Here is a 57671-nt window from a genome sequence, read left to right on the forward strand (position 1 = left end):
CGGGATGGACGTCGCGATTCGCGAGGCGGACGTCGCTCCGATGCAGGTACAGGGGCCGAAGGCGAAGGGCGTCATCGGTTCCCTGTTCGGCGACGAGGTTCGCGACCTCCGCTACTACCGGTGCGCCGAGGCGGAGGTCGATGGGATCCCCGTGGTCGTCTCGCGGACGGGCTGGACGGGCGAGGTCGGCTACGAGATCTACCTGCGCGACTGCTCCCGGGGCGACGACCTGTTCGAGCACGTGCTGCGAGCGGGGGAGCCGTACGGCGCCAGGGTGATCGCACCGAGCGAGGCCCGCAGGATCGAGGCCGGCATCTTCAACTACGGCTCGGACATGCGGATCGAGGACACGCCGTTGCACGTGACCGGTCTCGAGAAGTTCGTTGAGTGGAACAAGGACCGGCCCTTCCTCGGTCGCGAACGACTCGAGCAGATCCGGGACGACAAGCTCCTCGACCGGAAGCTCGTGGGGATCGAGATCGGCGGCGACCCGATGACCGATGAGGGCGCATTGAACGACTTCTGGCCGCTCGTCGAGGGCGACGCCACCGTCGGGCGCGTCACAGCGGGTGCGTGGTCGCCACGCTTGAAGAAGAACATCGGCTACGGCTGGGTTCCGATCCGACGACAGGAACCGGGGTCCGAGCTCGAGGCGGACACGCCTCGCGGCCGCGTCCCGGTGACGGTGGCGCCGTTGCCGTTCCTCGACCCAAACAAGGACGTCCCCAAATCGTAGCCTCGCCGGAATGACCGGTTCCGTCCGCTTCGACCGAGCTGCCGAGTTCTACGACCGGACGCGCGCGATCTCCGATGAGGCGATGGCCCGAACGATGGAGCTCCTGTCCTCCGAGCTCCGTGGACGGGGCCGAGTCCTCGAGGTCGGCGTCGGCACGGGACTGCTCGCCCTCCCCCTGCACGAGCGCCACGTCGACCTCGTCGGCGTGGACATCTCGGCGCCGATGTTGGCCAAGCTCGTGGACAAAGCCGGGGAACGCGCTCCGTTTCCCCTCGTCCTCGCGGACGCGACGCGATTGCCGTTCCGTGACCATGGGTTTGGCGCCGCGTACCTGCGATGGGTACTCCATCTCATCCCGGATTGGCCGGGGGTCGTGGCCGAAGTCCTTCGCGCCGTCCGGCCGGGAGGAGTATTCCTGGTGAACCTGGGCGCGTACGGCGGAGAGCGCGACGAGATCAAGGAACGCTTTGCCGAGCTCGTCGGGTTGAAGCTCGATCCGATCGGCATTCACTGGGACGACTACGGTGCGCTCGACGCGGTGCTCGTCGAGCTCGGGACTCGGCCGCGAGAGCTACCGCCGGTGCACGAGGGTGGCGACGACCCCCTTGGACTGTTCTTGGACGGCATCCGCGACAACCTCTACTCATGGACCTGGGTCGTCCCCGAAGACGATCGCCTCCGCGCGCACGAAGAAGTTCGACGGTGGGCGGCCGAGCGTTTCGGCGACCTGGATGCACCTCGACCGTACGAGCGAGCAACGCGCTGGAGGGCATTCGATATCCCCTGAGTGTCGGACGTTGAGGCCTCATCGCCGCGGCGAGCGGCAGGTATCCTTCCGTCGTTCCGCGTCCTGACCGGAGGCCGCATGCCGATCACCGAGGTCGACAAGATCTGGATGGACGGCGAGCTCGTGAACTGGCGAGACGCCAATGTTCACGTTCTCAGCCACGCGCTTCATTACGGGAGCGGCGTATTCGAGGGGATCCGCGCATACGAAACCTCGCGCGGCGCAGCGGTGTGGCACCTCGACGAGCACATGAAGCGCTTCTTCCGGTCCGCGAAGCTGTATCACATGGAAATCCCGTACTCGCTCGAGGCGATCACCGAAGCTGTCAAGGACGTGATCCGCTCGAACGCCCTGAACGCGTGCTACATCCGCCCCGTCGCGCTTCGCGGGTACGGCGAGATGGGCGTGAACCCGCTCAACGCGCCGGTGAACGTCTTCGTCGCCGTATGGCCGTGGGGTGCGTATCTCGGCGAGGACGCGCTGGAACAAGGCGTGCGGATCAAGATCTCGTCGTGGCGGCGGAACTCACAGAACTCGCTCCCGGCCGCCGCGAAAGCGACCGGTCAGTACATCAACAGCGTCCTGGCGAAGGTGGAGAGCCTGAAGGCGGGCTACGACGAGGCGATCATGTTGAACGAGTCCGGGTTCATCACCGACGGGTCGGGTGAGAACGTCTTCATCGTCCGCGATAGCGGCCTCACGACGCCGCCCATTCAGGCAGGATGTTTGGATGGGATCACGCGGCACAGCGTGATGACGATCGCACGCGACCTCGGATACGAGGTGCGCGAGGAGAACCTGGTGAGGACGGATCTGTACAACGCGGACGAGGTGTTCTTCACCGGCACCGCCGCGGAGATCACGCCGATCCGCGAAGTGGACGACCGCGTGGTGGGGGAGGGGCATCGCGGCCCCATCACCAAGGAGCTCCAGGGTGCGTTCTTCTCGGCGACCAAGGGTGAGACCGAGCGGTACGCGAGCTGGCTCACCTACGTGAACGGGTGAGCGAGGAGGCTCGATACCGCCTCCCGCGGACGGTCGTCCCGCGCCGCTACGACCTCGTTTTCGACCCCGACCTCGACGCGGAGACGTTCTCGGGTAGCGAGACCGTCGAGATCGAGGTGCGCGAGAACGTCGACGAGGTCGTCCTGAACGCCGCGGAGCTCGACGTCACATCGGCCGCGCTCGAACGTGACGGAACCAGCATCGCCGTCACCGACGTTCGACTCGACGACGAGACCGAACGCGCCCACTTGCGGCTCGCCGAGGGCGCCGAACCCGGCGAGTGGAGCCTGCACATCGCGTTCCGCGGCCGACTGTCGAACCGACTCCGGGGCTTCTACCGCTCGACGTACGTGGACGAGAGCGGCACCACGCGTGCAATCGCCACGACCCACTTCGAGGCGACGGATGCCCGCCGGGCGTTCCCATGCTGGGACGAGCCCGACCTGAAGGCGGTGTTCGGGGTCACCCTGGACGTCGATGACGGCATCCTCGCCATCTCGAACGCGCCGGAGGTCGAGCGCGAGCCGCTCGGCGAGGGTCGGGTGCGCGTGTCGTTCGCGGACACGATGCCGATGTCGACGTACCTCGTCGCGTTCATCGTCGGGCCGCTCGAGGCGACCGCGGCGGTCGACGTAGACGGCGTTCCGCTACGCGTCGTGTTCGAGCCCGGGAGGGGCCACCTGACCTCGTACGCGCTCGAGGTAGGGGCGTTCTGCCTACGGTTCTTCTCGGAGTACTACGGAATCCCGTATCCCGACTCGAAGGTCGACCTGATCGCCGTCCCGGACTTCGCGCAGGGCGCGATGGAGAACACCGGTGCCATCACGTTCCGCGACAACCTGTTGCTGGTCGACCCGAACAAGGCGACGCAGCCCGAGCTCGCTGCCGTTGCCGATGTCATCGCCCACGAGCTGGCACACATGTGGTTCGGCAACCTGGTCACCATGCGGTGGTGGAACGGCATCTGGTTGAACGAGGCGTTCGCGACGTTCATGGAGATCCTGGCGGTTGACGCGTTCCGCCCGGACTGGGAGCGGTGGACCCACTTCCTCAGGGTGCGCTCGTCAGCGTTCGACGTCGACGCGCTCGAGAGCACCCGCTCGATCGAGTACCCGGTCGCCTCGCCGGACGACGCCGACGGGATGTTCGACACGCTCACGTACACCAAGGGGGCCGCGGTTCTGCGCATGCTGGAGCGGTATCTGGGCGCCGAGCGGTTCCGAGACGGCATTCGCAAGTACCTCGCCGACCACCGGTTCGGGAACACCGAGACGCACGATCTATGGGACGCGATCGAGATGGCGACCGGCGAGCCCGTGCGGCGAATCATGGACGGCTGGATCTGGCAGGGCGGCTACCCGCTCGTGTCGGCGGAGCTCGAGGGCGATCTCGTTCGGCTGGCGCAGCGACGCTTCCTGCTCTCGAGCGAAGACGGCGACGCGGCGTGGGACGTGCCGTTGCTCGTTCGGGCCGCCGGGAAGACCGAACCCGTCCTCGTGGAGCCGAGTGGGGCGTCCGTTCCGGCGCCGGGCGACGGTCCCATCGTCGTGAACGCGGGGGCTCACGCGTTCGCGCGGGTGCGATACGACCAGGAGCTGCTGGGCCGGATCGCGGCGTCGCTCGACAGCTTGTCCACGGACGAGCGTACGCAGCTCGTCGACGACACCTGGGCGGCCGTGGTTGCCGGTCGGACGTCGGCCGCGGAGTTCTGTCGGTTCGCCGGCGCGTTCCGCAACGAGGACGAGCTTCCGGTGTGGTCGTCGCTCCTGGAAGGAATCAGGTGGTGTGACCGGCTGCTCGACGCGGGACCGCGTGAGCACTACCGGGCCTGGGTTCGATCGCTGATGGGTCCGGTGCTCGAGCGGATCGGGTGGGAACCGCGCCAGGGTGAACGCGACCTGACGCGATCGCTCCGAGGCACGCTGATGAGCGCCATCGCCATCCTGGGAGCCGATCCGAACGCCCAGGCGCTGGCCCGCGAGGTCGAGCTCCGTGCGCGAGCCGATGGAGACGAAGAGCCATCGCTCGCGGCCGCCTCGATCGTCATCGTGGCCTCGGGCGGTGGGCCCGCCGAGTACGACGCGTACCTGAAGGCGCGGACGACGGCACGAACGCCACAGGAGCGATTGCGGTACCTGTACGCGCTCGCCGATTTCCGCGACGCGGTGCTGTTCGAGCGCACGCTGGACCTCTCGCTGACGGAAGAGATTCGTCCGCAGGAGACGCCGTGGGTGCTGACACGTGCGATGTCCAATCGAGAGCAGGGACCGAGCGCCTGGCGGTTCGTGAAGGAACGGTGGGGGGACATCGTCTCCAGAGTCGCGCCGTCGAACGTCGTGTTCGTCGTGGACGCGCTGCCCTACCTGGCGACTCCCCAGCTCGTGGACGAAGCCGCGGCGTTCTTCGTCGAGCACCCCATCCCGCAGTCGGCGCTCCAGCTGCAGCAACTGCTCGAACGCCAGCGCGTGAACGCCGACCTCCGGCGCCGAGCGGTCCCCGAGCTGCAGTCGTTCTTCAGCGCGCCGCCGCAGTAAGGCGGCTTCGAGGGCTCGCGCAGCGTCGCTTGACACGCTGAAGCGCGCGGCCATACGTTCGGTAGCGAACGACCCACCTGTCTTGAGGAGGAGGTTTCGCACGGCCGTCGTCGAGGACGTCGAGGTCTCAACGGAGCATTGGATCGGCGGCGAACGGGTCGCCTCGGCATCGACGTTCCAGGACGTGTCGCCGATCGACGAGAGTGTGCTGGCCGAGGTCTCGCGGGGCGGTACCTCTGAGGTCGATCGGGCCGTCTGGGCTGCGCGCGCCGCAACCGATACGTGGGGCCGAACGTCCGCGATGGAGCGAGCGGCCGTCCTTCACCGGATCGCGGATCTCGTCGAGGAGCTGGTCGAGCCGCTCGCTGCCGTGGAGACACGAGACAACGGCTCGTTGCTGCGCTCACATCGCAACTCGGTGATGCCGCGCGTCGCGAGAAACTTCCGCTTCTTCGCAGACCAGCTCACGGAGCTCGACGAGTCGTTCGACATGAATGGTTTCGAGAGCCGCACCGAGTGGGACCCGTCGGGTGTCACCGCCGTGATCACGCCGTGGAACGCGCCCCTCATGCTGGCCACGTGGCGGGTCGCGCCGGCCCTCGCCGCGGGAAACGCCGTGATCGCCAAGCCGCCCGAGTGGGCGCCGCTCACCGCGTCGCTGCTCGCCAACATCTCGCGCGAGGCGGGCCTGCCGGATGGCGCGTACAACGTCGTGCAGGGGATCGGCGAGGAGGCCGGCGCGGCACTCACGCGCCATCCTGGCGTGAACCGAATCGCGTTCACCGGCTCGATCGAGACCGGGAAGATCGTGGCTCAGGCCGCGGCGGAGAATCTCACGCCCGTCTCGTTGGAGCTCGGCGGTAAGTCGCCGTTCGTCGCGTTCGGGGACGCCGACATGGCGGCGACGGTGAAGCAGGCCGTGAACCAGTTCGACAACGCGGGACAGGTCTGCCTGGCCGGCACGAGGCTGCTCGTGGAGCGGTCGATGCACGACGAGTTCATCGACCGGTTCATCGAGGCCGCCGGCGCGATCGTGCAGGGCGACCCGCGCGACGAGGCGACCGACATCGGACCACAGATCACGCGAGAGCACTTCGAGCGTGTGGACGGGTTCGTACAGCGAGCGAAGGCGGAGGGTGCAAAGGCCATTCTGGGCGGTGGACCGAACGAGGATCTGGGCGGGCTCTACTACCGCCCCACGCTCTTCGTCGACGTGCCGCCCGGCGCCGAGGTGCTCCGCAAGGAGGTGTTCGGCCCGGTCCTCACGCTGCAGACGTTCGAGGACGAGGAGGAGGCGATCGCGCTCGCGAACGAGACGGAGTACGGGTTGGCGGCGATCCTGTACACGGGCGATCGGGAGCGCGCCGATCGCGTCGCCTCCCGTCTCGTGGCAGGAACGGTGTGGGTGAACTGCTTCTTCGTTCGAGACCTTCATGCGCCGTTCGGCGGCGCGCGATCGTCGGGTGTCGGCCGCGAAGGCGGCGTGTACAGCTTCGACTTCTACGCGGACGTGAAGAACGTCTGTGCGGCGCCATGGGCGGGGGTAGCACGGTGAGCGAAGCGAACGTTGTGCGGACCCCCCACCGAGAGTGAGGATGGCGATGGAGGGTGCAGATGGGTGAGGTCGTCGGCGCGGCGCTCGTCGCGCACGTTCCCACGATCATGCTGCCGGAGGAAGTGCGACTGGAGATCAACGAGGGCAAGGAGATCACACTCGTTCCCGGGCTCCAGCGGATCAAGTCGGAATGTCTGGATCGTCTTCGGCCCGACACGGTGATCGTGTTCGATACGCACTGGGAGTCGACGTTCGAGCACATCGTCACGTCGCACGACCGGCGTCAGGGAAAGTTCACGTCGCACGAGCTGCCTCGCGGCATGCGCCAGATCCCGTACGACATGCCTGGTGACCCCGCGCTGGCCAAGGCGATCGCGTCGCAGGCGGACGGCCGAGACGACATATGGATCCTGGCGAACGACGACCCGTACCTTCCGATCTTCTACGGCACGGTGAACATCTGGACGTTCCTCGGCGATCCGGAGACGGCATGGATCAGCGTGGCCGTGAACCAGTGCTGCGAGACCGAGGACTTCTTGCTGTTCGGCGAGCTGATCGGGAAGGCCGTCGAGCAGAGCGACCGACGCGTGGTGTTGCTCGCGTCCGGCGGGATGACGCACCGGTTCTTCGCGTTCAAGGAGCTCCGCAAGAGAGAGAGCCAGCGTGCGCCCGACAACATCTACGACCGGAGGTACTACGACGCCGACATGAAGGTTCTCGACATGATGAAGCGAGGCGATCACGGCCGCGTCGTCGACGGCATGCCGGAGTACAGGAAGGCATACCCGGAGGGGCACTTCGGTCACTACTTGATGATGGCCGGCGCGATCGGCGGCCGATCGTGCACGGCGCCCGGGGAGCAGTTCAGCGAGTACGAGGCCTCGGTCGGAACGGGACAGGTCCACGTGTGGTTCGACCGCCCGGAGGCCGGCTGGACCGCCCGGGACGTTGCGTGAGAACGCGATAGCCGCGCGCGACCGGATGCGGTAGAAGCAGCGCACGACGACGAGGAGGGGGGAGTCGTGGCAGACACGATGATGCCGCCGCCACCACCGGCGACGGCTAGCGGAACGGCGCGCGAGGAATACGAGCGTCTCGGACAGAAGAAGCTGACGCTGGTCGATGTGCTCGCCCAGTCGGTCGGCTTCATGGGGCCCGTGTTCGTGGCGGCGTTCATCATCCCGCTGGTCATCGGGTTCAACTTCTCGGGTCGGGGCGCGGGAATCTCGACACCTCTCGCCGTCCTGCTCGCGGGAGCGGGGACGTTCGCTCTCGGCTGGATCGTCGCTCAGTACGCAAAGCGGATCCACGCGGCCGGATCGCTGTACGACTACGTGTCCGCAGGCCTGGGACGCACGGTCGGGGCGGGCGCGGGGTGGCTGTACTACGGGGGAACGATCATCCTCACGACCGGCCTCGGGCTGCTCATCGGCGGGTACGTGCACGACAACCTGTGGCCCGTGCTGTTCGACGCCGAATCACCGTTGGACGTCTGGGTGTGGGACGTCATCTTTGCGCTGGGTCTGTTCGTGGTGCTGTTTCTCGGGGTCCAGATCTCGACTCGAGTCCAGCTCACGCTGGCGTTGATCTCGATCGCGGTGCTGCTGACCTTCTTCGTCACGGTGATCGCCGACCTCGGTGCGGACAACGACTTCGGCGTGGTCTTCGATCCCTCGCCGGAAGGCGGCTTCAGCGGCATCCTGTTCGGCGTCCTCTACGGCGTCCTCGCCTTCGTCGGCTTCGAGACGGCGGCGAACCTGGCGGAGGAGACGGCCGAGCCCAAGCGCTCGATCCCTCGCGCCGTGCTCGGTGCGGTCTTGATTGTGGCGGTGTTCTATCTGATCGCGGCCTACGTCGAGGTCGCGGGGTTTGGGTTCGATCTCTCGGTGATCCTGGATCCGGCCGTCGCGAGCGCGCCGCTGTTCGCCCTCGCCGATCCATCGAGCCAGTTCGGCTCCGACTTCTGGCTCAAGATCGTGTTGGTAGTGGTCTTCCTCGACATGCTGGCCGTCTACATCGGCGCTGCGGTCGCCTCGACGCACGGGGTGTTCGCACTCGCACGCGACCGCCGGCTCCCCGCCATGGCAGCGGGTGTATCCCGCAGGTACGGAACGCCGGTTGGCGCGATCGCGTTGTTGATGGTCGTTCAGGCCGTGCTCATCGTGGTGTCGGAAGCGAACGACACCCTCCTCGCGCTCCCCGACTTCCCCCACTACTACTCGGTGTTCGTGTGGTGCGCCACGTTCGGCGGATTCGCGCTGCTGGTCGTCTATCTGCTCATGTCGATCGGTGCGTTCAGGGAGGTCGCGAACAACCCGAACAAGGCCGGGCTCGTCATCGCGGCCATCTTGGGCATCGCCATCACGGCTGCGGGAATTTGGGGATCGTTCTACAAGGTTCCGAGTCCGACCCTGATCGCTCCGTGGTCCGCTCTCATCTGGTTCGCAGTCGGCATCGTGTACATGCTCGCGGTGAAGGGGCGCGCGCCGGCAAGCGAAGCGCTATCCGAGTTGCGCGGCTGAGATAACCGGTGTCCGGGGCGCGAGCGGGGCTCCCGCCCCGGCTCGTTCTCATCCTGTCCGAGAACTGGACGCTGTGGTCCCCACGAGACCTCGGCGCGCTTGTGAACGCGGCCGTCGAGGCTGAGCAGGCCGGGTTCGACGGCGTGATGGTGAGCGAGCACGTCGTGCTCGGACCCGGATCGGACGCCGATGGCGTACCGGAGAACCCGCGCGACTACGCGCTGCCCGGGAACCAGGATCCGTCGATGGCTTGGCCGGATCCCCTCTTGGTGCTGGCTGCGGTCTCGTCCGTGACGAGAACCCTCCGACTGATCGCGAGCTCGGTCATCGCGCCGCTCCGGCACCCACTCGCGCTGGCCAAGCAGCTCGCCACGCTCGATCTGTTGTCGCGCGGGCGGCTGGTCGTCCAGCCCACGGTCAGCTGGCACCGCGCCGAGTACGACGCGCTCGGCGTTCCGTTCTCCAAGCGCGGGGAGCTGCTCGACGAGCTTCTCGAGGTGTGGCGCGCGGCGTGGGTCGATCCCCGGGTGTCGTTCCGCGGGCGCCACTATCGATTCGACGGGGTATGGGTCGAGCCGAAGCCGCACCGGCCGGACGGTCCGCATCTGTGGTTCGGCAGCACGTCGATGCACAACGCCCTCCTCCGCCGACTCGTGCGCTACGGGAGCGGGTTCAACCCGCTGGGCGCGCCGACCGACGAGGATCTCGAGCGGTTGCGCACGGCGATGTCGGCCGCCGGCCGTGGCCTCTCCGAGCTGGAGATGGTCGGCGGTGCGCGCGGCCGGTTCCCCGATGCGACCACCGTCGCCGATCTCGACACCGCTCTTTCGACGATCCCTGCTCAGATCCAACGGGGCTTCACGACGATCTGCATCAAGCCGTCCCAGTTCATCGACGATCCGCGCGAGATCGGCGCGTTCTGCCGCGACGTCGTCGGGCGCGTTGGCGCCCTGACGTCATGACGGCGGGGGTGGCTGATCGAACGGGATCGTCGCGATGTCCGCGGCCAGGCCACCCGCATCGGCGACGAGCACCGAGCCGGTAACGATCGATGATTCGTTGGACGCGAGGAACAGGATGCACGACGCGATCTCGTCGGCGGTCGCCGGCCGGCGCAGCGGCACGGTCGCCGTCGCGAGCGCATACGCCTCCTCGCGCGTCATGCCCCGTCGCCCGGCGACCGTGTCCATCTCGTCGTCTCCCATCGGTGTCACCACCCATCCCGGGGCGACGGCGTTCGCTCGGATGCCGTGCGGCCCGAAGTCGACCGCGATCGATCGGGCCAGGCCGAGGAGCGCGTGCTTGGAAGTCACGTAGGCCGCCGAGTCGGTCGCGCTGACCAAACCCGACGTACTCGACACGAGCACGACCGAGCCACCGCCGCGCTCGATCAGGGCGGGGATCGCCGCGCGGACGAGTCGTAGGACGCCTGTCACGTTCACATCGAGCGTCCGTTGCCACCGCTCGTCGTCGACGTCGCCCGCGGTGCCGCCGAATCCGGTTCCCGCGTTGCCGACGACGACGTCGAGTCCGCCGAACGTCTCGACCGCGGCCCGGACGGCGGCGGGCGCGTGCTCAGGATCCGTCACGTCGCCCGGAACGGCGATCGACCCAGTGTCCGCGGCGACCACGTCGAGCGGTTCCTTCCGCCGGCCGGTCACGACGACCTTCGCTCCCTCCGCCGCGAACCGCCGGGCCGTGGCCGCGCCGATGCCCGTTCCACCGCCGCTGACGATGGCCACCTTGCCCTCGAGCCGCATCGCACCGCCTTCGCTACGCTCGGCGGACGATACCCGACGGCACAAGCGAGAACGCGTTCGAGGATGGCGTCGATGGCAAACATGGAACCGCTCCGGCGGGAGGATCATCCGGAGCTCGAGGAACTGTGGCTGTTGTACGACGACACCATGTCGTTCGTTCCGAACAGCCTGTTCACCATGGCCCGACGCCCGGAGATCCTGAGTGCGTTCAGCGAGCTGATCACGCAGATCTGGCGGACGGGCACCGTTCCGGTGGGACTCAAGCCGCTCGTAGCGATCGTCGCCAGCACAGCAGCCGGCTGCCGCTATTGCCAGGCGCACGAGACGGTGGACGCGAAGATGCGCGGGGTCGACGAGCGCAAGATCGCCGAGATCTGGGACTTCGAGCGGTCGCCGCTGTACTCGGAAGCGGAACGTGTTGCCCTCCGATTCGCTCGGGACGCCAGCGTGGTGCCGAACGCCGTTACGCCAGAGCACTTCGCCGAGCTCAGACGCCACTGGGACGACGGCGAGATCGTCGAGATCCTCGCGGTGATCGGGTTGTTCGGATTCCTGAACCGGTGGAACGACTCGATGGCCACCGATCTCGAGGACGTTCCGGCCGCCTTCGCGAACCGAACCATCGGGGAGCATGGTTGGGACGCGGGCAAGCACGGATGACGATCGGCGACAAGATCACGCTGGAGGAGCTCGAACGAGACCCCTACCCCATCTACGCCCTCCTCCGGGATCAGGAGCCGGTGAGCTGGGTCCCCGCCGTTCAGCTGTGGCTCGTGACGCGCTATGAGGACGTGCGCACAGTCGACCTCTCGCCGGAGATCTTCACCGCCGCCACCGATCCCTCGACCCTGAACCGAACGATGGGCGTGAACATGCTCGGATCCGAAGGGCCCGCCCAGGAGCGCATGAGGCGGATCGTCGAGCCGCCGTTCCGCCCCCGGGACGTGGAGGAACGGACGCAAGGCATGATCCCGAAGCTCGCCCACGAGCTCATCGACGGGTTCGGCGACCGAGGCGGATGCGACCTGTTCCGTGAGTTCGCCGACCCGATGAGCGTCAGGTCGCTCCGGTTCATGCTCGGGCTCGACGAGATCGCGTGGGAGGACCTGCTCCGGTGGAACGAGGGGCTGATGCCGGGGTTGGCGAACTTCGAAGCCGATCCTGCCAAGCAGGCGCCGGCCGACGAGGCAAGCGCGGCGATGGGGGAGGCGATCGGGCGCGTGCTGGACCGTCTCGAACGCGAACCGGACGGCTCGGTGCTCTCGTGGATGCTCCACCGCTCTGGCCAGGACGCGATGTCACGCGACGAGATCGTGGCGAACACGAAGCTGATGCTCTCCGGCGGCCTGCAAGAACCGCGCGACGTGATCGCGCTCGTCGTCTGGGCGCTCGGATCGTACCCGGAGCAGCTTGCCGAGGTTCGCAGCGATCGAGCGCTGATCAAGCCGGCAGTCGAGGAGACGTTGCGGTGGGCCGGACCGGTCGGCACGTCGACCCGACAGACGACAGAGACGGTCGAGGTTGCCGGCACCAAGCTCGAGGAGGGCGCGCTGATCGCCGCCGTTCTATCGAGCGCGAACCGCGATCCAAATCGGTTCTTCGAGCCGGACCGGTTCGACGTCCATCGGGGAGAGGGAGCGCACGTGGCGTTCGGCGTCGGCAACCATTTCTGCCTCGGCGCTTGGTTCGGCCGACACCTCGCCCGCGTGTCACTCGACATCCTGCTCGATCGTCTGCCGAACCTGAGGCTCGATCCCGATCGTCCACCGACGATCAGCGGTTGGGAATTCCGCGCACCGAACTCGACGTGGGTACGGTGGGACCCTCCATGATCCGGCCATGACACGGCAGCCGCGGGAGCCCGCTCGAGCAGAGGTCGTCGGCTCGCTGCTGCGTCCCCGAGCGCTCCGACTCGCGATCGATTCGTTCTACGAGCCCGGTCACTCAGCGATCTTGCCCGACGAGCGCGCGAAGGACCGAACCGCTCTTGAAGCGCTCGAGGATGAGGCAATCCGCGACGCGGTGCGCCGGCAGATCGATCTTGGCCTGGATGTCGTCACGGACGGTGAGTTCCGTCGCTGGATGTTCCTGAACTCGTTCTACGACGCCGTCGAAGGTTTCCGCACCGACAACATCGTGCACTTCCGAAACGCGCAGGGCGACGACGTGCCGCTGTCGGTGCACGAGATCGTCGACCGGCTGAAGCAAGTGGATTCACCTGGCGCGCGCGAGGCGGCGTTCATGACGGCAGCGACGGACGGGCACCCGTTCAAGGTGACGTTCCCCGCGCCGTCGATCTTCGGCCATCCGTTCTCGTACAAGCCCGGGATCACGTCTGGGTACGAGTCGCTCGAGGAGTTCGTTGCGCACGCCGTCGAGATCGAACGCGCGCTCGTCGCGGACGCGATCTCGTCGGGTGCCCGGTACGTCCAGTTCGACTTTCCCCTCTATCCGTACTTGGTTGATCCGGCGTGGGTGGCGAGGTTCGAGGAGCACGGCCATGATGTCGACACCCTCGTCGATGCCTCCGTCGCAGCCGATACGGCGATCCTCGAGGACATCCCGAACGACATCACGACCGCCCTGCACATCTGTCGAGGCAACTACCGCTCGTCGTGGATGTGCGAGGGCTCCCTCGAGCCCGTTGCGGATCGCGTGTTCGGGACGCTGCCGTACGACGCGTTCCTCGTCGAATGGGACGACCTCGGCCGCGACGGCGGCTTCGAGCCGGTCCGGTACCTGCGGGACGGATCGATCATGGTGATGGGCATCGTGTCGACGAAGACGCCGGCGCTCGAGGACGAGGACGATCTCGTCGGGCGGATGGAGGCGGCCGCTGCGTTCGTCGGTGGTGATATGGACCGACTCGCTATCAGTCCCCAATGCGGGTTCGCCAGCGTGATGGTCGGCAACGAAATCGACGAGGACGTCCAGTGGCGCAAACTCGCGCTCGTCGCGAGTGTCGCCGATCGCCTGTGGAGCTGATCGAGCAGTCTCGGCGTTAGAGTCGAACCGATGAGCGACGGCGAACGGCCGCTGCGGCTCGACGTTCCACGCGAGGAGGCGCTCGCCCACGCGGTCGAACTGGTGACCGACGCGTGGCGTTCGTTCGACCGTTTCCGGCCGGAGGAGCCGGCGCTCGACGACCGTGTTCGCGAGCTGCTGCGCTCTGGCATGCCGTGGGATCCGACGGCGGTGCACGAAGCGCTCGAGGACACGGGGAGGATCCTCGATGAGTCGATCGCGCAGCCGAGACCGCGCTACTTCGCGTTCATCGGTTCGAGCGGCCTGGAGATCGGGACGATCGGCGACCTCCTCGCGCACACGTACGACATCAACCTCGCCGTCGACGCCCGCGCCGCCACCGAGATCGAGAAGCAGGCGGTGCGATGGGCCGCCGAGTTCATCGGATATCCGTCTGGTTGCGCGGGCGCGTTCACGAGCGGGGGAACTGTCTCGAATACGAGCGCCCTCGCGGCCGCCCGGGAGTACGCCGTTCCGGGCAGCCGGCACGACGGCCTGGGAAACACGCGCGTCGCCGTGTACTGCTCGGAGGAGGTTCACTACTCGATCACGCGAGCGGTGGAGATGCTCGGCATCGGCTCGCGGAACCTCCGTGCGGTCCCGCTCGACAAGGACCGAGGCCTCATCGCGAGCGCTCTGGCCGACGCGATCGACGGGGACGTCGCCGATGGCGTCGTTCCCATCGCCGTCGTCGCGACCGCCGGCACGACGCTCACCGGCGCGATCGACCCGCTCGAGGAGATCGCCGACATCTGCGCCGAGCGCAACGTGTGGATGCACGTCGACGGCGCATACGGGCTGCCGGCGGCGCAGCTTCGGCCGGACCTGTTTCGGGGGTTCGAACGAGCGCAGTCCGTCTCCATTGACGCGCACAAGTGGCTGTACCTGCCGAAGGCGTGCGGGGTCGTCCTCGTTCGGCGTCAGGAAGACCTCATCGCCTCGTTCGCGCACGAGCAAGGCTACCTGCCGCACCAGCGCCACGACCTCCACGCCGTCGACATCACGTTCGAGTACTCGAGGCCGTTCCGAGCGTTGAAGTTCTGGCTCGCCATGCGCGCGCACGGCGCACGCGCGTTCCGCGACGCCATCGAACGCAACCTGCGCGAGGCGCAACTGCTGTACGAAGCGCTCGTTGAACGGGACGACTTCGACCCGCTCGGCGAGCCGAAGCTGTCGATCGTTCCGTTCCGTCACGTGCCGCCGGGCGTGGACGACCCGAACGCACACAACCAGCGCCTGGCCGAGGCCCTCCAGGCAGACGGCAGATTCTGGATCGCGAGCGCGCTCATCGACGGCGACGTTTACCTGCGGCCGTGTTTCGTGAACTTCCGAACGACCGAGGAGGACGTGCTCGATCTGGTCGACGTCGCCGCCGAGATCGGCGAGCGCCTCCGACGTGGATCGGCGTCAGGGTCCTGACGCCCTCGGTCGCCCCGATCACTGTCCCGCGTCAGGGTTCTGACGGCTCTTTCGCCAGCGAGCGGTGCGTGTGCCTCTACACTCCCGGGTTATGACCGAGCCGGTCGTGGGCGTTGTGATGGGGTCCGCGTCCGACTGGGAGACGATGCGTCACTGCGCCGACCAACTTCGCGCGTTCGGAGTGCCGTTCGAGACCCGGGTGCTCTCTGCCCACCGAACCCCCGACGAGCTCGCGTCGTGGATCCGCTCGGCGGAGGAGCGCGGCGTCAAGGTCTTCGTCGCGGCGGCGGGCATGGCTGCAGCTCTTCCCGGAGTCGTCGCGTCTCAGACGACGCTGCCCGTCTTGGGTGTCCCGATGGAGTCAAAGCTCCTCGGCGGGCTCGACTCGCTCCTTTCGATGGTGCAGATGCCGGGCGGCATCCCGGTCGGCGTCCTCGCCGTCGGTAAGTCGGGCGCGGTGAACGCGGCCATCCTGGCGACGCAGATGCTCGGGCTGGCAGACGCCGGTTTCCGCGAGGCAGTAATAAAGCACCGCTCGGCTCAGGCAGAGACAATCCTGGCCGAGCGCGATCCTTCCATCTGAAATCGCATACGGGACGTGCCCGGATCGAGCGTCGCGGTATCAGGCTCCGGCTCCGCATCCCGGATCGAGATCACGATGGCAGCTGTCAGCGCGATGGTGAGGCCGAGATCGACAAGCGTTGCCGCGTCACGGCGCTCGCCCGGATCGGATCGTCGTTCGCATCCGATCACCCCACGGCGCGACGGGCCGCGGACAGCCGCAATCAGTCCGACACGCTGGCTTCGAGCAGCTGCTTCAATGTGTCGAGGTTCTCGGCCACCGCCGACCTGATCCTGCCCGCGGCTATGCCGCCGAGAAGGCGGACGGCACCTGTGAACTGGAGGTCGACGGTGTTGGAGAGCCGGGTCCGCCCGTCGCGTTCCTCCATCGTGTACTCAAGTCGAGCGGGGAAGCGCGCGAGCGTCCCCACCACGGTGATGTGGCGGTCGGGCTCGAACTCCGTAATCGTGAGTTTTTCACGGCTCGGGGCGGGGATCGATCGTGTCTGCTCGTAGGTCGTCCCCACGCCGACGTGGCCGGATTTCGTCTTCCGCGTGTCAGTGATCGCATAGTTCCACCTCGGTATGTTCTCGAGGTCTGCGAGGAAGGCGAAGACTTCTCGCGCGGGCCGATCGATCGTGACCGTGTTCGTGAAGGACGACATGCGATGCCTCGTCGTCGCCGTAGACGTCAAGCGCCAGCATATTGGATCGCGACGGAGATCGAGCCGTCCGCTTACGGCTCGCCTCGTTCCGCCGGCCTGCCGGTAGCCTCTGAGCCCATGCGTGCGCTCGTCGTCTCGGTCCTCGTTGCGGCGCTCGGGGGAGCCACGCCGGCAGGTTCCGGTGACGCAGGCTACGTGGCGTCGATCTCGCGGATCGATCGCCAGACGCGCCTGCTGATGACGGGAGGCTCGTGGCGAGCAGGATGCCCCGTCGGGTTCGACGAGCTGCGGCTCGTTCGCATCACGTACTGGGGCTTCGATGCCGAACCGCATCGCGGACGCCTGGTGATCCACCGCCGGTGGGCGGATGAGATCGTCGGGGTGTTCCGCCGCATCTACGACCGCGAGTTCCCGATCCGCCGGGTTCGGCTGGTCGACGAGTACGGCGCGGACGATCTCGAGTCCATGAGGCACGACAACACGGCGGCGTTCAACTGCCGCTCCGTTGCGGGGACCACCGCCTGGTCGATGCATGCGTTCGGGAAGGCGATCGACGTCAATCCAGTCGAGAACCCGTACGTCGACGGCTCGCACGTCTCACCGCCGAACGGAGAACCGTACGCCGACCGTTCGGATGCCCGACCAGGCATGGTCTACGAAGGTGACGTTGTGTGGCGCGCGTTCCACAACATCGGTTGGGAATGGGGCGGCACGTGGCTGTCGGCACAGGACTATCAGCACTTCTCCTCGAACGGCAGATGAGGTGCCTTTTGCGCGCTTCTCGTCCCGGGCTTAGATTCGACACATGAAGCAGAAGGAGAAGGAGAAGCTCGAGGAGAAGCGGCCCGACCGCATCACGAAAAAGGCGTATCAGAAGGAGCTCCTCCGTCTCCAGGAAGAGCTGGTGAAGATGGAGGACTGGGTCAAGGCCCAAGGCACGCGGGTCGTCGTGGTGTTCGAAGGTCGTGATGCGGCGGGCAAGGGCGGTGTCATCAAGCGGATCACCCAGTTCACGAACCCCCGTGTCACGCGGATCGTCGCGCTCCCCAAACCGACCGAACGCGAACGCACGCAGTGGTACTTCGAGCGCTACGTGGCCGAGATGCCCGCTGCGGGCGAGATCGTTCTGTTCGACCGCTCCTGGTACAACCGCGCCGGCGTGGAGAAGGTCCTCGGCTTCTGTACGCCTGAAGAGCACCGCCGGTTCCTCCGTCAGTGTCCTGTGTTCGAGCGCCTGCTCATCGAGGACGGCATCAACCTCATCAAGTACTGGTTCTCCGTGAGCGACGAGGAGCAGGAGAGGAGATTCAAGGCACGCGTGGACGACCGCATGCGCCGGTGGAAGCTATCCGAGACCGACCTGTATTCGCGTACGCGGTGGGTGGATTACTCCCGTGCGAAAGACGAGATGTTCGTCCATACGGACATCGCGGAGGCGCCGTGGTACGTCGTCGCGGCGGACGACAAGCGGAGCGCGCGCCTGAACTGCATCGCGCACCTCCTGTCGAAGGTCCCGTATCAGGAGAAGCCGCTCCCCGAGATCGAGATCCCGAAGCGGCAGAGCGACGAGGGCTACGTGCGACCGCCGCTGAACATGTACACGTACGTGCCGGACCACGCGGCGTCGCTCACAGGTTAGACCGGACGCCGAGAGGTCATGACAGTCACCGACGTCGCGACGCCCAGGAAGTCCGGCCGCAGCAAGCGGACCCGGCGTATCGTCGGCGCGCTCATCTCGCTCGTCATCGTCGTCGCGATCTTCGTGTACGCGATTCCCCAGATCGCCGATTACTCCGCGGTCTGGGCGACGATCTCGTCGCTGACACCGGTCGAGCTGTGGTCGCTGGTCGGCGCGATGGTGTTCAACCTCGTCACCTACTGGCTGCTGAACATGGCCGCGCTGCCCGGACTGAAGTTCGCGCAGTCCGCCGTGCTCACGCAGACGACCACGTCGGTCGCGAACACCCTGCCGGCGGGGGGCGCTGTCGCAGTCGGGCTGACGTACAGCATGCTCCGGTCGTGGGGCTTCGGAGGCCAGGACATCGCCCTGTACGTCGGCGTCACGGGCATTTGGAACATCTTCCTCAAGCTCGGCCTGCCGATCATCTCGCTCGCGCTCCTCGCCATCACCGGTCAGGCCAATGCGGCGCTCGTCCTTGCGGCGTTGGTCGGTCTCGCCGTCCTCGCGGTCGCCGTCGCTTTGTTCGCGCTCGCGCTGTGGAAGAAGGAGCTCGCGCGTCGGATCGGCGATCGGCTTGGAAGGATCGCGTCCGCGCTCGTCAGGCCCTTCGGAAGGCCGCCCATCACCACGTGGGGCGAGCAGGCAGTGGCGTTCCGGAAGAGAACGATCGTGCTCGTCGCGCGGCGATGGGTGGCGATCACGCTCACGACCGTCGTCTCGCATCTCGCGTTGTGGTTCGTCCTGCTCCTCGCCCTACGGCACGTGGGCGTCTCCGAATCCCAGGTCTCGACGCTCCAAGTCCTCGCGGTGTTCGCGTTCGGACGGCTGCTCACCGCGCTGCCGCTGACGCCCGGCGGACTCGGAGTGGTGGAGCTCGGCTACATCGGTGGACTCGTCGCGGCCGGCGGGAGTCGCCCGCAGGTGGTCGCGGCCGTCCTCCTATTCCGCGTTCTTACCTACGGCGTCCAGATCCCCATCGGCGGGTTCACGTACCTCATCTGGCGGGCGCGATCGGGGTGGCGACGCGGGAACGACGAAGACGCCGGGAGCGGGCCCGCGCCTGTCGCCTCGAGCTAGCGCGATGGGTACGCGCGCCGTAGGGATCGTGTCGATCGTGTTGTCGCTCGCGGCGTGCGGCCCCAATGTCCCGCAGACGACATCGACGCTGAACGACGACGCGATCACGGTGGCATCGTTCGAGTTCCCGGAGAGCATGGTCCTTGGCGAGATCTACGCGCAGGCGCTCGAAGCCGAGGGCTTCGACGTGGAGCGCCAGCTGGGCATCGGGCCGCGCGAGTTGGTCGAACCGTCGCTCGAGCGGGGACTCGTCGAGCTCGTCCCCGAATACGCCGGTTCAGCGCTTGAGTTCCTCGCCGGCGGCGAGAACATCGCAACCTCCGATGAAGAGCTGACACACGCTCGACTGGTCGATGCATTCGCCGAGCGGGGGGTCGACGTGCTCACGCCCGCGCCGGCCCAGAACCAGAACGGCTTCGCCGTCGCCCAAAAGACGGCCAAGCGCAATGGCCTGGAGGCGATCAGCGACCTGACGGCGATCGACGAGGACCTCGCGTTCGGTGGCCCACCCGAGTGCCCCGAACGTCCGCTGTGTCTCGACGGTCTGGAGAGCACCTACGGTCTCGAGTTCGACCGATTCGTGACGCTCGACGCGGGCGGTCCGCTCACGGTGTCGGCGCTCCAAGCCGGTACGGTCGACGTCGCGCTCCTGTTCACCACCGATGCCGCGATCCAAGAGAACGACTTCGTGCTGCTCGAGGACGATCGCGGCCTTCAGCCGGCCGAGAACGTCACGCCCGTCGTTCGAGACGAGGTGATCGAGCGCCATGGTGATCGGTTCGTCGGAGTGGTCGACGCCGTGTCGCGGTTGATCACGACGGCGGAGTTGCGCGCGCTGAACGCGAGCGTCGCGCTCGAAGACGCGTCGCCGGAGCGCGTCGCTGCGACGTGGCTCGCCGAGCATGGGCTGCTCGACGCGAGGGACTAGCATCTCGATCCGGACGATCGACCGAGGGGACGACCACGCGAACGCCTGAGTCGAGCGCGACGCACGTGGGTGGGCACCGAGCGCTCGCCCTCGGCGACGTGCGCCGTCGCCCGTCGGGTGAGCCTCCGCCTCTACCACGTGAGCTCGGTCGAAGCGGCAAGTTCTGGCTGGGCATGACGGCGTACTTCCTGTTCGTCCTGATCGCCGTCGTCGTGTTCGACGGCTTCGGTGACGTCTTCGATCGGTTCAACACCGAGCGGATCCTCGACGTCGCGGCGCTCCGCACGACCTGGCTCACCGACGTGGCCGAGTTCGTCGCCGCGCTCGGCAATCCTTGGACGATCCGGATCTTGCGCTGGGGCACCATCCTTGCGCTGGTCGTCGTCAAGCGATGGCGCCACCTGTTCGTGTTCCTCGGCGCGATCGTGGTGCTGGAGATCCTCACGTACCAGATGACGATCGCGCTCGGCCGGCCGCGTCCGCTCGGGGTCGAGATCATCGGCTCGTGGGAAGGGTTCGCCACTCCGTCCCGCCCGGTTGCGTCGTTCGCCGGCACCCTGGTCGGCGTGCTGTACTCGCTCGTCGTTCCCGGTCGTCCTCGGAACATGGGGAAGTGGATCGCCGGCGTGGCGATCGTCACGCTCGCCGTGTCGCGCGTGTACCTGGCCGTCGACCGGCCGACAGACGTCGTCTACGCCGGCATCTTCGGGGTTGCCGTCGTGCTCGTGGCGTTTCGCTGGTTCGCGCCGAACGAGGCGTTCCCGGTCGCATACCGCCGTGGCAAGTCGGCGCACCTGGACGTTGGTGGTCGTCGCGGAGAAGCGATCGTGAAGGCGGTTCGCGAACAGGTCGGTCTGACCGTGCTCGACATCAAGCCCGTCGGCCTCGAAGGCTCCGGGGGATCGACGCCGCTCCGTCTCCGCGTCGCGGCCACCGAGTCCGAACCCGAGCAGTACCTGTTCGCGAAGCTCTACGCGAAGAACCACGTCCGCGCGGACCGCTGGTACAAGCTCGGACGAACGATCCTGTATGGCGCGCTGGAAGATGAGACACCGTTCCAGAACGTCCGCCGCTTCGTCGAGTACGAGGACTACACGTTGCGACTGCTCCAGGACTCGGGCCTTCCCACCGCCAAGCCGTACGGCATCGTGGAGATCACTCCGGAGCGCGAGTACATGATCGTCACCGAGTTCTTCAAGGGAGCCGTCGAGATCGGGGAGGCCGAGGTCGACGAGCGCGTGATCGACGGCGGCCTCCGGCTGATCCGGAACATGTGGGACGCGGGTCTCGCGCATCGCGACATCAAGCCGGCCAACCTTATGGTTCGAGACGGCGAGGTCTTGCTGATCGACGTGTTCTTCGTACAGGTTCGGCCTTCGCCGTGGCGACAGGCCGTCGACCTGGCGAACATGATGCTCGTCCTCGCACTCCGGTCCGACGCCAAGAGCGTCTACGAAGCCGCGCTCGACTACTTCACCGAAGACGAGATCGCCGAGGCGTTCGCGGCTACGCGCGGCGTGGCCAGTCCGACACAGCTGCGGACGGAGATGAAGCGCGACGACCGGGACCTCCTCGCGGAGTTCCGCGCGCTGGCGCCCGAGCGCGAGCCGATCAGGATCCAGCGGTGGAGCCTCCGCCGCGTCGGCATGACGGCGTGGGTGGTTGCGGTGTCCCTGTTCGCGCTTCTGCTCGTGATCAGCAACTGGAACGTGTTCTCGTGAGGTTCACGAGACCCGCCGTCGTGCTCGGCGTCTGTCTCGTCCTGCTCGCGAGCTGCGAGTCCCGCCAGCTCCAGCAGGTCACGTGCGAACCGGGCGACGCGAGCCTGATCCTGGTGGCGCAGGCGGTGCCGACGGCGACGCTCCTCCCGTGCATCGCCGAGTTTCCGGTCGGGTGGATCTTCGGCGGCTCCGAGATCCGGAGCGGGTCCGTGCGCTTCTGGCTCGACTCGGACCGAGCGGGACTCCAGGCGCTCGAGGTGCGGCTGAGCAGACAGTGCGACGTCTCGAACGCCGTCGAGGTCACACCAGGCGCCGACGAGGCCGGCACTCGCCGTTTCGAGGAGCCCATCAGCCTGCCGCCGAGATTCGTCGCCAACCGGTACTACCTGTTCGATGGTGGATGCGTGACCTATCGTTTCGCCTTCAACGTCAACGCATCGCCCACGCTGTCGTTCGACGTGGACGAGGCCCTCGCTTTCCGCCCCCGCGCCGCGCTCGTGAAGGAGATGCGGGAACAGGTCGGCCTGGAGCTCTGCGGTGCGGGCGCCAGCCCGTGCCCCGGTTGATCGACGCTCTGTGCTGACGAATCACCGTCGCGCGCTCGCGTACGCCGTCGGGCTGCTGGTCGCCACGGTCGTCGTGTTCCTGTTGGTGGCGTTCGACTCGACGCTCACGTCCGTGCAGACGGTGGACGACGTGGTCTATCGACGCGCGAACGAGCTCCGGTTCGGTGTGGCGACCGCGCTTGCGCGGGTGCTGAATGTGCTCGGGAGCGGTTGGGTGCTCATCCCGCTCAGGATCGCGGTGGCGGTGTGGCTCGGAGCTCGGCGGCGATGGCGGGCGCTGGCCGCGTGGCTGCTGATCTGGTTCGTATCCGAGGTCGCGATCAACCTGTTCAAGGCGTGGTACGAGCGCCCCCGACCGCCGGGCTCGCTCGTAGCGACGAGGGGGTTCTCGTTCCCTTCGGGACACGCCGTTGCAACGGCAGCGACCGCGATCGGGCTGGTGCTTGTCCTTCTCCCACCCGGGCATCGTCGCCGGCACTGGGAGGTCTATTCGGTCGTGTTCGCGTTCGTTATGGCGCTTTCGCGCGTGTACCTCAACGCGCACTGGCTCAGCGACGTGGTGGCGGGAACGCTGCTCGGCGCCACGATCGCGCTCGCGGTCGCGGGGCTCGTCACGGAGGTGCACGACGTGGTGATGAAGCGACGGGCGCGATCAAACGTGTCGTCGGTCGCCGTTCCCGTGCGGCGGTAGTACGTCAGCCGCTCCCGTCGCGACTCGGCGCGTGAAGGCGCTCGAACGACGCCGCCTCGTCGTCCGACATCCAATCCGGCCGAATGCCGTGGCCGGCGGTCGAGATGTGATTCTCTTCGACCTCTTCGCCGTACTCCCATGCCTCACCGCGTCGGACGGCCAGGAGCGCGTTGATCTCGCCGGCGTGGTAGTGCCAGTGGCCGGCGACGATCACGAGGATCTGTGAGACGGGGAGTGCGCCGCCCCAGTGAACTGGCCGCGGTTCGTCGAGGTCGTCGATCCCGTCGAGTGAGACGACCCACGCCGTGTACGAACGCTCGAACCAGTCGACGACCTCGGCGAGGTAGCCCTCGGTGGGCTCGATCGTGTCTCTTCGATCACGCGGCCAGTCGGTTTCCATCCAGTGACGCGGCTCGGAGTCGAACGCGTAGGAGCGGTAGACGGCGCTCCACGCGGCGACGTGCTTGGTCAGACCGAGGATCGAGCGGTACCCGCCCGCCGCGAACAGGGCCTCGTCCAGCGAGACGCCGTGGACGTTCTCGACGAAGGCGCGGCGCGCCTCCTCGAGCATCTCCCGCGCGAGTGTGCGATCCGTCCCCACGTCGCGATGATGCCACGCCCGCCAAGGCATAGGGTTCGGTGCGTGTATCGGCGCTGGCGTGTCGACGGTGCGCTCTTCGCCGTTAGTGTCGTCGTCCTGGCGTTGTCGATGCTCGTGGCGAGGGGCGACGAGGTGCCGGCGTGGGAGGAGACGGTCTTCCGATGGGTGAACGGGCTCCCCGACTTCTTGTATCCCATCGTGTGGCCGCTGATGCAGTACGGGACGTTCATCACCATCCCCATCGTGTTCGTCCTCGGCCTGCTGGTGAAGCGGTGGCGCTTCGCCATCGTCTCGCTCGTCGTCGGCGTGGGGATCTACTACCTGGCGAAGGCCGTGAAGCTCGTCGTCGACCGAGGCCGTCCGGGCGCCGAGCTCGTCGGTGACTTGGAGCTTCGTGGTGTCGGTCGATTCGGCCACGGATTCCCGTCGGGGCACGCGGCGGTATCCGCCGCGCTCGCGGTGATCGCGTCGGCATACCTCCCGCCTCTGTGGGGCCGGCTTTCGATCGCGCTCGCGGTGATCGTGAGCTTCGGCCGCGTGTACGTCGGCGCGCACTTGCCCCTCGACGTGATCGGTGGTGCGGCGCTGGGCGTCGCGGTAGCCGCAGCCGTCAACCTCATCATCGGCGTCCCGACGAACGTGAAGGCACCAGCCCCTCGCACCACCGCAGAGTCACGCAACCGTGAGGGAACCACCACCGGCTAGCGTTCGCAAGCCAGATAGGCGTCGTCCGACTGGAAAGGAGGAGATAGAGCCATGGAGAGCCAGGTCCTCGAGGCGTACGAGCGACTCGTGTCCGCGTTTCGCGAAGGCCGATGGGATGACAAGTTCGCGTGCTTCGCCCCCAATGCGACGGTCTTGGACGGCGCGCAGTGGTTCGGCACGTTGAACGAGTACAGGTCCGCGTGGGAGCGATGGGCAGCGGGGCAGCAGGACGGCTCGGACGTTCTGTCGGTTGAGACCAGCGTCATGAAGCTCCACATGCTCGGCGACGTAGCCGTCCTGGTGCATTCGATCCAAATGCGCCAGCGAACCAACCAAGGCGAGGAGACGGCTCACGAACGAGAGACCATCGTGTTCGCCAAGGAGCCCGACGGCAGGTGGCTGGTGGTGCATCAGCATCTGTCGCCCCAACCGGACTAGGTCGTCACGACGTTCGAGGGGCGTCTGTGCACGTTGCCTTTGAACGCAGTTGACTCGTCGCAGCGCGCCTGTCGCTTCCCGCTCCTCTCGTGCGATCGGGACTACAACAGGATTGCGGGTCCGTTCCCTCTCGAACACATCTATCTGCCTCCCAAATAACGCACGTCGAGGGTTTTGCTCCGAGACCGTCCGCCTCGTCGAGATCGCCAAGCTCCTCGGCGTGAGCAAGCGACGCGCTCACCAGCTTGCTAGCGAGGACGGCTTCCCCGCTCCGGTGGCCGAAGAGGTTCGAGGTCGAGTGTGGGATCGACGAGAGGTCATGGCATGGGCAAATCGATAGCGCGCCGAGAAGCGCCGTGGCGCTAACGATGGGCTGGGCTCCTTACATGCGACGCAACACGCGACGTAACCGTTCGCACAGCGCGCTGCACCCGTTTGCGAGCACGAGGCGGGGGAACCTACGTCGTCTGACGTAGGGGCGCCCCTCCGGGAAATTGGGATGAGAACCTCGGAGGAGGCGGATGGTGAGCACACTCAAGCGCATCACGGGTACGGTCGCGGCGAGTGTCTTGCTCGTCCTGGGTGGTGGCGCTCCCGCGCAAGCACAGGTTCAAGACGGGCTCGTGAATATCGCGATCGGAGACGTGACGATCCTCGAAGACGTCAACGTCGCGGTGGCGGCGAACATCGCCGCGAACGTATGCGGCGTCGTCGTGAACGTGGGTGTCATTCAGGCAATCGACGTCAACGGCGGAACGTTCGAGTGCGATTTCCGGGCCGGACCGCAGGACATCACGATCACGCAGAACGCGTAGCCTAGGCACCCTTTAGCGGGACTCGGAGAGGGCGGGGGCTCTACAAATGCCCCCGCCCTTACGGCCGAGAGCCGGCGAGTCGAATATGACTCCTGAGCTGCGAAAGCGCGCCGGGGAGGACTCGAACCTCCGACCCGCTGCTTAGAAGGCAGCCGCTCTGTCCACTGAGCTACCGGCGCTCATGTACGTGCGCAAAGGCGCTCCACGCACGCTCACTGAGCTGCCGCCATGATAGTTGCTCTCGGCCTGACGCTCCGCGCGGAGACCGCGACCGACTGTCCTTATGCTGCAGGGATTGGGACCCGACCAAAGACGTTCGTGCCGCGGCCCGGAACCGACTTGATCTCCAGGCGTCCGCCGAGTGCGGCAAGGCGATCGCTCATGTTCTGCAGCCCCATTCCGAGCGGGGTCGCCTCCGGGTCGAAGCCTTTGCCGTCGTCGATTACGGACACGTCGATGTCGCCTTCCCACTCGCGCAGTTGGATCGTCACGCTCGACGCCTCCGCGTACTTCGCTACGTTCTGGAGCGCCTCGAGCACGAAGAAGTAGATCGCAGCCTCGATATCGGGCGGATACCGCTCGACCCCGTCGAACTCGAACGCGACAGGCACTGGCGTCCGCCGCGCCTGCGCTTCGAGGGCCGGCTGGAGTCCACGGTCGGCGAGCAGCGGCGGATAGATCCCCCGTGCAAGGTCCCGAAGGCTGTCCAAGGCCTCCTGCGCGTCGTGCTCGATCGCCTGAAGTGCCCGGCGTTGCTCCTCGTCTTTCCCGATGAGGTTCTCTGCGAGGCGAACCTTGACTGCCAGCGCCACCAGTTGCTGCTGTGCACCGTCGTGCAGATTCCGTTCCAGACGGCGGCGTTCTTCGTCTTGTGCGGCTACAAGACGCTGCCGCGACGAACGGAGGTCCTCGATCAAGCGGAAGTCGTTGAGCACGAGCCCCGCTTGCACGCTCAGCTCCTCGATCAACTTCTCCTCCGCCGGTCGGATCGGGTCCCGCGGCGGCTTCGACACGGTGAGCGCACCGAGCAGCTCGTCGCCGTGCCGCACGGGGACGGCAGCGGCCGCGCCGGGAAACGAAGGCAGCTCGCCGTTCACGAGCGGTCTCGAAGGACCCGGATCGCCTTCGGTCGGCCACGTCGCGTCGGGCCGCAGCGCCGACCGCACGCGGAGCCACACGGTGGCTTGTGTCGCGCCGGTTCCCTCGGCCAACAATCTCGCCATGCGAGGCAGGATGTCCTCGCCCGCGTAAGCCGCCGCGACGCTTTCGGAGAATCCGGACAGCACCTCGTACGGCGTCGCCCGCTTGCCGTATACGAGCCGATTCGCCGCGTGTCGCGCTCGCTCTCGCACCGGGTGCGCGGCGACGGCGACGATCGCGGTGGCGATCAGCGCGAGACCCTCGGTGGGACCGAATATCGCGCCGATCACGACGACAACCACGACGTAGACGACCGTGATGAACGCGCCGAGCAGGCCGTACACGATCGCCTTCCCGATCAGGACGTCGATGTCGTACAGGTGGTATCTGAGCATGGCGACGGCGATCGAGCCGTCGAGCACGACCAGCGAGGCGTTGAAGACCAGACCGGTACTGGCTGTGTCCGCGAAGATCGCGACGCAGAACGACACGGCGACGACGGCGGCCGCGCTCACGAACCACTTCAGCTGGAGTCGTTCCTCGCCGACCGAACTGCGGAACCGCGCGATGAGCGATACGGCGGATGCGAAGACGGCGAGGACGAGCGCCACGACCGATACGGTGACGAGGACCACCGCAATTGTGGCGACGCCTCCCTTCGAGACGGCGTCCTCGAAGTCGATGAACGGACGCTCCCAGATCGCTGTGGCGAACACCAGCATGCTCGCCGGCGCCAGGACCAAGATCGCAGCGCATACCCACGCGAGCGGTCGCCAGCGTGCGGAAGGCAGACGACCGGTCGGGAACAACAGGAAGAGCCACGGCAACAGACAGATGGCGATCGGCTCGATCCACGTCCCAAGCCACGCGACCGCACGCCCCGCCGGGAGCGAGTTCGGGTCGGCCACCAGAGCGTGGAGCGCATACGAGCGCGCGAAGCTCGAGATCGAGAGGGCGGCACCTGCGATGAGCAGCAGCCAACCAATCGGGTTGTCGCGTCGACGCGACGCAATGACGATGCCGAAGATTGGAACGCAGACGTTCGCCGCGACGTCGAACACACCCCCGACGCTCCAGGCGTCCGACACGCGTGGAAGCGTCGTCGACCGGTCGACGAACCGGAAGGCGAGCCCGCCGATCATGAACGCGATCGACGCCAGGCCGACCGACCAGGCAACGGTGCGTGCACTGCGTGCCGTCACGGGCCCCTCCACGCTGGATTCTGACTCCAGGCGGGCGACCCTGCACTGGCACTCTTCGTCCCGCGCCACGGTGGTGTGGACGACGGGTGTCTGACGACCTCGTGCTGCTCGGCCACGCTCCGCGGTAGGGTCGAGCCGCCCGTGTTGACCGTTGCACCGCCGTCTTCCCCGGGGGTGAGTCCATAGCCACCGCGCGCGCCGAGGGCCGACGCGCCGCCAAGCCGGGCGGCGACGCCGATGCCGTCCGTGTGGTCGTGGAGGGCCTGTGGCCCGAGATCGACGCCGGACGGTTCCCCGTCAAGCGCGTCGTCGGTGAGGACGTCTGGGTCGAGGCGGATGTGTTCGCCGACGGCCATGACCTTGTCGCCGCGGTGCTGCGCCATCGGTCGTCAGTCGAGACGAATTGGCGCGAGGTCCGCATGCAAGACATCGGCAACGACCGGTTCCGAGGCTGCTTCACCGTCGACGAGCTCGGCGAGTTCCTCTACACCGTCGTCGGATGGATCGACCTGTTCGCGTCGTGGAGGCGCGACCTTCGAAAGAAGGTGGACGCAGGCAGAGACGTGGCAGTCGACCTTCTCGTCGGCGCCGAACTGATCGCGGCGGCCTCTCGCCGCGCCGAGGGCTCCGACCGCGACGCGCTCAAGGCGGCCGTCAAAGAGCTGAAGGGCGAACCGGCGGCTGCGCGCGACGCTGCATTCGACGAGGTCCTCCGCGACCTCATGAGCCGGTACCCCGACCGGCGGCACGAGGGCTCGTTCCCGCGTGAGCTCCGCGTGATCGGCGATCCTCCGCTTGCCCGGTTCGGGGCATGGTACGAGCTGTTCCCCCGTTCGACCGCGTCCGTTCCCGGCAACCACGGAACCTTCGACGACGTGATCGCCCGCCTCCCGTATATCGAGAAGCTCGGGTTCGACGTGCTCTACCTGCCACCGATCCATCCGATCGCGCACGAGCGTCGCAAGGGCAAGAACAACGCGGCGATCTCCAAGCCCGATGACCCCGGTAGCCCGTGGGCGATCGGCGCTGCAGAGGGCGGACACACGGCGGTCCATCCCGACCTCGGAACGCTCGACGATCTGCAACGGCTCGTCGTCGCGGCGCGCGAGCGCGGCATCGAGGTCGCCCTCGACATCGCGTTCCAGGTCACGCCGGAGCACCCGTGGGTACGCGAGCATCCCGAGTGGTTCCGCCACCGCCCCGACGGCACGATCCAGCACGCCGAGAACCCGCCGAAGGTCTACGAGGACATCTATCCGATCGACTTCGAGACGAACGACCGTGCCGCGCTGTGGGAGGCGCTTCGCGACGTGTTTCTGTTCTGGTGTGAGCACGGCGTCCGGACGTTCCGGGTCGACAACCCGCACACGAAGCCGTTCGCGTTCTGGGAGTGGGCGCTCGCCGAGGTGAAGGCGGCGCACCCCGACGCGATCTTCCTGTCCGAGGCGTTCACGCGCCCGAAGGTGATGTACCGGCTGTCGAAGCTCGGGTTCACCCAGTCGTACACGTACTTCGCGTGGAAGACCGAGAAGCAAGATCTGACCGACTACCTGATCGAGCTCACGAGAACCGGTGCGGTCGAGTTCTTCCGTCCCAACTTCTGGCCGAACACCCCTGACATCCTTCACGCGTACCTGCAGACAGGCAGGCGTTCTGCGTTCGCGTCGCGGCTGGTACTCGCGGCGACGCTCGCTTCGTCGTACGGGATCTACGGTCCGGCATTCGAGCTGATGGAGCACACGCCTCCCGAGCCGGGCTCCGAGGAGTACCTCAACTCGGAGAAGTACGAGATCCGGACGTGGGACCTCGACAGGAAGGACAGCCTTGCCCCCCTGGTCACGAGGATCAACGAGATCCGCCGCGAGAACCCGGCGCTGCACGACATCCGGCGGTTGCGGTTCCATGGAATCGACAACCAGCAGCTCATCGCGTACAGCAAAACGACCGAGGACTATTCCAACGTGATCCTCGTCGTCGTGAACCTCGACCCACGGAATCCACAGTCGGGATGGACGAGCCTCGACCTCGGTGAGCTCGGCGTCGGTCCGATGGACTCGTTCGAAGTCGAGGATCTGCTCACCGGCGCGAGCCACACCTGGCAGGGCTCATCGAACTTCGTGCGGCTCGACGCTGGGGGCGAGCCGGCGCACGTGTTTCGGGTTCAACCGCGGCGTACCTCCAAGGAGACGGCACGTTGATGCGCGACCCGCTCTGGTACCGCGACGCGATCATCTACGAGTTGCACGTGCGCGCGTTCCAGGACTCGGGCGCCGATGGCATCGGGGACTTCCGCGGTCTCACCCGAAGGCTCAACTACCTCGCCGACCTCGGCGTGACGGCGCTGTGGTTGTTGCCGTTCTACCCGTCGCCCCTCCGGGACGACGGCTACGACATCGCCGACTACACGTCCGTGCATCCGGCGTACGGGACGGTTCGCGACTTCCGAGCGTTCCTCCGGGCTGCGCACGAGCGCGGCCTGCGGGTGATCACCGAGGTGGTCATGAACCACACGTCCGATCAGCACCCGTGGTTCGTGCGTTCGCGCAAAGCCGCTGCCGGCACCGTCGAGCGCGACTTCTACGTGTGGAGCGACACGAGTGAGCGCTACCGCGAGGCGCGAGTGATCTTCAAGGACTTCGAGTCGTCGAACTGGGCGTACGACCAGACGACCGGGCAGTACTACTGGCACCGGTTCTACTCGCACCAACCGGACCTGAACTTCGACAACCCGCACGTGCGTCGCGCGATGTTCGACGTCGTCGAGTTCTGGCTCGACATCGGCGTGGACGGGCTCCGCCTGGACGCGGTCCCGTACCTGTTCGAACGGCGGGGGACCAACGGCGAGAACCTGCCCGAGACGCACGAGTTCCTGAAGTCTCTCCGTGCGCACATCGACAGCCGGTATCAGGACCGGATGCTGCTCGCCGAGGCCAACCAGTGGCCCGAGGACGCCGTCTCGTACTTCGGCGACGGCGACGAGTGCAACATGGCGTTCCATTTCCCGCTCATGCCGCGGATGTTCATGGCCCTTCGGATGGAGGACCGCTTTCCGGTGATCGACATCCTCGAGCAGACGCCTCCCATCCCCGACAACGCGAGATGGGCGCTGTTCCTTCGCAACCATGACGAGCTGACCCTGGAGATGGTCACCGACGAGGAGCGCGACTACATGTACCGGGTGTACGCGCAGGATCCGCAGGCGCGGATCAACTTGGGGATCCGGCGGCGACTGGCGCCGCTGCTCCGAAACGATCGTCGCTTGATCGAGGTGATCAACGGGCTCCTGTTCTCGCTGCCGGGGACACCGGTCATCTACTACGGCGACGAGATCGGGATGGGCGACAACATCTACCTCGGCGACCGCAACGGCGTGCGGACGCCGATGCAGTGGAGCGCGGACCGGAACGCGGGATTCAGCCGAGTGAACCCTCAGCAGCTGTACCTACCCGTCGTCGTGGGACCGGAGTACCACTACGAGTCGCTGAACGTCGAGGCCCAGCAGGACAACCCGCGGTCGCTGCTGTGGTGGATGAAGCGACTGATCGCGCTGCGGAAGCGTTCGGCCGCGCTGTCTCGGGGGACGCTCGAGTTCCTGTACCCGGAGAACCGCCGGATCCTCGTCTTCATCCGTCAGCACGAGGACGAACGGATCCTGGTCGTGGTGAACCTCGCGCGCTCGGTCCAGTACGTCGAGCTCGACCTGTCCGCGTACCGAGGCCTGGTGCCGCACGAGCTGTTCGGGGCGACGGAATTCCCCTCGATCGGGGAGCTCCCGTACTTCCTCACGCTCGGACCGCACTCCTTCTACTGGTTCAGGCTGCAGCCCCAGACGATCGACGTCGATCTCGGCGCGGCGCGTCGTCCTCCCGAGCTCGAGGTCGCTGGGTCGTGGCGGAACGTGTTCGCCAAGGCGAATCGTCCTGCACTCGAGGAGGCTCTGCCGGCGTTCCTGCTTGGCTCCCGTTGGTTCGGCGGCAAGGCGCGGAGGATCCGGTCGGCCGAGATCGTCGAAACGATCCCGGTCGGGGACGACTCGCAGATCGTCGGCGTGATCGGGCTCGTGTCGGTGGAGTACGCGGAGGGCGACCCCGAGACATACGTTCTGCCGCTCGCGTGCGCGTCGGTCGAACGAACGCCGGATCTCCTCGAGTACCAGGCGCGGTCGGTCCTCGCCCGTCTTCGGACGCGCGAGGGCGAGCGCGCGTTGTTCGATGGGGTCGGCGACCCGAAGGTGGCGCGGGCGTTGCTGGAGGCGATCCGGCGCCGGCGGCGGCTCGGGGCCGACGGCGCTCGCATCGACGCGGTTCCCACGAAGGCGTTCCGCCGGCTGGCCGGACCACCCGACGACTCGGTCGACCCCCGGCCATTGCAGGCGGAACAGAGCAACTCGTCGGTGCTCTTCGGCGACAGACTCGTCCTGAAGCTGTACCGCCGGCTCGAGCAGGGAGTGAACCCGGACCTCGAGATCGGACGGTTCCTGACCGACCGCGCGAACTTCGAGCACATCGCCCCGGTCGCCGGTGGGCTCGAGCTCCGAAGGGGACCGGGTCAGCCGCTGACCCTCGGGATCCTCCATGGATACGTGCCGAACGAGGGCGACGCGTGGTCGTTCACGCTCGACCGGGTTCGGGGATACCTCGAGGGCGTGCTCGCCCGTGCGGCCGCGCACCCCGACCTCAACCCGCCAGAACCGACGCTTCACGACGTCGTGAGTTCCGGCGTTCCCGACATCGCGGTCGAGACGATCGAGTCGTACCTGGAGTCCGCTCGACTCCTCGGACGTCGAACCGCCGAGATGCACCTCGCCCTGGCGGGCGAGCAGGAGGATCCGGCGTTCGCGCCGGAGCCGGTGACGCCCTTCGAGCAGCGGTCGCTGTACCAGTCGCTCCGAGGCGTCGCGAACCGCACGATGCTGGTCCTTCGTTCGCACCCCGATCTCGTAGGCGCCGATCAGCTCCTGGCCCTCGAACGGCCCATCTTCGAACGACTGCGCTCGGTCCTCGATATCCGCATCACCGGTTCGAGGATCCGGATCCACGGCGACTTCCACCTCGGACAGGTTCTGTACACGGGGCGCGATTTCGTGATCATCGACTTCGAGGGGGAGCCGGCTCGCTCGATCGGCGAACGCCGAATCAAACGTCTCCCGCTCGTCGACGTCGCCGGCATGGTCCGTTCGTTCCACTACGCCGCCCACGTTGCGGCGCGCGCCGGCGACCTGGTCGAGCCCGAACAGGCGGTTCGGGTCGCCCCGTGGGTGCGCCTGTGGTACGTCTCGGTGGCCGGCACGTTCCTGCGCGAGTACCTCGACATCGTCGAGAGCACCTCGTTCCACGCGCGCACACGCGAGGAGTTTCGCGTCCTCCTCGACGGCTACATGCTCGGCAAGGCGCTGTACGAGGTGTCGTACGAGGCGAACAACCGACCCGAGTGGCTCCCCATCCCCGTCACCGGCGTCGTCGAACTGTTGAAGGAACCTCAGTGAGCCCGAGCCGAGTTCGGCACGACATGTCGCTCCTGACCGACCAGGACCTGTACCTGTTCAACGAGGGAACGCACGCGCGTCTGTTCGAGCGGCTGGGAGCGCATCCGACGCCAATCGACGGCGAGCCGGCGACGTACTTCGCGGTGTGGGCGCCGGGAGCGGGATCGGTATCGGTGATCGGTGACCACAACGGGTGGAACCGCACCGCCGACCCGCTTCGCCCTCGCGGTTCGAGCGGTATCTGGGAGGGGGTCGTCCCGGGGGCGACGCACGGCACGATCTACAAGTTCCACGTCGCCTCGAGCGACGGCCGCTACCGAGTCGACAAGGGCGATCCGCTTGCGGCGTTCTGGGAGGTACCGCCGCGGACGGGAAGCGTGGTGTGGGACACGTCGTACGAGTGGCACGACGACGACTGGATGCGGGGTCGCCGCGTTGTCCAGGCCATCGACGCGCCGGCCGCCGTGTACGAGGTCCACCTCGGGTCATGGATGCGGGACGAAACCGGCCAGATGCTCGGCTATCGCGACACCGGACGTCGCCTCGCCGACCACGTCAAGTCGCTGAACTTCACGCATGTCGAGTTGCTCCCCGTGATGGAGCATCCGTTCTACGGGTCGTGGGGCTACCAGACGACGGGGTACTTCGCGCCCACGAGCCGGTATGGCGCGCCGCAGGACCTGATGGCGATGATCGACCTGCTGCATCGCGAGGGCATCGGCGTGATCCTGGACTGGGTGCCGTCGCATTTCGCCTCGGACGAGCACGGGCTGGCGTACTTCGACGGAACGCACCTGTACGAGCACGCCGACCCTCGTCAGGGGTTCCATCCGGACTGGGGGAGCTACATCTTCAACTACGGCCGGAACGAGGTGCGCTCCTTCCTGCTTTCGAGCGCGATGCACTGGCTCGAGCGGTACCACGCGGACGGTCTCCGCGTGGACGCCGTTGCGTCGATGCTCTACCTCGATTACTCGCGGCGCGAGGGAGAGTGGATACCGAACGAGCGCGGTGGGCGCGAGAACCTCCGGGCGGTCGAGTTCCTGCGCTCGATGAACACGACGCTCTACGGAGCACACCCCGACATCCAGACCATCGCGGAGGAGTCCACCGCGTGGCCGGGCGTCTCGACGCCTGTCGACGCCGGCGGCCTGGGGTTCGGATACAAGTGGGACATGGGGTGGATGCACGACACGCTGCTGTACTTGTCGAAGGATCCCGTCTACCGCACGCATCAGCACGACACGATCACGTTCCGGATGCTGTACGCGTTCGACGAGAACTTCGTCCTGCCGCTCTCCCACGACGAGGTCGTCTACGGCAAGGGCTCGCTGCTGGCGAAGATGCCGGGCGACGACTGGCAGCGGTTCGCGAATCTCCGCCTGCTTTACGCGTATCAGTTCGCCCAGCCAGGGAAGAAGCTCCTGTTCATGGGCGGCGAGATCGCGCAGACCACCGAGTGGAACCACGAGTCCGGCCTGGACTGGAGCCTCCTGCAGCGTGCGCCGCACGAGGGCGTGCGGCGCATGGTTGCAGACGTCGCCGCGCTGTATCGCGACGAGGCGGCGATGCACGAACTCGACGCGAGCCCTGACGGGTTCGAGTGGGTGGACGCGTCGGATCGCGCCGCGAGCGTCATCTCCTTCCTTCGCAAGCCTCGGAGGGGACGGCCGGTCCTGTTCGTTGCGAACTTCACGCCGGTACCGCGGCACCGCTACCGGGTCGGCGTTCCGGTGGGTGGCCGGTGGCGAGAGGTGCTGAACACCGACGCCGAGACCTACGGCGGGAGCGGGCAGGGGAACTACGGCGGCTTGGAAGCAGACGATGTCGAGATGCACGGGCGGCCGCAGTCGCTGGCCCTCGTCCTGCCGCCCCTCGGTGCGGTCTTCCTCACGCCGGACGGGGGGTCGGGGGGCCCAAGAAGCGAGCGCGAAGGCGCGAGCGTTGGCCCCCCGGAGGAAGGGTCCTGACCTCGCGCGTCTGGCCCGGTTCGCCTTCGCCGCTCGGCGCGACGTGGGACGGCGAGGGAGTGAACTTCGCACTCTTTTCAGAGCACGCGACGGCGGTCGAGCTCTGCCTGTTCGAGCGACCGGACGATGCCGCCGAGTCCCAGCGCATCCAGCTGCGCGAACGCACGGATCTCGTATGGCACGCGTATCTGCCCGACGCGCGTCCGGGGACCCTGTACGGGTTCCGCGTTCACGGGGCGTACGCGCCGCAGGAGGGGCACCGCTTCAACCCGAACAAGCTGCTGATCTGCCCGTACGCGAAGGCGATCACCGGCACGATCGACTGGGACGACTCGCTCTACGGCTACCGGATCGGCGATCCCGAAGAGGACCTCGCCTTCGACGACCGCAATAGCGCCGGCCACATGCCGAAGGGCGTCGTCGTGGACACGGCGTTCACGTGGGGCGACGACCGGGCGCCGGACACACCGTGGAATCGAACCGTGATCTACGAGTGTCACGTCCGCGGCATGACGATGCGCCACCCCGACGTGCCCCCCGAGCTGCGTGGGACGTTCCTGGGTATGGCGTCCGATCCGATCCTCGACCATCTGCTCTCGCTCGGCGTCACCGCTGTCGAGGTCCTCCCGGTCCATCAGTTCGTCAGCGAGCGGGCGCTCATCCATCGGGGCCTGGCGAACTACTGGGGGTACAACTCGATCGGCTTCTTCTCACCGCATGTCGCGTACGCGACCGGCGGCGGGGGACAGCAGGTCGACGAGTTCAAGTCGATGGTGAAAGCGCTCCACAAGGTGGGCATCGAGGTCATCCTCGACGTGGTCTACAACCACACCGGCGAGGGGAACCATCTCGGACCGACGCTATCGCTGCGCGGGATCGACAACGACGCGTACTACCGGCTGGAGCCGAACGACCGCCGCCGCTACATGGACTTCACCGGCACCGGCAACAGCTTGAACATGATCCACCCGCGAACGATGCAGATGATCATGGACAGCCTCCGCTACTGGATCGGCGACATGCACGTCGACGGGTTCCGGTTCGACCTGGCACCGGTGCTCGCGCGGGAGCTCTACGAGGTGAACCGGCTGGGGACGTTCTTCGACATCATCCAGCAGGACCCGGTGATCGGCCAGGTGAAGCTCATCGCGGAGCCGTGGGACCTCGGGGAGGGCGGGTATCAGGTCGGCAACTTCCCGACGGGCTGGGCGGAGTGGAACGGGAGGTACCGTGACTGCGTTCGCAGGTTCTGGCGCGGTGACCAGGGGCAGGTGCCCGAGCTCGCCTCTCGATTGTCCGGCTCCAGCGATCTGTACGCCGCGAGTGGTCGTCGCACCTACGCGAGCGTGAACTTCGTCACCGCGCACGACGGGTTCACGCTCCACGACCTGGTGACGTACGAGCGCAAGCACAACGAGATGAACGGCGAAGCGAACCGCGACGGCACCGACGCCAATTACAGCCGGAACTGGGGCGCGGAAGGCGAGACAGAATCGGCGCGGATCAACGCCACGCGCGAACGCATGAAGCGGAACTTCCTCAGCACGCTGATCCTGTCGCAGGGCGTGACGATGCTCCTCGCCGGCGACGAGATGGGCCGCACGCAACAGGGAAACAACAACGCGTATGCCCTCGACAACGAGATCTCATGGGTGGCGTGGGATCTGTCTTCCGAGGACAGAGCGCTCCTCGCCTTCACCCGCGAGCTCCTGGGGATCTTCCGGTCGAACGCGGTGCTTCGTCGGCGAACGTTCCTCACCGGACGGCCGCTTCCCGGCGGTGAGGCGAAGGACCTGTCGTGGCTCCGTCCCGACGGCACCGAGATGACCCAGGGCGATTGGGATGACCACTCGAACCAGGTGCTCGGGATGCTGCTGCACGGCAGAGCGACCGACGAGGTGGACGAACGCGGACGCCCCATCTTCGGGAACACCATCCTCATGCTGCTGAACGCGGGGACGAGGTCACGCGCGTTCGCCATGCCACGGATCGAGGACGAACAAGGTGAATGGCGCGTTCTGATCAACACGGCGCAACCGGGCCGACCTCTCGAGCGGGGGAAGCGGGTCAACGTCAACGTCGTCGCGCACTCCCTGATGTTTCTCAGGTACGAGAAGCATCGACGCGACGCCTCGTAGGATGAGGCCAATGACGCATTCGGTCGGCTCCTTCGTCGACGGCAGATGGGTCCAAGATGCGCCGGGTGGAACCCTCGACATCCGTAACCCCGCGCGGCTCGACGAGAGGGTCGCCGAAGCACGTTTCAGTGACGCGACGTCGTTCGTCCAGGCATGCCGTGCCGCTCGAGAGGCGCAGATGGCGTGGGCGCGCGTGCCGGCGCCCGTTCGCGGGCGCGCCATCCAACAGCTCGGCCGGCTCGTCGAGGAGAACGCAGAGGCGTTGGCGCGGATCATGACGCGCGAGATCGGAAAGCCGATCAAGGAGTCGCGCGGCTCGGTTCAGGAAGTCATCGACACGTGCAACTTCTTCGTCTCGGAAGGGCGCCGCCTCTACGGGATGACGGTGCCGAGTGAGCTGCCGGACAAACAGCTGTTCACGTTCCGGAACCCAGTCGGCGTGGCGGCGATCGTCACCGCGGGGAACTTCCCGGTCGCCGTTCCCTCCTGGTATCTCGTGCCGGCGCTGCTGTGCGGGAACGCCGTGGTGTGGAAGCCGGCCGAATATGCGCCGGCCACGTCGCAGGCGCTCGCGGAGCTATTCGCACACGCCGGCTTCCCGGCGGGCGTGTTCAACATGGTGCTCGCGGACGGCGCCACGACGTTCGAAGGACTCGAGCGTGCCCTCGGCGAGGGGCTCGTCGACAAGGTCGGGTTCACCGGCTCGACGGAAGTGGGAGGGCGGCTCGGAGAGCTGTGTGGTCGGCACCTTCAGTCGCCGACCCTGGAGCTGGGCGGGAAGAACCCCCTCCTCGTGATGCATGACGCAGACCTCGACCTCGCCGTCGAGGGCGCGCTGTTCAGCGGGTTCGGCACGGCGGGACAGCGGTGCACATCGCTCGGCACCGTCATCGTTGATCGCTCGGTGCACGACGAGTTCCTGTCGCGGTTCGCTCGCGCGGTCGAGACGGCGGCGATCGGCGACCCGTTCGAAGACGTGCTGTACGGACCGATGATGAGCTCGCGCTTCTGCGACCGATTCCTCGGGTGGCTCGACTGGGTGCAGCCGCACCACGACCTGTACGGCTCGAGCGGGACGGGCCGGATCTCGGGTGAGAGCCCTCGCGACGCGTTCGTCGGCGACCCCGACGCCGGCCTCTTCGTTCATCCCACGATCGTCGATGGCGTGACGATGGAGGACGACCTGTACAAACAGGAGACGTTCGGCCCGATCGTCGGCGTGGCGTCGTTCGACGGCTTCGACCAGGCGCTGGCGCTCGCGAACGGGCACGGCTACGGGCTGTCGGCATCGATCTACACGAACGACCCGAAGAACGTGTTCCGGTTCCGCGAGCGGATCTCGGCCGGCATGGTGAGCGTGAACAACTCGACAACCGGCGCCGAAGCGCACCTGCCGTTCGGCGGCAACGGGAGGAGCGGGAACGGTTCGCGCCAGTCGGGCGTGTGGGTGCTCGACCAGTTCACGCGGTGGCAAGCGATGAACTGGGATTACAGCGGACGACTGCAGAAGGCCCAGATGGACGTGCCGGAGCTCTCGGCGGATCTCACGTTCCGGCTCGGCGAGCCGTAGATGCCGGATACGACGCTCATCCGCGCGGGACGACTCGTCGACGTTCTCGAAGGAAACGTGAAGCGGGCGCAGGTGATCTCGGTTCGCGATCAGCGTATCGAGTCGATCGAACCGGACGGCGGGATGCAAGGAACACGTGTCGTCGATCTGTCGCAGTTCACGGTCCTGCCCGGACTCATCGATTGTCACGCGCACCTGATCGGTGAGCTCGAGACCGGCCACGGGTACGCCGCGCTGTTGCAGCGCAGCGGAGCGCAGGAGGCCCTCTCCGGGGTTCGCAACGCGCGCGACACGCTCATGGCCGGCTTTACCAGTGTTCGCGACATCGGCACGTTCCGGGCGTTCGTCGACGTGGCGTTGCGCGACGCGATCGATCGGGGCGACGTGCTCGGGCCGCGAATGATGTGCGCAGGTGCGTACGTGACCTGCTCGGGCGGCGGCGGCGACCTGACGGGGCTGCCACCCGACGTAGACGCGATCGTCCCGCGCGATCTGCGGTTCGGCGTGGCGAACTCGGCGGATGAAGTTCGAAGCGCGGTGCGGCGGATCCTCCACGGCAGCGCCGACTTCATCAAGGTCATCGCGACCGGCGCGGTGCTGACGGAAGGGACGGTTCCCGGTGCGCCGGAGTTCAGCGAAGAAGAGCTCCGTGCGGCGGTCGAGGAGGCGGCGCTGTACGACACACACGTCGCGGCTCACGCCCACGGCGCGGAGGGGATCAAGCGTGCCGTTCGCGCCGGTGCGCGGTCGATCGAACACGGCTCCCTGATGGACGACGAAGCGATCTCGTTGATGGAGGGCGCCGGCGCATATCTCGTCGCCGACGTGTGGAACGGTGACTGGATCGCACAACAGGGTCACGCGAACGGGTGGTCCTCCGAAGTGCTGCGCAAGAACGACGAGACGACCGAGGCGCAGCGGCAGGGGTTCGCGAAGTGTGTCGACGCCGGCGTCAAGATCGCGTTCGGGACGGACAGCGGTGTGTACCCACACGCGATGGCCGCGAAGCAGTTCGCCTACATGGTGAAGTTCGGCATGACGCCGATGCAGGCCGTGCAGAGCGCAACCGTTGTTGCCGCGGACCTGATGGGATGGCGCGATCGCGTCGGATCGATCGAGCCGGGGCTGTTCGCTGACGTGATGGCGGTGGCGGGCGACCCACTCGAGGACGTGGACGTGTTGACCGACGTCCGGTTCGTCATGAAGGGCGGCGAGATCGTCAAAGGCGCCTGACGCGTTCGCCCGGCCGTCTCGGTAGGCTTGCCTCCCGTCCCTGCCGAAGGAGCGTTCCATGAAAACGTGCCCGTACTGCGCGGAGGAGATCAAGGACGCCGCGATCCGATGCCGTTGGTGTCTAACGTGGCTGGTCGACGAGATCCCGGCGGGGGCCGAGGGTGCGCGCCCCAAGATGGAAGAGCGAAGAAGCGGGCTGAAGGATGTGCTGAGGCCGGCGCCGCAAACGACGGTGGTCGTTCAGCCGGTACCGGCGGAGCGTGCCACGCAGCCCGCCGCGGCCGAGGCGAGACCACCTCAGCCGACGCCGGCTGCGGCGGTACCCGCAGCGCAAGTCCCCACGCCGCAGCCCACGAGCGTCCCCACGCCGGTGGCTGACTCTTCCGCGGCCCCGGCATCTCAGACGTCATCGCAATCGCAGCCACCGACAGCAGAGCAACCCCCTGCGGCGCAAGACGCGCCAGCAGGCGCGCAGACCGCAGCGGCTGCCCAGACGGCGCGGCCGACGTCCGACGTCAAGATCGAGTTCACCCACACGGGATCGCAATATCTGCTCGGCTACGGCGCCGATTACTTCGGGATCTGGGACAGAAACGCGCCGCAGCAGCCGGTCGAGCGCTTCCCGCGCAACGACCAAGGATGGGTAACCGCGTGGCAGCGGTACGTCTCGATGGAAAAGAACTGGATGGACCTCCGGAGCGGCCAGAAGTCGAGCTGAGGAGCGCGAGGCGTCAGATCCCGCTGCTACGCTTCGAATGCACGCGGGCGTAGCTCAATGGTAGAGCTCCAGCCTTCCAAGCTGGTGGTGCGGGTTCGATTCCCGTCGCCCGCTCCACAGTCAAGAGGGGGCCACCACTCTCCTCGTTGATCGGGCAGGTCGTCAGCTAACGATCCCTTCGGGATCAGGCGTCGTTCCTGTCAGGTCACATCCGGCGGGCCGACTTGTCGCTGGCCTTCCGACGGCGGTACGTGCGGTTCTTCTTCCGGTTTCCACAGATCGACATCGCGCACCAGCTGCCGGAGCGGTTCTTCGATCGGTCGTAGAACGCCCAGCCGCACTGCCGGCAGCTCTTGAGCCTCCCGAATGTTTCGGCCATCTGCGCCTCGAAGACGATCGTCAGCAGGCGCGCGATCGAACCGTCCACACCGGATCCCGTGGGCTCGAGTGTCATCCCTCCGTGCCGATCGAAGCTGAAGCGAGACACTGCCTCGCCCTCGCGGACGAGCACGATGAGATCACCGTCCCCGAGCGCGGCGCCGTCCCGGTTCACGTCGGCGAGCGCATGCAGAGACTCCCGAAGCCGAACCAGTCGGACACGTTCGGACTCCGTGAGCGTGGCATCGGGCTGGAGGAGGCCCCACCGGACGAGCCATGCTTTGGCCTTCTCGGGGGTACCGAGGCGATCCCATTCCGTTGAGAACTCGTGATTCCACGAGTTGATGAACTTCTGAACGAGATGAAGCCCCTCCGGCGCCGTGGGCCGGTAGCCGGGCTCGAGATCTTCCCCGAGACGCCGCTTCTCTGCCTCGTTCATGCCACGACCGGCATTCTATTTTGACAGGTTACCGAGACCACCATAAGCTGAATGACGGTTATGCCCACCAGCTCGGCGAGTGGTTCCTGGACCACGATGTGGTCACGATGTGCCCCCGCGGCGGCGGCTCTGATCCTGCTCGTGACATGCACCTCGGAGCCAGAAGGCACCTCACCGGGCGCCGGGGCGTCGGCATCGGTTGCAGACTCGGCGGCGCCGTCACCAACGCGGCGATCCACCCATCCGCTCTGGTCCGACCCGGTATTCACCCTGGAGCCGCGGGACGAACCCTACGCATACACAACGCCGACGCCGCCCCCGGAACCCACGGCGATCGACGGGACGTATCTGCGCATCCTCACCCTGCAGGACGTGCGCGGGGTGCTGCCGTTCCGCTGCGCCCGGTGTCCCCCCTACCTCCCGAATGCCGGTGTCAGCACGCTTGTTCTCTTCCACGGCAACTACTGGCTGAACCACCAGCTGTCGGGATTCAGGGCACTAGGAATGTTCACCCTGCGGAGAGACCGGATCACGTTGTTCAACGATCCATGGTGCCCACGGGATCGGGGGACCTACCGCTGGACACTTCGGGGCGGGGTGCTGACATTCGAGGCCATCTCGGGTGCGTGCGTCTACGAGGGAGCCAGAGCCGATGACCTGTCGAAAACTCCGTGGACGAGGATCAATCCCTGCGCCAACCTGATCGAGCACCTGTGGCCCGGCCCGCTCGCCTGCTGAGGGATCGCTAGATGACCGCGCGGGCCGTTGCCGTGGCGGCGGCGGCGATGACCACGACGAACAGCAACCGCGCGTCATAGCTCAGCATCCTCGACGGCGCCTTGATCATGAGAGCGATCGCCGCGACGAGGATACCGACGACCCGTTCGTCGACGACGAGCGCGCGGCCGGAGCCGAACGTCTGCACCGCCACCAGCGCGGCCAGCAAAGCCGGCGCGAGTAATCCGACGACACCGGTGAACAGCGGGGGGAGCGGTCGGCCGCCCATCAGCACAGGGCCCACCGCCTTGATGGCGATCGTTCCCAGGCCCACGGCCGCAACGACGATCCACGTCGACGTCATCGCCGGAGCCCCAGAAGACACGCGGCGCTCGCGGCGATGATCGGGATCCCGGCCGGCGTGATGGGCGTGAGCGCGAGCGCGATCACCGCCCCGAAGAGCGCCGCCGCGATCGGAGTGCGACCGCGCAGCTGCGGAACGAGGAGGGCCAAGAACAGCGCGGGGAACGCAGCATCGAGTCCGAGGGTGGCCGGGTCGCCGAGCGCATCGCCCGCGATCGAGCCGATCGCGGTTCCGAGCACCCAGCTCGCGTAGAGAACGAGGCCGGCGCCGATCAACACGCGGCTGTTGAACCGCCCATCGCCCTCGGATGCGAGCGCCCACGACTCGTCTACGACGAGCTGGGCCCGCACGAGCCGCGACCACGACGATCCGGTGAGGTAGGGAGCGACCGAGACACCGATCGGTCCGTACCGAGCGTTCAGGAGGAGCGCCGCGGTGACCGCCGCGGCAACGCTGCCGGCGTCGCGGATGATCGAGACGGCCGCGAACTGCGCCGATCCGGCGAACGTCGTCGCGGACATGACGATCGGCGCGAGCCACCCGAACCCGGCGCTCCGCGCCAGGACGCCGAACGAGATCCCGAACCCGCCGACCGCGATTGCCAGTGGCAGAGCGGCGCGTGCGCCGTGCCGGTAGCCCCTCGCCTCAATACCGCGCTCCCTGCTAACAAGCGACGACCCCTCGCGCATCGTCGCCCGTTTCTTGCTCTGCCGGGTCCGCGGACCTAGCTCGTCTCGGCTCGTCTCCAGTCCCCGGCCCTCCGCGAGTCGGCGCCGATGGCGGTCGCCGCCAAGCCAAGGATCCCGAGAGCGGACGGTGCGGCGATCCACGTCCAGCCTGCCATCCACGCCGCCACCGTGCCGACGAGAACCGATGTCATGGCCAAGCCGGCAAGCCCTTCACGTCCCGCCCGTCGCGATGCCGTCACGGCCGACCTCGTCGAGATGGGTCCAATATGCAGGCCAATCAGCTTGCGCTCCGTCCATCTCGAGGCGGATAATCCGCCCACTCAGCGGACCACTCCATGGCCAATCGGGCCAGATTGGATCGAAAGCGTGGCTACAGCGCAGTCCGGGTTCGGGTTCGGGGGAACGAGCCTCGTGCCGTCGCTCGCGGGATGGACGTCGATGGGCTCCGGGCCGCTGTACCGCCGCCTGGCCGAGGCGATCCGCGGTGCCATCCGACGCTCCGAGATGCCCAGCGGCACGCGTCTTCCGACCGAGCGCGCGCTCGCCGTCGAGCTCTCCGTGAGTCGGAGCACGGTGGTCGCGGCGTACGACCTGCTCCGCGAGGAGGGGTGGCTCGAGAGCCGCCAGGGGAGCGGCACGTGGGTGCGCCGCCACTCGTCCGTCGTTCGGTTCGGAGAGGACCGTGCGGGGTTTGTCGGTCGCGCCACCGCGTCGTTCCGCGCGCTGATCGAAGGGCCCGGCGAAGGGGTCGAGTTCACCTGTGCCGCGCTGACCGCCGGCGACCTGTTTGCGGGTCCGGCCATGGCTCGGGCGCTCGAGGACCTCGACCGGGCCGCTCGCGACGGGATCGGCTATGAGGCGATCGGGTACGCACCGCTCCGCGCTGCGATCGCCGATCACCTCACTCGACGGTGGTCGATGCCCACGACGATGGACGAGGTCATCGTCACGACGGGTGCGCAGCAGGCGGTAGGGCTCGCCGCGGCGCTGTACGCGCGCCCCGGTGACGTTGCGCTCGTCGAGGATCCCACGTACCTCGCGGCGATCGACATGTTCACGGCCGCCGGGCTTCGGTTGCTCCCCATTCCGATCGGTGTCCAAGGCGTTCGCGCCGACCGGCTTCGTGACGCGGCGATCGCGAGCTCACCCCGCCTCGCATACCTGATGCCGACGTACCACAACCCGACCGGGGCGCTCATGCCTGCACGCGAGCGGATCGAGATCGCGGCCGCGGCGAACGAGCTCCAGCTCCCGATCGTCGAGGACCTCACCGTGGCCGACCTCCCGCTCGGCGACGAGCCACCGCCGCCGATCGGCGCGTTCCAGGGCGACGTTCCCGTGCTGACGATCGGCTCGCTGTCGAAGCTCCTCTGGGGCGGTCTCCGCATCGGATGGATCCGAGCGCCAGCTCCGGTCGTTCAGCGATTGGCTCGCATGAAGCTCGTGACCGATCACGGGACGTCGACGGTGAGCCAGATCGTCGCGCTCCACCTGATGGACGATCTCGACGCCATCCGTGCACGACGGCGAGAGACCGTCCGCGAGCGGAAGGCTATGCTCGAGGGGCTGCTCGGGGAGTGGCTGCCCCGGTGGACGTGGGATCCGCCAGACGGCGGGCTGTGCCTGTGGGTTCGGATCCCCGTCGGAGACGCGACGTCGTTCGCGCTCACCGCGACGCGTCACGGTGTGACGGTCGTGCCGGGACCGATGACGTCCGTCGATGGGAAGTTCTCGGATCGGATCCGACTGCCGTTCGTTCTCGATCCCGATGCGATGCGCGACGGCGTCGAGCGGCTCGCCTCGGCGTGGCGCGAGTACGAGGCCGAGGCCGACGGCGCTCCGCGCGCCGTTCGCATCGTCGTCTGAGCGGCGTCGCAGCCCGGTCGCGCTCGCGGCGCACGGGTCCCCGCACGCTGCCTCGACGGATCTCGGAACCCCGCGATACTGTCGGACGCATGCGCGCGCGGGTCGTTGTCTTGCTCGTCTTGATCGCCGGGAGCCTGGCGTGGGTCGGAACGCGGGCGCTCTCGGGCAATCTCGTCTACTACGTGACACCGACCGAGCTGTTGCAGCAACGGCCACCCGCGGGCGAGCGGCTTCGTCTCGGCGGCCAGGTTGTCCCGGGCTCGGTTCACCAGAACGGTGACGGCGTCGACTTCATCGTCACCGACGGAACGACCAGGATGACCGTCGTCCATGAAGGTGGCACCCCCGCGCTGTTTCGAACCGGCATCGGCGTCGTCCTCGAGGGCACGTTCGGCAACGACGGTGCGTTTCACTCCGACACGATGTTGGTCAAGCACGGCGAGGAGTACCGGCCGCCGGCCCCGGGCGAGACTCCTTCCCCTGCCCTGATCGGCTGACGTGGCCGCGTTCGTCGGAACGGTCTCGCTGGCCATCGCCCTCTCGCTCGCCGCGTACGGCGCCGTCGCTTCCGTCGTCGGGGCTCGGCGTCGCAACGCGTCGCTCGTCGAGAGCGCGCGCACGACCGCGTACTCGGTGCTCGCGCTCGTGGCCGTGGCGAACGGCGCCATGTTCGTGGCGCTGCTCTCGAACGACTTCTCGGTGCGCTACGTCGCGACAAACTCCAGCGTGGCCACGCCCACGTTCTTCAAGGTCCTCGCGCTGTGGTCAGCCGACGAAGGCTCGCTGCTGCTGTGGAACCTCGTGCTCGCGGGGTTCGTGGCGATGGTTGCGTTCCGGTTTCGAGCGCGCAGGCCCGAGACGTTTCCGTGGGCCATCGCGGCGATGTACTGCGTCGTGGCCTTCTACCTGCTCTTGGTGCTCGGGCCCACGACACCGTTCCAGACCCTCGCGTCGCCTCCGGCCGACGGCCGGGGACCACTGCCGCTGCTGCAGAACCATCCTCTGATGGCCGCGCATCCGCCCTTCCTGTACCTCGGGTTCATCGGGTTCACCGTCCCGTTCGCGTTCGCCATGGCCGCGCTCGTCACCGGGCGAGTGAGTGACGAGTGGATGCGGATCACGCGCAGGTGGACGCTCGCGGCGTGGATCTTCCTGACGATCGGGCTCGTCCTCGGCGCGCTGTGGTCCTACGGAGTCCTCGGATGGGGTGGCTACTGGGCGTGGGATCCGGTCGAGAACGTCGCCCTGCTGCCTTGGCTGACCGGCACCGCGTTCCTGCATTCGGTGATCGTGCAGGAGCGGCGCGGCATGTTGAAGGTGTGGAACCTCTCCTTGATCGTCGGCACGTTCGCGCTCACGGTGCTCGGCACGTTCCTCACGAGGGGCAGCATCCTGGCATCGGTCCACGCGTTCGCCGAGTCCATCGTCGGGCCGCTGTACCTCGCGTTCCTCACGCTCGTGCTGCTCGTCGGGTTCGGCCTCATCGCGTGGCGACGCGACGCGCTTCGATCGGAGGCTGCGTTCGACACGCCGTTGTCACGCGAGAGCGTGTTCCTGGGCAACAATGTCTTGCTGCTGGCGATCACCGGGACCGTGCTCGTCGGAACGATCTACCCGCTCCTGGCCGAGGCCGTCCGGGGCACCAAGGTTTCGGTCGGTGGTCCGTACTTCAACCGCAACACGGCGCCCGTTGCGCTGCTGCTGCTGTTCCTCATGGGCGTCGGCCCGCTGTTGCCGTGGCGCGCGGCGTCGGCCTCGGCGATCGTCCGGCGCCTGCAATGGCCTGCGTGGGCGGCAGCCGGGACTGCGGTCGCGCTGGCCGTCGCCGGTGGAGGAACCACCGCGACCATCGTGTTCGCGCTCGCCGCGTTCGTTGCAGTGGCTACGGTGTCGGAGATGGCGCGTGGGGTGCGCGCGCAACGACGCGCACACGCCACGTCGTGGACGGAAGCGACGTCGTCCGCCATCGCACGAAACCGACGGCTGTACGGAGGGCTCGTCGCCCATCTCGGCGTGCTGTTGATGCTCGTCGGCGTGGCGTGGGCGGCGATCGCCGATACGTCGGCCGAGGTTGCGATCGCCCGAGGCGAGCGCAGACAGGTCGACGGATACGAGATCCGATTGGATCGGATCTCGTCTCGCGAGGAACCTCACCGCCGCATCGTCCTGGCGCACCTGACGGTGTTCGACAAGACGGGCGACGAGGTGGTCCGGCTGCAGCCTTCGCTGAACTTCTACCCCGCATCGTCGGAGCCGATCGGCACCCCGTCGCTCCGCGTCGGAACGCCGTGGAACGGACTCCGCGACCTGTACTCGTCGTTGGTCGCCGTCGACCCGGAGACCGCGTCGGCGACCATCCGGTTCATCGTCAATCCGGGCATCGGGCTGCTGTGGGCGGGCGGTTTCGTCACCGCGGCGGGTGGTCTCCTGGCAGCGTTTCCCTCTCGGCGCCGGCGCGTACCCGCGCCGGAGCCGGCGCACCCTCGCGTCCGCGAGGAGGTGCACGTGTGAACGCGCGTCGCTGGCGCGTCGTTGCGTTCGCCGCCGTTCCGGTGCTTGCGGTGGTGCTTCTTCTCGCGTCGGGTATCGGCAACGACCCGCGCGACCTTCCGAGCGAGCTCGTGGCGAGGCGCGCGCCCTCGTTCTCGCTCCCGTCGCTCAGAGGTGACGAGACGATCTCGTCCGCGGATCTGCGCGGTCAGGTCGTCGTGCTGAACTTCTGGGCGTCGTGGTGCGTTCCGTGCCGAGAGGAGCACGGCGCGCTGGACGCCGCATGGGACCGCTACCGCGAGCGGGGTGTCGTGGTGCTCGGCGTGAACGTCGAGGACGCGCGCCCGGACGCGCTCCAGTACGTCGAAGAGCTCGGCCCGAGTTGGCCGCTCGTCACCGATCCCGGATCGCGGACGTCGATCGCGTTCGGCCGGTTCGGCGTCCCCGAGACGTTCGTCATCGCGCCCGATGGGACGATCGTCGCCAAGATGGTCGGCGCCGTCACGTACGAGTGGCTGGTCGACACGATCGAGCGTGCGCTCCGATCCGAGGCCACGTCGTGAAGCGCGCGGTCGCGTTGATCGCGGTTGCCATCGCCGTCGCTATCGGCGCCACGATCGTCGCCGGAGGCGACGATCCCGGAACCGGAACCGTCGCCGACCGAACCCGCGGCATCGCGGCCGGCCTGCGCTGCCCGGTCTGCTTGAACCTATCCGTCGCCGATTCGCCGTCGAGGCTCGCCGGCGAGATGCGGGCCGCAATCGCGTCGAGGGTCCGCTCCGGAGAGACCGACGAGGAGATCCGGGCGTACTTCGTGGACCGGTACGGGGAGTGGATCCTGCTGGAGCCGACGCGCCGCGGGCTGAACCTGCTGCCCTGGGCGCTCCCGGTCGTCGCCTTGGTTGCGGGGCTGGCCGTGTGGTTGGCGCTCGTCCGGCGCCGTCCACCGCGCGACGACATGGAAGCATCGCCGAGCGAACGTCGCCGGATCGAGCACGAGCTGCGCGGCCTCGAGGAGCCGACGTGACCCGGTCCGAGACATCGAATCGGGAGACTCGGTGAACCCGGTCATCGCCGCGCTGACGGTCGCGTCCCTATCCGCGGTCGCCGTGGCCGGAGTCGCCGCCGGTTTCCGGCGCCGCGATCCTGTCTTGATCGAGGGACCGGTGGATCCGCTCGAGGACCGGCGCCTCACGCTGCTTCGGTCGCTCGCCGACCTGGAGGAGTCATGGAAAAGCGGTGCCCTCGAGGAGACGGAGTACGTCCGGCTTCGCCGCGAGACCGAGGGAAGGATGGCGCGGCTGCTCCGACGGATCGACGCTCGCTCGATCGCCGCGCAGAGCTCGGCGATCACACGAGACGGCCGCCGAGCGAGCTTCCGTGCGGCTGTGAGCGATACGGCCACAAGCGACGGCGAGGTCGTCCCTGTTCCGGCCTCCGGACGGGTGCCACCGTGGGTCGTGGCCGTGCTGCTCGTGGCCACCGTTGGGTCCGTGGTCGTGACGGGGTTGCTACGCGACGCGGAACCGGCGGCGTCGCCCGCGGCGCCGAACGCCGCGGGCGATGACCCGTTCGCCTTCTTCGAGGACCGCGTCGAACGCCAGCCAAACGACGTCGCCGCGCGACTCGACCTCGCACATCGCTACCTGGACGCCGGTCGTATCGAGGAGGCACTCGCCGAGTACGCCGTTGTGCTCGAGCGCGATCCCGACGACGCCGAAGCGAACGCGCACGTCGGCATGATCCTGTACCTCTCCGATCGTCCGGATGATGCGATGAACTCGGTGGATCGGGCCCTCGAGACCGCGCCGAACTACCCCGAGGCGCTGTTCATCCGGGGCGTCATCCAGCTTTGTGGGCTCGACCGGCCCAATGCTTCGATCGCATCGTTCGAGCGCTACCTCGAGGCGGCGCCGTTCGGTGCGGAGCGCCCGATCGTCCGGGACCTCATCGCCGATGCCGAGCGAGGCGCTACGGCCCGGTGCCGCTGATCCATAGGACTCGCTCAGACCCGGCGTCGCGCGGCGACAGCTTCGGCGCGCTCGCGCGCGCGCCGCGCACGGACGAATAGCCGCAGCGCGTACCCGCCCAGCGCCACCGCTGTGATCGCGTATCCGGCCACGACGTAGCCGATGTTCGATTCCATCAGCGCGCGGCCTCCTCGACCTCGCCGAGCCGCGGCGACAGGGCCTCGCGCGCTGCGCGCTCCTCGATTCGCCCGACGCGGAGGCGAACCGCCATCAGGTACGCGTACACGATCGTGAACGCGCCGACGGCGACCAGCAGAGCGGTGAGCATCGAGCCCTCGATCTGAGGGCCGCCGAGGCGCAACACCGTCGACTGCTGGTGGAGCGACCGCCACCACACCACCGACAGGTGCACGATCGGCACGTCGACGAACCCGACGATCCCGATCACGGCCGACCACCGGGCGCGTCGCGTTGGGTTGTCAGTGATCCGCCGAACCGCGAGGTAGCCGATATAGATCAGCAGCAGCATCGCCGTCGTCGTCAGCCGCGGGTCCCACGTCCACCACGTCCCCCACACCGGCTTGCCCCACAGGGCGCCGAGGACGATGGCCAGCGCCGTGAACAACACGCCGATCTCGGCAGAGGCCGCTGCCACGCGATCCCATCTCGTCCGGCTGGTTCGCAGGTAGGCGACGCTCGAGACGAACACCACGAAGAACGACAGGTACGCGAGCCACGCGGCGGGGACGTGCACGTACATCAGCCGCTGCACCTCCCCCTGTAGCGCGTCGGGCGGCGCGACGACGAGCGACAGCGTCGCGCTCAGGCCGAGCGCGAGTAGCGCCGCGACGCCGAGCAACCGTTCGCCGCTCCGAGATGTCGCCGTTCCAAGCCCGCGCGCCGCGATCTCCACCTCAGTCCTCCATCAGGAAGCCGAACACGAGCACGCCGAGTGACAGGAATACGACGTCGAACGCGACGAGGAGGCCAAGCCACCCGATCGCCTCGTCGGTGCGTCCCGTGGCGGCGAGATCGGTGGCCCGAACGCCGGCGACGAGCACCGGCGTCACCAGGGGAAGGACGAGGGTGGGGAAGAGCGCCTCGCGCGTTCGCGCGGCCTCCGCGAGCACGCCGAACAGGCCGCCCACTGCCGCGAGCCCAACCGCCCCGAGCCCGAACGCGGCGGCCAGCACGAGTGGACCGCGCACCGTGAGGTCAAACAGCACGACGACGAGCACCAGCGCACACGCGACGAGCAGCAGAAGTTGCAACGCGACAGCGGCGGCCTTGCCGAGGAACACCGCGGCCTTGTCGATCGGCGCGAGCAGCAACCCCTCGAGCGCGCCGTCCTCGCTCTCGATCTGGTACGCGCGTCGGGCGGCGATCACCGCCGCGAACAGGACGGCCATCCACAACAGGCCCGGCGCCGTCCGCAGGAGCACGTCGCGGCCCGGCCCGAACGCGAAACCGAAGGAGATGAGCAACGTGGCGGCGAAGGGGAGCAACGTCGCAAGCGCGTGTTTGGCCCGGATCTCGGCGCGAACGTCCTTCGCGGCAATCGTCGCTGCGTGACGGAGGAGCCTCATGGCTCCCCCTCGCGAACGATGCGTCCCCCGTCCATGAACAGGACCCGGTCCGCCAACCCCCGCTGCATCGTGTGGTGCGTCGCGACCACGACGGCGCGACCGTCGCGCGAGGCCTCGCGGATCAGATCGTCGACCGCGTGGTGCGCCTCCGCGTCGAGGCCGGTATAGGGCTCGTCGAGCAAGAGGATCTGCGGGCGCCGTAAGAGGGTCCTCGCCACCGCCACGCGCTGCCGCATGCCCTGCGAGAAGCCGTGCACCCGTTCGCCTGCCACCTCGAGGAGCCCCACGCGGTCTAGCGCCCCCTGGATGTCCGCCCCGTCCACGCCGAGGAGCCGGCACCAGAACCGGAGGTTCTCAGCCGCCGAGAGGTCCTCGTACAGGCGTGTTCTGTGAGACATCAGGTCGGTGTGGCGACGGATCGCGTCGCGCTCGCGGACGAGGTCGTACCCCAGCACGGAACCGTGTCCGTACGTCGGGGAGAGCGCGGTCGCCATGATCCGAAGGACCGTCGTCTTGCCGGCGCCGTTCGGGCCGCGGAGCACCAGCACTTCACCGGGTGCGACGCGAACGTCGGCGCGGACCAGGGCCGGATTCGCGCCGAACAGCCGCGTGACGGCGTTCAGCTCGACGGCCGTGACGGCGCTGCGAGCGCGCTTCTCGTGGAGGTCGTGCACGGACCCCTTTGTAGCACCCACGCGCGACGCGCCGCTCCGACGGTGTCGGAGGAGAGGCGGGGACGCCGGCTGGCTACCCCAGCGCCACTACAATCGGCCTGCCGGGATGTGGCGCAGTCTGGTTAGCGCGCGGCGTTTGGGTCGCCGAGGTCGCCGGTTCGAATCCGGCCATCCCGACGGATCGTCGCAACGATCCGCGGCCGGGGCGGGCTCAGAAGCCGCCGAGACCGTTGCGGCGCAACGTGAACCCCGAAATCTCATCGTGGCGCTACTCTGGCGCCATGCGCCTCCGCTCGTTCTGTGACGAACTCCCGCTCGGCACAATTCGCCGGATGCTGTCGGGGCTGCCGGAGGCACGCGGGTACGACGTCGTCGTGAGGCCCTTGCGGTATCGGGAGAAGCCGCACCTTGCCGCACAGACCGACTTCGGCGAGCGCACGATCACGCTCCAGGTTCCCGAGCCCTTCTACCCGTTCGGCGAGGTCGTGGCGTTCGGGGCCAAGCGCCGGGCGAGCCGGTCGATCCGGTTCATCTGGCTGACCGAGGGCGTGACGTTCCGGACGGCGCGCGAGGTGCTCAGGTTCCTGTACCTCCACGAGTGGATGCACTGGTACCTGCACGTCCACCACGGACGCGGCGGCTCTGCGGAGACGACGTGCGACCGATTCGCCCTGCTGAACTACAAGCGCAGGGTGGTCACGATGGCCGACGCCGAGGCGGCGCTCCGCAGAGTGCCGGCCGAGCCGTCTCGGCCGACGGGCGCCGTTGCCGCTCGCCGTCGCATCGCGCGGTAACCGCCCCGCTCGCCCGGCGTCCCATCACGGGAACGAGAGCGCCGCTCGGTCGAGGCCTTTGATCGTGTGCTCGATGTCGAACCCGAACCCGACGCGGAAGCCGTTTCCGAGCCCGAACATCTCGCCGGGAACCAGCAGCACGCTCTGCTGCGTTCGGATGCGATCGATCAGATCCCGCGAGCCGATCGGCAGGTCGTACTCGACGTAGGCGATGGCGCCGGCCTTCGGGCGCACGTACGTCAGCGCCGATTGCCCGGCGATCCATTCCTCGAGCCTCGAGAGGTTCGTCCGAATGATGCCGCGCGTCCGCGCCAGGAGCTCCTCGCGTCGAGCGGGCTCCATCGCGATCTGAGCGAGCGAGTCCGAGAGCATGCCAGGCGTGAGCGTCGTGTAGTCGTGCCGGATCCACAGCTCGGCGATCGTCTCCTGTGACGCGACCGCCCATCCGACCCGCAGACCAGGAAGACCGAACGCCTTCGACAGTCCGCTCGTGACGATCACCCGATCGGAACGTCCCCAGAACGTCGGCGTCGTCCGGTCCGTGTCGACCTCGGCCCCCCGGTAGATCTCGTCGGCGACGATCCATGCGCCCACGCGTTCGGTCGCGCGAACGAGGGCATCCATCTCGTCGGCGGTGAGCACATGGCCCGTCGGGTTGTTCGGGTTGCACACCATCACCGCCTTCGTCCGCGGACCGATGGCGCGCTCGAGCGCGTCGACGTCGAGGGACCATCCGTCGCGGCCGGGGACGAGACCGAACGTGCCAGTTGTATCGCCGAAGTGACGGCCGAGGCCCCAGCCCTGCAGATAGTTCGGAACCATGAACGCCAGACGGTCGCCGGGTTCGAGCAACGACCACAGGGCGACGAGATTCGCCTCCGATCCGCCGTTCGTGATCGTCACGTTCTCGACGCCCGCCCCGTCGTACCACTCCGCGACGAACGCACGCGTTCGTTCCGAACCTTCGGACAGCGGATAGCCGAGCCTCGTGTCGAGGAGCGCTCGCCTCGCGTCGTCATCGCGGAGCAGCTCGTCGAGGGAGAGCGGTGACACGCCGCTCTCCGACAGGTCGTACTCGACCTCGTGCCAGTACAGCGACTGCAGCCGCTCCATCTCGAAGACGTCGATGGTCGCCAACCGGTTCTCCCTTCGCGCGGCGCGACGCTACCAACGCCGCCTCCTCCAACGCAATGCGGTCGCCCGACGCGCGTGGGCTATGCGCCGCGCGCCGAACGTAATCGCCCGACGACGTCGTTGTGCAGCACGCCGTTCGTCGAGAGCACGCTCCTGCCGTGCGCGAGTGGAGATCCGTCCAGCTGGCTCATGGTCCCGCCCGCCTCCTCGACCACGACTTCGACCGCCGCCCAGTCCCACGTGTTGAGCTCGCGCTCGACCATCACATCGGCCGAGCCGCGCGCGACGAGCATGTGCGCCCATGCGTCGCCGAAGCCGCGAGTGCGCCGCGCCTCACTCATCAGTTTCTGCACCCCGCGCGCGTTCGGCCCGTCGAGCCAGTCCGCCATCCCGCCGAACAGGACGAACGCTCGCGACACCGAGTCGATGCGCGAGACGTGGATCGCGTCGCCGTTCAATCTGGCGCCTAGGCCTCGCGCGGCCTCGTAGCGCTCGCCGATCGCGGGCATCGACACCACGCCGACGACCGGAACGTCGTCCACGGCGAACGCGATCAGGGTCGCCCACAGCTGCACGCCGTCGGCGAAGTTCTTCGTGCCGTCGATCGGGTCGACGATCCAGCGGCGGGATGCATCCCCCTCCGATCCGCCCTCCTCGCCGAGGACGCCGTCGCGGGGGAACCGCGCGTGCACTGCAGCGCGGATGGCCCTTTCGATCGTGATGTCGGCTTCGGTGACGGGGGTCCGGTCGGCCTTCTCCCGAACCTCGAACGACCGGCCGAAGTAGGACAACGCGATCCCGTCAGCCTCGTCGGCGAGTTCGTTGGCGAACGAGAGCTCGTTCTCGTACATCGGCGCGGAGCCTACCGTCGGCCGCTTCCGGTCACGTAACCGGGGTATCGGGCCGGACTGCTAGATTCGATGTTCGGATGCAGACGACCGTCGAAGAGACCGACAAGCACAAGGTAAAGCTCACGATCGAGGTTCCGCCGGATGATTTCGGAAGGGATCTCGATCGTGCGTATCGCAAGGTCGCGCGACAGGTCAAGATCCCCGGTTTCCGCAAGGGCAAGGTTCCGCGGCAGGTCATCGACGCCCAGATCGGGCGGGACGCCGTCCTCGGCGAGTTCCTCGAGGAATCCGTTCCGACGTACTACCGTGACGCGATGCGGGAGAACGACCTCGCGCCGATCGCACAACCGGACATCGATCTCCAGCAGGTCGAGGAGGGCAAGCCGCTCGTCTTCACGGCGACGGTCGAGGTTCGGCCGCGGTTGCGGTTCGAGGACGCCGACTACAAGGGGATCGAGCTCGACCGCCCGACGAGCGAGGTCACGGACAAGGACGTCGATGCGATGGTCGACTCACTGCGCGAACGATTCGCCGAGCTCGAACCCGTCGCCCGTCCGGCGCACGACAACGACTACGTCGTCATCGACATTCGCGCCAGCGTCCACGGCCAGGACGTGGCCGACGCGACACGCCAGGACTACCTGTACGAGGTTGGATCCGGGGAGTTCGGTCCCAAGCTCGACACCGAGCTCGAGGGAAAGCGCGCCGGCGAGATCCTCAAGGTGAACGACGTGCTTCCCGAGCGCTTCGGCGACGAGGCTGGGCGCGAGGTGTCGCTCCAGGTGTTGGTGAAGGACGTGAGAGCCAAGAAGCTCCCTGCGGCCGACGACGAGTTTGCCAAGACCGCCTCCGAGTTCGACACGCTGCACGAGCTCCGGGCCGAGCTCGCCAAGCAGATCGCCCAGAGCAAAGATCGCGCCGCCGACGGCATCATCCGCGACGCGGCCCTGGGCGCGCTGATCGAACGGACGAGGGTCGACCTGCCCGAGAGCCTCGTTGACGAGGAGATCGGGCATCGCGTGAGCCACGCGCGCGAGCGGGCGGAACGGGCAGGCACCACGCTCGATCAGTTGCTCGCGTCGCAGGGCTTCGACGAGCTTCGGTTCCGCGCCGACGCGCGGCAGCACGCCGAACGCGCGATCATCGCGGACCTCGTCCTCGAGGCCATCGCTCGCGCCGAGGACATCCAGGTCACTCCCGAGGAGCTGGCCGGAGAGATCACAGGACTCGCCGCCGCGCTCGGACGCGAACCGAAAGAGGTTGCGAAGACATTGGAGAGTAGCGGTCAGATCGCATCATTGGCCGGTGATATCATCCGCTCCAAGGCGCTCGACATCCTCATCGAGCACGCGAACATCCGGCTCAAGGAGGACGGGATCCCGTCCGACGCTTCCAATGAGCCCTCATCAGAACCGGAACGAGACAAGAGGGAGACGCCATGAAGGACTACCTCGTCCCCGTCGTCGTCGAGCAGACCGCTCGCGGTGAGCGTTCGTTCGACATCTACTCGCGTCTGCTCAAGGAACGCATCGTGTTCCTCGGCACGCCGGTGGACGACAACGTCGGCAACCTCATCATGGCGCAGCTCCTGCACCTCGAGTCCGAGGAACCCGACAAGGACATCAACCTGTACATCAACTCGCCGGGTGGGGACATCACGGCGCTGTTCGCGATCTACGACACGATGCAGTACGTCAAGTGCGACGTCTCGACGACCGTGATGGGACAGGCGGCGTCGGCGGCCGCGGTGCTGCTGCTCGCCGGCACGAAGGGCAAGCGGTTCGCGCTGCCACACTCCCGCGTCCTGCTTCACCAGCCGCACGGACAGGCAGGTGGGCAGGCGGTGGATATCGAGATCCAGGCGAGGGAGATCATCCGGTACCGCCAGCTCCTTGATCAGCTGATCGCCGAGCACACCGGCCAGCCGCTGGAGAAGGTCGGCAAGGACACTGACCGCGACTACATCCTCACCGCGCAGGAAGCGGTCGAGTACGGGATCGTCGACGAGGTCATCACGACCCGCAAGTTGAAGCCGGAACTCGCGGCGGCGGCCGCCGGCGCATCGTAGGATTCGACGGCTAACCAGGCCGGGCGGGGACTCGGCCGTTCGTTCAGGGGGACGGGGGCATGGCGAGGATCGGCGACTCGGACCTGCTGAAGTGTTCGTTCTGCGGCAAGTCCCAAAAGCAGGTCAAGAAGCTGATCGCCGGGCCCGGCGTCTACATCTGCGACGAGTGCATCGATCTCTGTAACGAGATCATCGAGGAAGAGCTCTCCGAGACCTCGGAGCTGAAGCTCGACGAGCTGCCCAAGCCGCAGGAGATCTACGCCTTCCTGGATGAGTACGTGATCGGACAGGAGACGGCCAAGAAGGTCCTGTCGGTCGCCGTTTACAACCACTACAAGCGAATCCAGGTCGGCGCCAAGGACAACGAGGTCGAGCTCCAGAAGTCCAACATCATGATCCTCGGT

Annotated in this window: 55 protein-coding genes and 3 tRNA genes (1 of these 58 running past the window's edge); 43 read left to right on the top strand and 15 right to left on the bottom strand. The window is 67.4% G+C overall.

Annotated features, from left to right (window positions below):
* From VFA08_06895 to VFA08_06930, 8 genes are all read left to right on the top strand, one after another.
* A partial coding sequence (locus tag VFA08_06895; protein ID HYZ13321.1) for a glycine cleavage T C-terminal barrel domain-containing protein occupies positions 1–736 on the top strand: 736 nt, incomplete at its 5' end.
* 10 nt (positions 737–746) lie between these two features.
* Complete coding sequence (locus VFA08_06900) at positions 747–1523, top strand: class I SAM-dependent methyltransferase (GenBank protein HYZ13322.1); 777 nt, start codon at positions 747–749, stop codon at positions 1521–1523.
* Between the two features lie 78 nt (positions 1524–1601).
* Positions 1602–2528 carry a branched-chain amino acid transaminase gene (locus VFA08_06905; protein ID HYZ13323.1) on the top strand — a complete coding sequence of 309 codons (927 nt, stop codon included), beginning with the start codon at positions 1602–1604 and terminating at the stop codon, positions 2526–2528.
* On the top strand, positions 2525–5062 hold the full coding sequence (locus tag VFA08_06910; protein HYZ13324.1) for a M1 family metallopeptidase: 2538 nt from the start codon (positions 2525–2527) through the stop codon (positions 5060–5062). Before VFA08_06905 ends, VFA08_06910 begins: the two co-directional genes overlap by 4 nt.
* Positions 5063–5144: 82 nt before the next feature.
* Positions 5145–6617 (top strand): aldehyde dehydrogenase, encoded by a 1473-nt coding sequence (locus VFA08_06915; GenBank protein HYZ13325.1) that lies wholly within the window; start codon positions 5145–5147, stop codon positions 6615–6617.
* Between the two features lie 59 nt (positions 6618–6676).
* Positions 6677–7573, top strand: coding sequence for a catechol 1,2-dioxygenase (locus tag VFA08_06920; protein HYZ13326.1), 897 nt, complete (start codon positions 6677–6679; stop codon positions 7571–7573).
* Positions 7574–7639: 66 nt separating this feature from the next.
* Positions 7640–9139 (top strand): APC family permease, encoded by a 1500-nt coding sequence (locus VFA08_06925; protein HYZ13327.1) that lies wholly within the window; start codon positions 7640–7642, stop codon positions 9137–9139.
* A gap of 8 nt (positions 9140–9147) precedes the next feature.
* A complete protein-coding gene (locus VFA08_06930) occupies positions 9148–10101 on the top strand; it encodes a TIGR03619 family F420-dependent LLM class oxidoreductase (GenBank protein ID HYZ13328.1) in 954 nt (317 codons plus the stop codon).
* On the opposite strand, the gene VFA08_06935 is transcribed toward VFA08_06930, so the two are convergent.
* Positions 10096–10899 (bottom strand): SDR family oxidoreductase, encoded by an 804-nt coding sequence (locus VFA08_06935; protein ID HYZ13329.1) that lies wholly within the window; start codon positions 10897–10899, stop codon positions 10096–10098. The two genes, VFA08_06930 and VFA08_06935, sit on opposite strands and share 6 nt — an antisense overlap.
* Positions 10900–10971: 72 nt before the next feature.
* On the opposite strand from VFA08_06935, the gene VFA08_06940 reads away from it, so the two are divergent.
* The 5 genes from VFA08_06940 to purE all read left to right on the top strand — a co-directional run bounded on the left by VFA08_06940 (position 10972) and on the right by purE (position 15925).
* On the top strand, positions 10972–11559 hold the full coding sequence (locus tag VFA08_06940) for a carboxymuconolactone decarboxylase family protein (protein HYZ13330.1): 588 nt from the start codon (positions 10972–10974) through the stop codon (positions 11557–11559).
* Positions 11556–12731 carry a cytochrome P450 gene (locus VFA08_06945; protein HYZ13331.1) on the top strand — a complete coding sequence of 392 codons (1176 nt, stop codon included), beginning with the start codon at positions 11556–11558 and terminating at the stop codon, positions 12729–12731. The genes VFA08_06940 and VFA08_06945 overlap by 4 nt, the downstream gene beginning before the upstream one ends.
* 7 nt (positions 12732–12738) lie before the next feature.
* The gene (locus tag VFA08_06950) at positions 12739–13884 is read left to right on the top strand and encodes a 5-methyltetrahydropteroyltriglutamate--homocysteine S-methyltransferase (protein HYZ13332.1); all 1146 of its coding nucleotides are present in this window, start codon (positions 12739–12741) and stop codon (positions 13882–13884) included.
* A 30-nt stretch (positions 13885–13914) separates the two neighbouring features.
* Positions 13915–15342: an aminotransferase class V-fold PLP-dependent enzyme gene (locus VFA08_06955; protein ID HYZ13333.1), complete on the top strand. Its 1428-nt coding sequence runs from the start codon at positions 13915–13917 to the stop codon at positions 15340–15342.
* 91 nt (positions 15343–15433) lie between these two features.
* Positions 15434–15925, top strand: coding sequence for a 5-(carboxyamino)imidazole ribonucleotide mutase (gene purE, locus VFA08_06960; GenBank protein ID HYZ13334.1), 492 nt, complete (start codon positions 15434–15436; stop codon positions 15923–15925).
* 202 nt (positions 15926–16127) lie between these two features.
* On the opposite strand, the gene VFA08_06965 is transcribed toward purE, so the two are convergent.
* The gene (locus tag VFA08_06965) at positions 16128–16568 is read right to left on the bottom strand and encodes an SRPBCC family protein (GenBank protein HYZ13335.1); all 441 of its coding nucleotides are present in this window, start codon (positions 16566–16568) and stop codon (positions 16128–16130) included.
* A 117-nt stretch (positions 16569–16685) separates the two neighbouring features.
* Between VFA08_06965 and VFA08_06970 the strand changes: the two genes are divergently transcribed.
* The 7 genes from VFA08_06970 (at position 16686) to VFA08_07000 (ending at position 23232) form a co-directional block, all read left to right on the top strand.
* Complete coding sequence (locus tag VFA08_06970; protein HYZ13336.1) at positions 16686–17330, top strand: M15 family metallopeptidase; 645 nt, start codon at positions 16686–16688, stop codon at positions 17328–17330.
* A gap of 43 nt (positions 17331–17373) precedes the next feature.
* Positions 17374–18207: a polyphosphate kinase 2 gene (gene ppk2, locus VFA08_06975; GenBank protein HYZ13337.1), complete on the top strand. Its 834-nt coding sequence runs from the start codon at positions 17374–17376 to the stop codon at positions 18205–18207.
* Between the two features lie 18 nt (positions 18208–18225).
* Entirely contained in the window at positions 18226–19326 is a 1101-nt protein-coding gene (locus VFA08_06980; protein HYZ13338.1) for a YbhN family protein, read from the top strand.
* Between the two features lie 4 nt (positions 19327–19330).
* Positions 19331–20254, top strand: coding sequence for an ABC transporter substrate-binding protein (locus VFA08_06985; GenBank protein ID HYZ13339.1), 924 nt, complete (start codon positions 19331–19333; stop codon positions 20252–20254).
* Between the two features lie 65 nt (positions 20255–20319).
* A complete protein-coding gene (locus tag VFA08_06990) occupies positions 20320–21975 on the top strand; it encodes a hypothetical protein (protein ID HYZ13340.1) in 1656 nt (551 codons plus the stop codon).
* Positions 21972–22541 (top strand): hypothetical protein, encoded by a 570-nt coding sequence (locus VFA08_06995; GenBank protein HYZ13341.1) that lies wholly within the window; start codon positions 21972–21974, stop codon positions 22539–22541. Before VFA08_06990 ends, VFA08_06995 begins: the two co-directional genes overlap by 4 nt.
* Before the next feature lie 10 nt (positions 22542–22551).
* Complete coding sequence (locus tag VFA08_07000; protein HYZ13342.1) at positions 22552–23232, top strand: phosphatase PAP2 family protein; 681 nt, start codon at positions 22552–22554, stop codon at positions 23230–23232.
* Between the two features lie 4 nt (positions 23233–23236).
* Here the strand turns inward: VFA08_07000 and VFA08_07005 are convergent, their stop codons facing one another.
* Positions 23237–23833, bottom strand: a complete 597-nt coding sequence (locus VFA08_07005) for a DUF664 domain-containing protein (protein HYZ13343.1) — start codon at positions 23831–23833, stop codon at positions 23237–23239.
* 42 nt (positions 23834–23875) lie between these two features.
* On the opposite strand from VFA08_07005, the gene VFA08_07010 reads away from it, so the two are divergent.
* From VFA08_07010 to VFA08_07020, 3 genes are all read left to right on the top strand, one after another.
* Positions 23876–24538, top strand: coding sequence for a phosphatase PAP2 family protein (locus VFA08_07010; protein ID HYZ13344.1), 663 nt, complete (start codon positions 23876–23878; stop codon positions 24536–24538).
* Positions 24539–24589: 51 nt separating this feature from the next.
* Positions 24590–24976, top strand: a complete 387-nt coding sequence (locus VFA08_07015; GenBank protein ID HYZ13345.1) for a nuclear transport factor 2 family protein — start codon at positions 24590–24592, stop codon at positions 24974–24976.
* Between the two features lie 524 nt (positions 24977–25500).
* Entirely contained in the window at positions 25501–25791 is a 291-nt protein-coding gene (locus VFA08_07020; protein HYZ13346.1) for a hypothetical protein, read from the top strand.
* A gap of 106 nt (positions 25792–25897) precedes the next feature.
* Here VFA08_07020 and VFA08_07025 read toward each other — a convergent pair.
* Positions 25898–25970 (bottom strand) — tRNA-Arg (locus VFA08_07025).
* A gap of 102 nt (positions 25971–26072) precedes the next feature.
* On the bottom strand, positions 26073–28133 hold the full coding sequence (locus VFA08_07030) for a histidine kinase (protein ID HYZ13347.1): 2061 nt from the start codon (positions 28131–28133) through the stop codon (positions 26073–26075).
* 248 nt (positions 28134–28381) lie between these two features.
* On the opposite strand from VFA08_07030, the gene VFA08_07035 reads away from it, so the two are divergent.
* From VFA08_07035 to VFA08_07070, 8 genes are all read left to right on the top strand, one after another.
* Complete coding sequence (locus tag VFA08_07035) at positions 28382–30331, top strand: alpha-1,4-glucan--maltose-1-phosphate maltosyltransferase (GenBank protein ID HYZ13348.1); 1950 nt, start codon at positions 28382–28384, stop codon at positions 30329–30331.
* A complete protein-coding gene (gene treS / locus VFA08_07040; GenBank protein HYZ13349.1) occupies positions 30331–33618 on the top strand; it encodes a maltose alpha-D-glucosyltransferase in 3288 nt (1095 codons plus the stop codon). Before VFA08_07035 ends, treS begins: the two co-directional genes overlap by 1 nt.
* Before the next feature lie 23 nt (positions 33619–33641).
* A complete protein-coding gene (gene glgB, locus VFA08_07045) occupies positions 33642–35588 on the top strand; it encodes a 1,4-alpha-glucan branching protein GlgB (GenBank protein ID HYZ13350.1) in 1947 nt (648 codons plus the stop codon).
* Complete coding sequence (glgX, locus tag VFA08_07050; GenBank protein ID HYZ13351.1) at positions 35585–37726, top strand: glycogen debranching protein GlgX; 2142 nt, start codon at positions 35585–35587, stop codon at positions 37724–37726. The genes glgB and glgX overlap by 4 nt, the downstream gene beginning before the upstream one ends.
* A 10-nt stretch (positions 37727–37736) precedes the next feature.
* On the top strand, positions 37737–39296 hold the full coding sequence (locus VFA08_07055) for an aldehyde dehydrogenase family protein (GenBank protein HYZ13352.1): 1560 nt from the start codon (positions 37737–37739) through the stop codon (positions 39294–39296).
* Positions 39297–40529, top strand: a complete 1233-nt coding sequence (locus tag VFA08_07060; GenBank protein HYZ13353.1) for an amidohydrolase family protein — start codon at positions 39297–39299, stop codon at positions 40527–40529.
* Positions 40530–40587: 58 nt separating this feature from the next.
* Positions 40588–41247, top strand: coding sequence for a hypothetical protein (locus tag VFA08_07065; protein HYZ13354.1), 660 nt, complete (start codon positions 40588–40590; stop codon positions 41245–41247).
* Positions 41248–41290: 43 nt separating this feature from the next.
* Positions 41291–41364, top strand: a tRNA-Gly gene (locus VFA08_07070).
* Between the two features lie 88 nt (positions 41365–41452).
* On the opposite strand, the gene VFA08_07075 is transcribed toward VFA08_07070, so the two are convergent.
* Positions 41453–42064, bottom strand: coding sequence for a CGNR zinc finger domain-containing protein (locus tag VFA08_07075; protein ID HYZ13355.1), 612 nt, complete (start codon positions 42062–42064; stop codon positions 41453–41455).
* A gap of 141 nt (positions 42065–42205) precedes the next feature.
* On the opposite strand from VFA08_07075, the gene VFA08_07080 reads away from it, so the two are divergent.
* Positions 42206–42802 carry a hypothetical protein gene (locus tag VFA08_07080; GenBank protein ID HYZ13356.1) on the top strand — a complete coding sequence of 199 codons (597 nt, stop codon included), beginning with the start codon at positions 42206–42208 and terminating at the stop codon, positions 42800–42802.
* 7 nt (positions 42803–42809) lie between these two features.
* Here the strand turns inward: VFA08_07080 and VFA08_07085 are convergent, their stop codons facing one another.
* The 3 genes from VFA08_07085 to VFA08_07095 are packed head-to-tail and all read right to left on the bottom strand — an operon-like array spanning position 42810 to position 44073.
* The gene (locus tag VFA08_07085) at positions 42810–43145 is read right to left on the bottom strand and encodes an AzlD domain-containing protein (GenBank protein ID HYZ13357.1); all 336 of its coding nucleotides are present in this window, start codon (positions 43143–43145) and stop codon (positions 42810–42812) included.
* Positions 43142–43834 (bottom strand): AzlC family ABC transporter permease, encoded by a 693-nt coding sequence (locus VFA08_07090; GenBank protein HYZ13358.1) that lies wholly within the window; start codon positions 43832–43834, stop codon positions 43142–43144. The genes VFA08_07085 and VFA08_07090 overlap by 4 nt, the downstream gene beginning before the upstream one ends.
* Positions 43835–43869: 35 nt before the next feature.
* Positions 43870–44073 (bottom strand): hypothetical protein, encoded by a 204-nt coding sequence (locus tag VFA08_07095; protein ID HYZ13359.1) that lies wholly within the window; start codon positions 44071–44073, stop codon positions 43870–43872.
* A gap of 127 nt (positions 44074–44200) precedes the next feature.
* On the opposite strand from VFA08_07095, the gene VFA08_07100 reads away from it, so the two are divergent.
* The 6 genes from VFA08_07100 (at position 44201) to VFA08_07125 (ending at position 50181) form a co-directional block, all read left to right on the top strand.
* Complete coding sequence (locus tag VFA08_07100; protein HYZ13360.1) at positions 44201–45700, top strand: PLP-dependent aminotransferase family protein; 1500 nt, start codon at positions 44201–44203, stop codon at positions 45698–45700.
* Positions 45701–45789: 89 nt separating this feature from the next.
* Complete coding sequence (locus VFA08_07105) at positions 45790–46197, top strand: cytochrome c maturation protein CcmE (GenBank protein HYZ13361.1); 408 nt, start codon at positions 45790–45792, stop codon at positions 46195–46197.
* A gap of 1 nt (position 46198) precedes the next feature.
* Positions 46199–48211 (top strand): heme lyase CcmF/NrfE family subunit, encoded by a 2013-nt coding sequence (locus VFA08_07110; GenBank protein HYZ13362.1) that lies wholly within the window; start codon positions 46199–46201, stop codon positions 48209–48211.
* Positions 48208–48753 (top strand): TlpA disulfide reductase family protein, encoded by a 546-nt coding sequence (locus VFA08_07115; GenBank protein ID HYZ13363.1) that lies wholly within the window; start codon positions 48208–48210, stop codon positions 48751–48753. The genes VFA08_07110 and VFA08_07115 overlap by 4 nt, the downstream gene beginning before the upstream one ends.
* Positions 48750–49217, top strand: coding sequence for a cytochrome c-type biogenesis protein (locus tag VFA08_07120; protein ID HYZ13364.1), 468 nt, complete (start codon positions 48750–48752; stop codon positions 49215–49217). Before VFA08_07115 ends, VFA08_07120 begins: the two co-directional genes overlap by 4 nt.
* A 31-nt stretch (positions 49218–49248) precedes the next feature.
* Positions 49249–50181 carry a tetratricopeptide repeat protein gene (locus tag VFA08_07125; GenBank protein ID HYZ13365.1) on the top strand — a complete coding sequence of 311 codons (933 nt, stop codon included), beginning with the start codon at positions 49249–49251 and terminating at the stop codon, positions 50179–50181.
* 14 nt (positions 50182–50195) lie between these two features.
* Here VFA08_07125 and VFA08_07130 read toward each other — a convergent pair whose 3' ends face one another.
* The 4 genes from VFA08_07130 to ccmA are packed head-to-tail and all read right to left on the bottom strand — an operon-like array spanning position 50196 to position 52420.
* Complete coding sequence (locus tag VFA08_07130; protein ID HYZ13366.1) at positions 50196–50336, bottom strand: hypothetical protein; 141 nt, start codon at positions 50334–50336, stop codon at positions 50196–50198.
* Positions 50336–51073, bottom strand: a complete 738-nt coding sequence (gene ccsA / locus VFA08_07135; protein HYZ13367.1) for a cytochrome c biogenesis protein CcsA — start codon at positions 51071–51073, stop codon at positions 50336–50338. The genes VFA08_07130 and ccsA overlap by 1 nt, the downstream gene beginning before the upstream one ends.
* 1 nt (position 51074) lies before the next feature.
* Positions 51075–51746, bottom strand: a complete 672-nt coding sequence (locus tag VFA08_07140) for a heme exporter protein CcmB (GenBank protein ID HYZ13368.1) — start codon at positions 51744–51746, stop codon at positions 51075–51077.
* Complete coding sequence (gene ccmA, locus VFA08_07145; GenBank protein HYZ13369.1) at positions 51743–52420, bottom strand: heme ABC exporter ATP-binding protein CcmA; 678 nt, start codon at positions 52418–52420, stop codon at positions 51743–51745. Before ccmA ends, VFA08_07140 begins: the two co-directional genes overlap by 4 nt.
* A gap of 102 nt (positions 52421–52522) precedes the next feature.
* On the opposite strand from ccmA, the gene VFA08_07150 reads away from it, so the two are divergent.
* Positions 52523–52597: transfer RNA gene (locus VFA08_07150), tRNA-Pro, on the top strand.
* 104 nt (positions 52598–52701) lie between these two features.
* The gene (locus tag VFA08_07155; protein HYZ13370.1) at positions 52702–53214 is read left to right on the top strand and encodes a hypothetical protein; all 513 of its coding nucleotides are present in this window, start codon (positions 52702–52704) and stop codon (positions 53212–53214) included.
* A 24-nt stretch (positions 53215–53238) separates the two neighbouring features.
* On the opposite strand, the gene VFA08_07160 is transcribed toward VFA08_07155, so the two are convergent.
* A complete protein-coding gene (locus tag VFA08_07160; protein HYZ13371.1) occupies positions 53239–54351 on the bottom strand; it encodes an aminotransferase class I/II-fold pyridoxal phosphate-dependent enzyme in 1113 nt (370 codons plus the stop codon).
* Positions 54352–54428: 77 nt separating this feature from the next.
* Complete coding sequence (locus VFA08_07165) at positions 54429–55199, bottom strand: inositol monophosphatase family protein (GenBank protein ID HYZ13372.1); 771 nt, start codon at positions 55197–55199, stop codon at positions 54429–54431.
* A gap of 77 nt (positions 55200–55276) precedes the next feature.
* On the opposite strand from VFA08_07165, the gene tig reads away from it, so the two are divergent.
* The 3 genes in view from tig to clpX are tightly spaced (at most 59 nt apart) and all read left to right on the top strand, a layout consistent with a single transcriptional unit that may run on beyond the window.
* On the top strand, positions 55277–56641 hold the full coding sequence (gene tig / locus VFA08_07170; protein HYZ13373.1) for a trigger factor: 1365 nt from the start codon (positions 55277–55279) through the stop codon (positions 56639–56641).
* On the top strand, positions 56638–57267 hold the full coding sequence (locus tag VFA08_07175) for an ATP-dependent Clp protease proteolytic subunit (GenBank protein HYZ13374.1): 630 nt from the start codon (positions 56638–56640) through the stop codon (positions 57265–57267). The genes tig and VFA08_07175 overlap by 4 nt, the downstream gene beginning before the upstream one ends.
* A gap of 59 nt (positions 57268–57326) precedes the next feature.
* Positions 57327–57671: the start of an ATP-dependent Clp protease ATP-binding subunit ClpX gene (gene clpX / locus VFA08_07180; protein ID HYZ13375.1), read on the top strand. Its footprint extends 921 nt past the window's final position; 345 of the gene's 1266 nt are visible here — the first part of the coding sequence; its start codon is at positions 57327–57329; the stop codon falls past the right edge of the window.

The organism is Actinomycetota bacterium (assembly GCA_035640355.1).
GTDB lineage: Bacteria > Actinomycetota > UBA4738 > UBA4738 > HRBIN12 > CALGFI01.

What these genes read in the sequence shown, in the direction of transcription:
- VFA08_06940 (HYZ13330.1), top strand. Translation starts at nt 10,972, where the DNA reads ATGGCAAACATGGAACCGCTCCGGCGGGAGGATCATCCGGAGCTCGAG.
- VFA08_07105 (HYZ13361.1), top strand. Translation starts at nt 45,790, where the DNA reads ATGCGCGCGCGGGTCGTTGTCTTGCTCGTCTTGATCGCCGGGAGCCTG.
- VFA08_07055 (HYZ13352.1), top strand. Translation starts at nt 37,737, where the DNA reads ATGACGCATTCGGTCGGCTCCTTCGTCGACGGCAGATGGGTCCAAGAT.
- VFA08_06985 (HYZ13339.1), top strand. Translation starts at nt 19,331, where the DNA reads ATGGGTACGCGCGCCGTAGGGATCGTGTCGATCGTGTTGTCGCTCGCG.
- VFA08_07090 (HYZ13358.1), bottom strand. Translation starts at nt 43,834, where the DNA reads ATGCGCGAGGGGTCGTCGCTTGTTAGCAGGGAGCGCGGTATTGAGGCG.
- VFA08_06935 (HYZ13329.1), bottom strand. Translation starts at nt 10,899, where the DNA reads ATGCGGCTCGAGGGCAAGGTGGCCATCGTCAGCGGCGGTGGAACGGGC.
- VFA08_07085 (HYZ13357.1), bottom strand. Translation starts at nt 43,145, where the DNA reads ATGACGTCGACGTGGATCGTCGTTGCGGCCGTGGGCCTGGGAACGATC.
- VFA08_07165 (HYZ13372.1), bottom strand. Translation starts at nt 55,199, where the DNA reads ATGTACGAGAACGAGCTCTCGTTCGCCAACGAACTCGCCGACGAGGCT.
- VFA08_07015 (HYZ13345.1), top strand. Translation starts at nt 24,590, where the DNA reads ATGGAGAGCCAGGTCCTCGAGGCGTACGAGCGACTCGTGTCCGCGTTT.
- VFA08_06980 (HYZ13338.1), top strand. Translation starts at nt 18,226, where the DNA reads ATGACAGTCACCGACGTCGCGACGCCCAGGAAGTCCGGCCGCAGCAAG.
- VFA08_06945 (HYZ13331.1), top strand. Translation starts at nt 11,556, where the DNA reads ATGACGATCGGCGACAAGATCACGCTGGAGGAGCTCGAACGAGACCCC.
- VFA08_06950 (HYZ13332.1), top strand. Translation starts at nt 12,739, where the DNA reads ATGACACGGCAGCCGCGGGAGCCCGCTCGAGCAGAGGTCGTCGGCTCG.
- tig (HYZ13373.1), top strand. Translation starts at nt 55,277, where the DNA reads ATGCAGACGACCGTCGAAGAGACCGACAAGCACAAGGTAAAGCTCACG.
- VFA08_06905 (HYZ13323.1), top strand. Translation starts at nt 1,602, where the DNA reads ATGCCGATCACCGAGGTCGACAAGATCTGGATGGACGGCGAGCTCGTG.
- VFA08_06965 (HYZ13335.1), bottom strand. Translation starts at nt 16,568, where the DNA reads ATGTCGTCCTTCACGAACACGGTCACGATCGATCGGCCCGCGCGAGAA.
- VFA08_07175 (HYZ13374.1), top strand. Translation starts at nt 56,638, where the DNA reads ATGAAGGACTACCTCGTCCCCGTCGTCGTCGAGCAGACCGCTCGCGGT.
- VFA08_06920 (HYZ13326.1), top strand. Translation starts at nt 6,677, where the DNA reads ATGGGTGAGGTCGTCGGCGCGGCGCTCGTCGCGCACGTTCCCACGATC.
- VFA08_07065 (HYZ13354.1), top strand. Translation starts at nt 40,588, where the DNA reads ATGAAAACGTGCCCGTACTGCGCGGAGGAGATCAAGGACGCCGCGATC.
- VFA08_06970 (HYZ13336.1), top strand. Translation starts at nt 16,686, where the DNA reads ATGCGTGCGCTCGTCGTCTCGGTCCTCGTTGCGGCGCTCGGGGGAGCC.
- glgB (HYZ13350.1), top strand. Translation starts at nt 33,642, where the DNA reads ATGTCGCTCCTGACCGACCAGGACCTGTACCTGTTCAACGAGGGAACG.
- ppk2 (HYZ13337.1), top strand. Translation starts at nt 17,374, where the DNA reads ATGAAGCAGAAGGAGAAGGAGAAGCTCGAGGAGAAGCGGCCCGACCGC.
- VFA08_07075 (HYZ13355.1), bottom strand. Translation starts at nt 42,064, where the DNA reads ATGAACGAGGCAGAGAAGCGGCGTCTCGGGGAAGATCTCGAGCCCGGC.
- treS (HYZ13349.1), top strand. Translation starts at nt 30,331, where the DNA reads ATGCGCGACCCGCTCTGGTACCGCGACGCGATCATCTACGAGTTGCAC.
- VFA08_06900 (HYZ13322.1), top strand. Translation starts at nt 747, where the DNA reads ATGACCGGTTCCGTCCGCTTCGACCGAGCTGCCGAGTTCTACGACCGG.
- VFA08_06955 (HYZ13333.1), top strand. Translation starts at nt 13,915, where the DNA reads ATGAGCGACGGCGAACGGCCGCTGCGGCTCGACGTTCCACGCGAGGAG.
- purE (HYZ13334.1), top strand. Translation starts at nt 15,434, where the DNA reads ATGACCGAGCCGGTCGTGGGCGTTGTGATGGGGTCCGCGTCCGACTGG.
- VFA08_07155 (HYZ13370.1), top strand. Translation starts at nt 52,702, where the DNA reads ATGCGCCTCCGCTCGTTCTGTGACGAACTCCCGCTCGGCACAATTCGC.
- VFA08_07130 (HYZ13366.1), bottom strand. Translation starts at nt 50,336, where the DNA reads ATGGAATCGAACATCGGCTACGTCGTGGCCGGATACGCGATCACAGCG.
- VFA08_07060 (HYZ13353.1), top strand. Translation starts at nt 39,297, where the DNA reads ATGCCGGATACGACGCTCATCCGCGCGGGACGACTCGTCGACGTTCTC.
- VFA08_07140 (HYZ13368.1), bottom strand. Translation starts at nt 51,746, where the DNA reads ATGAGGCTCCTCCGTCACGCAGCGACGATTGCCGCGAAGGACGTTCGC.